This is a genomic window from Mesorhizobium sp. M0833, assembly GCF_040319905.1.
GTDB lineage: Bacteria > Pseudomonadota > Alphaproteobacteria > Rhizobiales > Rhizobiaceae > Mesorhizobium.
The window spans coordinates 169367-219159 of the sequence record NZ_JAMYOQ010000008.1 but is presented as its reverse complement, the minus strand read 5'-3'; the positions used below and the strand labels follow the sequence as shown (position 1 = coordinate 219159).

Genomic DNA, 49793 nt, shown 5'->3' with positions numbered 1-49793 from the left:
GCCGAAACCGAAATGCCGAACCGTTTCGCGGCCGACCGGCGGCTCTCGCCACCCAAAACCGCCGCTACAACACGTTCGCGAAGATCATCCGAAAGAGGTCGCGTCATCCGATGCTGGCCTCCACTCCAGCCAGCATCTTGAATCACAAAACCGACTGATCCGGAATCCCCTTCCATTCCGTCAAATCAGGAACCGCTCTAGTGGACAGATTGACGCATTGATTCCTTCGGGTTGACAGCACGGAACTGATTCGCACAATTTGCCGAAGCAGAAGTTCGGCGGATTGCCTGGAAGACAAATCATGACTTCAAAGGACGGGCGCCGGAGATGCCTTCCTCCAGCTACAACCTGCCTTAGACGTTCTGGCCAATCCGATCGCCGATACCGTCATCTACTCGCTTGTACCGTCCCGCACCCTGAGGCGCGCTGGCTGAGTCCGCCGCGTCCCGAAGCTCGTGTCAAGCGAAGTGAGGATTTGACCCCTTGGGCGAAACGAGGAACTGACTCCCCTCATTGTTTTGCGGTTTCGTTGGTGTCGAGCGTCGTTGCGGCCTCCTGCAATAGGCCGGAACGACGCTTTTCGCGAAGCCGGTAGCTGTCACCGCGGATGGTGATCACTGTCGAATGATGAAGCAGGCGATCAAGGATCGCGGTTGCCACCACGGGATCGCCAAACACGCTGCCCCATTCGCCCACCGAGCGATTGGAGGTGATCAGGATCGATCCCCGCTCATAACGCCGCGACACCAGCTGGAAGAACAGATGCGCGGCATTGGCTTCGAACGGGAGATAGCCGAGCTCGTCGATGATCAACAGTTTCGGCCGCGACAGGGTCGTCAGCTGCTTTTCGAGTGAACCGTCGTCTTGGCCAGCATCGCCACGAGCGTCGCCGCCGTGACGAACTGGACGCTATGGTTTTGCCGGATCGCCTCGCGCCCGAGAGCCACCGCCAGATGTGTCTTGCCCGTACCCGGAGGTCCAAGCAACAGGACCGTGTCGCCGAGCAATTCAGCGGCAGGTCGCCAGCTCCCGGATTTGGCGCTGATCCAGCGACGGCTGCGCGTCGAAGTCGAAGCCGTCGAGTTCGCGCACAAACGGGAACTGCGCGACCTTGCCTGCCATGGAGATGCGCCGCTCGTCGCGCCGCGCGATATCGCGCGTCACCAGGAAGGCCAAAGCCTCGCGCAAGGTCATTTGCGAACGCGCCGCTTCGTCCAGCAGCGTATCCAGCTGGTCCCGGATCGCGGTCAGCTTCAGCCGGTCGAGCTGAGCCACCAACATCTCGTGATCGACCGCCGTCATCACCAGCTGCCTCCCACCAGTGCCTCATATTCGGCGAGTGGCCGCAACAGAGCGGAAGGCGCAACGATATCCGCCGATGGTACCGGCGCAGCAGCGCCGACCACGCCGGCAAGATGCGCGCGCTCGACAATCCGTTGGCGACGTCCCCCGCACAAGGCATGATGCGCCACCACCTCGCCCGCGTGACGTACGATAACGCGGCCGCCCAACACCACGACTTGGACGCTCTCCCCGATCAGCCGCCAGGGAACCGAGTAACTGTTCGTGTCCAGGTCGATTGCGCAGTCCGCCTGGACCTTGCGCACGAGATCCCGCAGCTGCCCAAACGGCGCCCGTCCGCCCAGAGGGCGAAGCGCCCCAGCCTCTTCGGCAAAGCGCTCCGCAGGAGCCACGCCGGTCATGTCATGCACACGCTGATCGGCAATCTCGCGCGACCACCGGTCCAGATGCGCCTCGAACGCCGCCCAGTTCTCGAACCGGCGGCCAGCAATCGCATTGCGCTTGACGTAGCCGACCCCGCGTTCGTCCTTCCCTTTCGTACGCGCCCGGTAGGGCGCATAAGCCCGCGGCGTAAATCCCCATTAGCGGGCAAAGGCGTGCAGCCGCATGTTGAACCGCACCTCCCGCGTCGCCGCATCGTGATGTTCGACCAGCGCCTTCGGGTTGTCGAACAGTACTTCCGTTGGAACCCCGCCGAAGCGAAGGAAGGCTCCTTCCATCCCCTGGAACCACTCCGCCTAGCGCTCCCGAAGCGAGGGACGGATATGCAGCCGACGCGAGTAACCCAGCGTTGCTACAAACAGGTGCACCCGAACACGCTCGCCGCCGATCCACGTCCGCGTGTCGCCAAAGTCGATCTGCATCTGATGTCCCGGCGCCGTCTCAAACCGAACCGTCGCGCGTTTCTGCGCCCTCAACTCCCGACGCCAACCCTGCACCCGAAGCTCCACCGAACGAAGCCCTATGACGATCCCATGTTCGCTCTTCAGTTCCTGGCGCACCACATCGGCATTGCCGCCATGGCGGAAGAAGCGCTCCCGCAGCCAATCGTCCAGCCCGTCAAAACGCGGTCGGCCGCACAGGCTTGCGAAACGGAACAGTCCCGCCCTCAAGTAGATACCGACGCACCGTGTTGCGCGCGCACCCGAATTCCTTCGCCAGCCGCTTCGCCCCCCAGCCAAGCTCATGCAGCCGCAGCATCGCTGCCACCTCTTCAGGCTGAAGCATCTCCTCTCCCTGCATCGTTCTCGACAATGCAGGAATCGCCGAAATCCCAATCGTCATCCATGCCTCCTCTCATAACCGAGGGGTCAGTTCTTTATTTCGTCAGGGGGTCAATTTCTCAATTCGGCCGACAGCTCGGCGGCGGCTGATGTTCATGGAGCATGGCGGCGGAGAAACTCCCCTCCCGAGCACGCTGCAAAGGCGTCTTGTCGGACGCTCCCAGCGCTGCCATCTGACGCGCGGGCCAGCGTGGCTGACCTCGGACGCCGGTTCACCATCCAGCGCCAAGAAACAAGGCGCCTTCCCACGCGACTTTGGCAGCTCGGAATTGACACCGCACGGGAAGCGCTTCTCGGCGCTGAAACAAACGAAACACATCGCGTTCGGCGTAGAAAAACGCCTGAAACAGGGATGGTTTAAATCCGATGGCACCGCTGCATCCCGCGGCGCCAATCATGGAGTGTTGCAATGTCGAGAATGCGAGCAGCTTACAGCTCTTTCAGGGACTATCGCGTTCGCCGCAGAGCGGAACGGACCCTTGCGGCAATGGAGGACGCCCTTCTGAAGGACATCGGGATCAGCCGGTCCGAGATTGGCTTGGTGGTCCGCGGCTTGAAGCGCGGCCAAGAAGACAAGGCGGGCTGAAACCGTGAAGCTTTCATTTACGCTCCCGCTACTGGCCTGTGCGAGCGTGGCCGCCCTCTGGCGGCTCCCGCCGCCAATGCCCATGGCTCGGGTCTTCCGCACCGCCAAGCCAAGGCGGCGGCAGCGGTTGGAGACGATACGACAAGCGTCGAGCTGTTCGAAAACCTCGGTAGCCATTCCTATCCTCTCACCACCGCCAGCCCGCTGGCGCAGGACTATTAATTGTGGCGGCTGCGGTACCAATCCCAGATCCCAGGTGTCGAGCAGGCAGGCTGGGCCTGCAAGCCAGCCTTTCTGCGCCCACACGTGATAGTGGAAGCGCGGGGCAACGCAGCTGATCCTGAAACTCAGAAGTCTGAGCGGGGCTATCCCCCCTAGAGTCACAAAATCGCAATAATTAGGCCGCAAGGGCTGAGGCGCTGGACTATCAGGCGGCGGCGCGCTCAAGAATAGAGGTAACCCATGCCGCGGATGGTCCTGATCACCTCCGGCTTGGAGGGATCGACCTCGATTTTCTTTCGCAGGCGCGAAACGCGAATGTCGATGCTACGATCGAAGGGATCCCATCCGCGGTCATGGGCGAGTTCGAGCAGTTGATCGCGGTTGAGTACTCGTCCGCGATGTTCGCTGAATACTTTCAGAAGCCGGAACTCCATCGGGGTGATCGCTATCTCGAACCCCTCGGCGTTGTACAATTTGTGTGCGCCCGGGTCGAAGCGGCACTTGCCGAACTGGACCAGGTGGCCCGGAGTGCTCGCTTTCTCCGCAGCCCTTTCGCTCGCCGACGTTCTGCGCAGCACGGCCTTCACCCGCGCCAGCAGTTCCCGCAGGTCGACCGGCTTCGCGACATAGTCGTCGGCGCCAATCTCCAATCCGACAACACGGTCGACGATTTCCGCCGATCCGGTCAGCATGATAATGGCAACGTCTGAGTGCTCTCGTAGATATCGCGCCAAGGAGAGGCCATCCTCACCCGGCATTCGGATATCCAATATGACCACATCGACGTGCTGGCTATCAACAAGTTCACGCAGAGCAGGCCCCGCGTTGGCCGGCGTCACGGCGTAGCCATGATGCTCCAGATATTCCGCTACCGTGTCGCGGATATCCGGTTCGTCATCGCAGACAACTATATGTGCGTGCGTCGTCAAATCGACCACCGAGCAACTAGCCTAATGGATAAGTTGCCCCTGAAGTGACGTGCAAATCAAGGGATCTGTCAAGTATTGTTGTTCACCAGATTCGAGACGAATGAACGAAGCTCGTTCGGTTTGATCGGTTTCTCAAGATAGGGCCGTTTCGCGGCGCGCAGGAACATCTGCGCGTCCGGGCTAATCGTGTCCCCCGTCAGGAAGGCTAACCTGTCGAGCTCGGCCGGATGGAGCTTGGCAATCTGGTTGAACAATCCCCGTCCATCCATGTTCGGCATTTTCAGATCGCTCAGGATCAGCGCGAAAGTGCGGTTCTGGAGGTGCAGCAGCGCTTCTTCGCCGGATCTGGCAATGGTGACCTTGAAACCATCTCGCCTGAGCACCTCAGCAACCAGCTCACCTACTTCCTCTTCGTCGTCCACCACCAGACAAGCAATGCCAGTTGAATTCGGGACTTCGTCTTCGGCCGTTTCGGCTCCTTCGTCGAGACGGTCCGAAGCAGGCAGCGAAAGTATGAAGGTCGAGCCACCCCCCTCGGGGGATTCGACCTCGATGGTTCCTCCATGGGAATGAACGATCCGATGGCAGAAGGACAGCCCGATCCCAGTCCCGGCCCCAATCTCTTTCGTCGTGAAGAACGGCTCGAAAATGCGGGGAAGTATCTCTTTGGGAATTCCCGGACCCGTGTCGGCAACGCGGACCACTATGTTGCCGGTTTTGGGATGTAGCCGCGTTGAAACCGTGATTGCCCGTCGCCCTTCCCAGCCGTGCAGCGCTTGTTCTGCATTGATAAGCAAATTGATCAGTACCTGGCCAAGCTGATCGGGATCCGCCAAGATCGGGGGAAGACCAGGTTCAAGATGAACTGAAAGCCCGATGTCCGACGATCGAATCGAATAGCTCGCCACTTCAACCGCTTCGGAAATAATGTCATCGATCGCAACGTTTGAGGTTCGCGTCGGCTGCTGTCTGGCCATCGCCAGGAAAGTCTTGACGATCCTGGCGCAGCGTTCGGCTGCCTTGCTCATCTTGTCGGCGCGTTCCACGACCTTGGCGTCGGTTGCGGTCTCCTTCAACAGCGACGACAGGCCAAGCACCACCGAGAGCGGATTATTCAGCTCATGCGCTACCCCCGCCAGCAGTCCACCGAGGGCCGACATTTTTTCGTTCTGATGCAGCGTCTCGCGCTGTCGCTCTAATTCCTGCTGCATTTCGAGACGGTCGGTGAGATCGTACGTGTGGGAAACAATCACCTTCTCACCGCGGTAATCGATCAGTCGTGACGAGATCGAGCACCAGCAAGTTCCACCGTCCTTGCGTTTGAGCTGGGTTTCGAAATCGTCGACCGACCCCGTCGCGAGCAGCCGCTCAACGTATCGCATCCGCTCTGAAGGATCGACATAGTAGTCGACGGCGCTGGTGACGTCGCCGAGCAGTTCAACGGTGGCGGGACTGCGGTAGAGCAGCTTCCCGTCATGCGCGCGGGTCATCTGGATGTTAACGGGGCATGCTTCCAGGACTTTACGGACCAGTTCATCCGCTTCCTTGGCGGCCTCCTCGGCGCGCTTGCGCTCTGTAATGTCGACACGGGTGACCACGAACCCGCCTTCGCGGGTCGGACAGTTCGAGACGAAAAACCAACCGCCGTCTGTATGACGGAATTCCTGTTGCCGGAACTCGCGGCGGTCCCTTGCCCTCTCGGCAAGCCAGTCGTCGATCTTATCCAGTGGAACCGGAAACTGGTTGCGCTCTGCGGTCACGCGGAGGAACTCGAACCAGTTCACTCCGGGAACGAGCACATCCGCGCTTATCGCGTGCATCTGGCGGTACCTGCTGTTGGCCAGCACAAGGCAATCGTTCTTGTCGTACAGGGCAAACCCTTCGGCCAGGGATTCGATCGCGTCGATCAGCCGCTCGTTTGCCTTGCGCGTTTCTTCCTGGGCGGTGATCATGTCGGTGATATTCGTCGTGTTCGAGACTATCACCTGCCTTCCCTGGAAATGGATCAGGCGAGCGGAAACGGAAGCCCAGAAGGCCTTGTCCTCGGTGTCGTACTGCTGGACCCGAAAATCATCGATCCTGCCCTTTTCGATCAGGGTGCGCTCCACTATTGCGCTATAGTTGGGATCGACATAGTGGTCGGTTATTTGCGGGCGGTCGGCGTAGAGCTCTCTGGTAGCAGGATTGCGGTAGAGCGTTTCTCCCTCGAAAGTGGTCATCCGTATCGGCGAAGGGCAGGCATCGAGCACCTTTTGCAGCAGTGCCGTGGCGTCGCGCTCGACAGCCTCGGCCTTCTTGCGCTCGCTGATGTCGGCGCGCGTTACGACGAAACCGCCAAGATCGGTGCGATGTATCGAGACCGAGTGCCATTTGCCGTCGGAGAGAGGTACCTCGAAATGGGAATGGAACTCGATCCGGTCTTGGGTCCGCTCGTCGAGCCACTCATCCTCGCGCCCAACCGCATTGCGGTACACGCCGCGCTCGGCGGATTCGCGAAGGAGTTCGTTCCATTCCACGCCCGGTTCACAGAGATCCCGCACCGGATGGTTCAGCTCGCGGTAAAGACTGTTGCACATGACGAGCCGGTGATCTTCGTCATAAAGTGCGAATCCCTCGGAGAGTGATTCAACTGCGTCTGCGAGCATCTCCCGCGCCGCAGCGACTTCGCCATCACGCTTCTTCTGCTTGGTCACGTCGGCGATGCCGGCGAGAACCACTCGCCGGCCCTGAAACTCGCCGATCCTGAGATTGCCGGTGGCCCAGAACTCTTGCCCGTCAGGTCTTTTAAGAAGCACCTCGCAATTTTCGACGACGCCCTTTTGCATGAGCTCTCGATTGATTTCGCGGTGTTTCTCGGGGTCGACAAAGTAGTCGTCGAGCCGCACCGTCTCGCGTCGCGCTTTTTTGCTCCATCCAAGCAGCCGTTCGGCAGCATTGCTCTGGTAGATGAGTTCGCCCGAACTCGCGTCGTTCATCCATACCGGCAATGGATGATGCTTGATCAGGAAACCGAACAGGTCCTCGCGCTGCTTCCGTTCCGTGATGTCCAATACCCCGATGATGAGCGAGGGGCGCCCGCCATAAACGCCGCGACGGCAGTTGGTCGAGCACCAGACGGTCGATCCGCTAGTGTTTCTAAGCGGGATTTCGTGATCTCGCACGATCTCGCTGTTGCTGGCGAGAGCACTGATTTCATCGAATTCGCCAGTATTCACGAAATGATCCGTCAGGAATTGCGGTTCGTTTGGCGTCCATTTTCGGCCAAGCAGGTTCGACGCATCGAGGCTTTCGTAGAGGATCTGCCCGCTTCCCGCGTCCACCACCCAAACGGGCAACGGGTGACTGTCGGTGATGCAGCGGAATATCTCCGCTTTTTCCTGGTGCGCGATCTGCGCTCGCTTCATCTCGGTAATGTCGACGCTTACCAGGGCCATGCCGCCATCCAACCGAAGATGTGCCGTGAGCAACTTCCACCGCCCATCCAATGTCTCAGCTTCAACTGGACCCTTGTCGATTTGCATCCATCGCGTTGCGGCGCTTTCAGCGAACGCGTTGCCGGGCTCGATGGGCCGGCCGTCGAAACTTTTTAGCGATGAGAGGGCTTCGGCGACCGCGGCAATGGCGTCCATCGGCTGCATCTCGCTGCGATCGAGCCGCTGGCCTCCAAACATCTCCGGATTGCTACCAACGAGGACATTGTTGGCGTCAAAGAGGGCATAGCCTGTGTGAGTGGATGTAACCGGATTATCAGGCCGCATGGTCGTCCCCTTATTCGCGTGATCTCCCGAGGGCTGATATTAGACCCTTTTTGTTTCAGCACGCATTCAGACGCTGCGTGATTTGTCTCAACTGTTTCGGCGCGTGGGAGTCTTCGCCGAGGCTGACGTGAAAACGAAACTCTATCCAATGCTCCAGAAAAACGGCCGAAACACGAATGGCGTAGATTGGACAGTGCCGCCGTGGAGCGGTTTCATCTGGCCGCGAGATTGCGGCATTCCATTCGTTCGGACCGTTCGGCTACGCCGCCAGACTATTCGCAACCTTGTCGGAACCGGACGATCACTTGCGTGATTCTCTGTTTCGATGAACCCGGACGAACGAAGTTCACCCGCGCCCCGTACGCTGAAACAAACGAAACATTTCCACGGCACTACAGAAAAGCGCCTGAAACGAAGGCGGCGTCTCACAAGAGGAGCCGCAGTGCGGCAGATGCTCGCCGGCTCCGCCCGCAAAGGCGCGCCGAGGGGCTAATGACGATGGGCAAGTGAACAAGGTCGATTGACCAACCATCTAACCTGAAAGCTGGTCCAACAGTTATCCACGCCAGCCAATTCGCCGCCATCTTGATATCCTCCTCCGCCAAGCGCATGGCCCCTGCCGGCTGTTCGCGCGTCAGGCGGCGTCAGAGTGGTTTTACATCGTGGAGCTTCAAAGAAAGACACCACGAACTTTAGGATCATGAGCGGGACAAACTTGCAGCATGGCCTACAAAAGATCGTGGTGTCGCTAACGCTTTCCGGCTTCCCCAGAGCTGAATTCAACGCAACTGGCTCTCCTGACTTAGTCCGGACCTGCTCGTGAGCGTCAGATCGTCCGCGGTGTGTGGGCGTAGGTAGCGCGGTTTATGCCGGCAAAGAACGGGGAACACCTGTGCGGTCAGCCCGCCGCTGATCCCTTCGACATTCGACCTCCTGGTCGCGCATCCTGCCAACTCGACCGAATATAGTCGGGAATTCTGAACCGACGGCGGTAGTCACCGGGCGAGATGCCTGTCAGGCGCCGGAACAGGCGACTGAACGAGGAAGCGTCCTCGTAGCCCACCTCGCGACCGATCGCATCCACGGGGGCGGAGCCGGTCTCGAGCATCTGCTTCGCCTCCTCGATGCGCAGCGCCTGGACATAGGTAAGCGGCGAGTAACCGGTGGCCGCCTTGAACCGGCGGTCGAACGTGCGCTTGGGCAAGCCCGAAACCCGCGCCACCTCGGTGACGACATCCGCGCACTCGTAATTCTCCGCAAGCCAGTGCTGGCACTTGAGAACGAGTGCGTCGGCATGGATGACATTGACGGCCATGGACGCGTAGGGGAGCTGCCCGTCGCGGTGCCACTGATAGAGGAAGAACTTGGAAATGCGGATCGCTTCCTCGCCGCTTCCGTAGCGGGCGATGAGGAGGAGTGCGAGGTCCTGCCAGGACGAAGCGCCGCCGCAGGAGATGATGTTGTGGCCGTCGCCGCTCTGAACCAGGATGCGGTCCTCGTGCAGCAGCACTTCAGGGAACTCCTGGCGGAACACTGGTACATGGCTCCAATGCGTCGTCGTCTCGCGGCCGGAGAGCAGCCCGGCCGCGGCCAGGACTAGAGAGCCGCCACAGGCGGAACAAATTAAAGCGCCCTTTTCGTGCATCTTCGCGACCCAATCGATGATCCGGCGATCGAGGGCGTGAAGCTCCTCCGGCGTGAACACCACTGGGTTTGGCACGAAGACGATATCCGTCTGCTCGATGTCGTCGATCGAGTCCTGCGGAATAATGCTAACGCCGGTGATGAGCTCGAGCGGTCCGTGCTCGGCCGCGACAATGCGCGGCTCGAAGAGCTGCTCGCCGGGCGGAATCTTGAAAAACCTCCCCGCCGCCCAGAGCGTATCGAACACGCCGTAGATGATCGAGGGATCGCATTCCCGAAAGACGACGATGCTAACGCGCTTCGGCACCGTTTGTCCTCCAGCTTGGCCCATCTCGCATGGTTCCGGCCATTCTGCCTCTCTCGCACACGCCGCGCCACGACTATTTTCCCGCCCGATGTGCCAAGGGCACGATCTGACAGCGAACAACAGAGCCGGCCTCCGGACAGATGCTGGCGCAAAGCTCGCTGCATTCGTCCTGGCGTCGAACCATTTACAAGGAAACCCGAAATGATCACCGATTCACAAGGAAATGCGCTCTCCGGCGCGAGCTCGGAGGCAGCCGAATTCTTCTGTCAGGCCGTCGAAGCCTTCAATACCTATCGTGGCGATCCGGTTGGCTTGCTTGACAGTGCGATAGAGACCGCGCCCGATTTTGCTATGGCGCACATCATGAAGGCGCATCTTTTCGGCCTCGCGACCGAGCCGGAGGCGACCAATAAGGCGAAAGCGATCCTCGCCAAGGCGAAGACCATGCTGCTCTCGGAGCGCGAGGCGTCTCACGTCGCGGCGCTCGATATTCTCCTCAAGGGCGAGTGGACCGCCGCAGCAATCGCGCTCGACCGGCACAATGCCGACCACCCGCATGACATCGTGGCGTTACAATCGGGCCATCTGATGGATTTTTACCGCGCCAGTTCGCGCGGCCTGCGCGACCGGATCGCGCGCGTGCTGCCGAAATGGTCGGCGGAAACGCCCGGCTATTCGATCCTGCTCGGGATGCATGCGTTCGGTCTCGAGGAGACCGGTGACTTCGGCCGGGCCGAAGAGGCCGGTCGCCGCGCACTCGACCTTCAGCCGCTCGACTGCTGGGCTCATCATGCCGTCGCACATGTCATGGAGATGCAAGGCCGTGCCGAAGACGGCATCGGCTGGATGATCGCGCGCGAGCCGCACTGGTCGGGCGACGACAATTTCTTCCGGGTCCACAACTGGTGGCACCGTTCGCTCTGCCATCTCGATCTTGGCCAGGCTGATGAAGTTCTCGCGCTCTACGACGGACCGATCCGGCAGGACCGCAGCATGGTCGCGCTCGACATGATCGACGCCTCGGCGCTGCTGTGGCGGCTTTGTCTATCGGGCCACGACGTCGGTAACCGCTGGCAGGAACTGGCGGCAGCCTGGGACAGCCATGCTGACGGTCGCACCTATCCGTTCAACGACTGGCACGCTGTGATGGCCTATCTCGGCGCTGGCCGCACAAGCGAGGTCGAGCGTATCGCCTCGGGCTTCCGCACGGCAGGCGGTGTGGCGGAAATCGGAGAATGGGGCCGCAAAACCGCCCTGCCGCTGGTCGAAGGTTTCTCGGCATTCTGGCGCGGCGACTACGAAGCGGCGGCGGGTTTCCTCCATAGCGCACGTTTCATCGCCAATTCCTTCGGCGGCAGCCACGCCCAACGCGACATCATCGACTGGACCCTGACCGAAGCGACAATACGGGGCGGCCTTACCGGCATGGCTGAAGCACTCGCCAGCGAGCGCCTGGCGCTGAAGCCCCACAGCCCGGTCAACAAATCCTTCCTGCGCCGTGCCCGCGAGAACCCGGCGCCGGAACAGAAGGCGGCCTGAGCGATGTCTATGTTCCTGCAATCCATCCTCGGACGCTGGCGGGCGATGCGCAGGCGCCATCGCGCCGAACGCGACCTGCGCGACGCGCTCTTCGACCTCAACGACCATCTCCTGAGGGACGTAGGCCTTGGGCGTCCAGGAGCCGCCCGCGATCCCCAGACTATAGCGCATCCGCGAAGATTTCCCGGGGCATTCTAGCCGGGCGAGGCGGACGGGCACCGTCAGGGAATCATCCGTCGATCAACAGGCTGGGTTCCCCGAACGGAGAACGCAGCCCACGGCACAGACAGGAGGTGGTCCGGGCCTTTCCCGTCCCACGCGTCAAAGCAAGTCGAAACGAAAGGAAAATGCCACGAAATTTGTCAGAACCGCCGCGGCGTGCGCCGGCCATGCGCTCCACTGGGAAGAGCCTGCCCGTTTCGCTCGGGACGTAGCCGAATTCGCCGCCAGCCTCGCCTGAGCGAAGCCACCCTTCAATGTCAAACGACCCGCCATCGGCATGCTTCCGCAAGCGGGACTTCATTCAAAAGGACCAGAACAATGAAATTCAAATCGAACACTTCCCTGCACGCCATCACCGGGGGAGTGATACTGAGCGCCTCCGTCTTCGCTGTCGCAGCTTCGGCGCACGAGGCCTCGCCGCCGAAACCGAACTCTACAGGCCAGGCGTCGCCTACGCCGGGAACGCCGAGGCCCGCACCGCGAGCGTTCGGCCGCCGCTCTATGAAGGTCTGGGCGGCATGACCATGCCCATTGCCATGCATAGCATCGATGCGCAGGGTTACTTCGATCAGTGCCTCCGGCTGACATGGGGATTTAAGCACGGCGAGGCCCGGCGTTCCTTCCAGGAGGCCCAGAGACTGGACCCGAATTGCGCCATGTGTTTCTTTGGGCGAAGCATTTGCACTAGGCCCCAACATCAACGACGCCATGCGCGACGAGGCAGTGGCCCCTGCGCGCCAGACAATCGATCGCGCCTTGGCGCTCAAGGAGAAGGCCACTCCTAAGAAGAGGCGCTGATCGAGGCCCTTTCCAGACGCTACGGCACGAGTCTGACGGCGAGCCGATTGCCGCTGGATCAAGCCTGGGCCGAGGCGTTGGGCGAGGTGGCCACGGCCCATCCCGACGATGCGGACCTGCTGGTGCTCTATGCCGAGGCGCTGATGAACCTGCAGCCCTGGGACTATTGGGAGGCCGACAGGGTGACGCCCAAGGGCCGCGGCGACGAGATTGTCGCGGCGGTGGAGCGTGCGCTCGAGCTGGTTCCGGACCATCTCGGAGCGGCGCACCTACATCCATGCGTCGAGGCCTCAGCCGATCCGGGCCGGGCGGAGACCGTCGCTGACCGCCTGCGCGGCGCGGCACCGGCGGCAGGGCACCTCACGCATATGCCGGCACACCTCTATCTGCGGATCGGCCGCCACGACGACTCCATCGCCGTCAACCATGACGTCATCGCGGCGGATGTCTGTCGCGCTACACCCACCGCGTGGCAATCTCGAACCGCCGCCTGATCGGCTTCGATGAGGCCGGCGTCACCTTCCGCTACAAGGACTACCGTCGCGACGGCGCTGACATGCAGCAGGTACTGACGCTAGCTGCCGAGGAGTTCATCCGCTGCTTCCTGCTCCATGTGCTGCCGCGCGGCTTCCATCGCATTCGGCACTACGGCTTGCTCGCCGGCTCTGCCCGCAAGGCCAGCCTCGCGCTCGCCCGCCAACTCCTGAACGTCGCCGCACCGTCCGACGATGACAGCCCGGACGAACCGGACAACTTCCGCCCGCCATGCCCCTGCTGCGGCGGACGCATGATCATCATCGAGACGTTCGAACGGTGGAGACAGCCACGCGGACCGCCCGCCTCAAGAGCGCCGAACCGGAGAGGCCCCATGATCCGGCATCGCATCATCCAGATTCAGGCCTCAGGCATCCAGCCTCCGGCAACGGACCCACGCATGTCCATGGTGACTATCGCAACCGACGGAGTCGCGACGAGCCACGTGCACGGCCGGCTAAACCGCGCGGAGGCATAACGAAGCGGCCTATCCGCATCCACCCCCGCGCTTCCCAGCGGCGGTCACGCGATCGCCGACATCGGCCGCCTTCGAAATCCCCATAGCCATCGCCTGTGGCCCTCGGGTTCCTTCCTCGGGGACTTTCGTACGCCTGCCGGCGCCCGAAACTCTTATATGGGGATGGTCAACTACAAACGGCATCACGTCGACATTGTCATGTACCTCCGCGACAATCCGTAGATCCATTCGATGGGTCCGTTAGCGTGACGCGGTTCGCGAACGAACCCAGTCCACCTTATATTCGGTCAGGGCGCATGCACCTGTTCCATGATCCCGCTTGCGGCGGATTCGGAACCCAAGAGGCGAAACCATTCTTCAACGGCGGCTGTTTGAGGCCATGAGTTTCGTCGGTTCGTCTACCGAGGATCTGCCAGGCCCTGGTCGGTCCTGGAGATTATTAGAATCGATTAGCGTCTACGCTGATGGTTTCGTCAGGAGAGCTCCTTCTATAACGACTCCGGCGTTCACGTATTTCCACAGCGCAACAAGCAGTTTCCGAGCGAGGGCGATGATCGCCGTCTTCTTGTACCGGCCACCATTCTGGATGACTCGCGCCCTGAACCACTGGCTGAGTGCGGAATTGGGTTGATGGCGAGCCCAGAGCCACGCAACCTGGACAAGCGTCGACCGGAGCCTTGGATTGCCGGACTTCGAGACTCCCTGCTCGCAATTAATCTGCCCACTTTGCCAGGGCGTTGGCACCAAACCAGCGTAGGCGGCAACCTGTCGTCGATTGTCAAACTTGCGCGATAATCCCTCAGACCACAGGACGGCCGCGAACTCCGGACCTATTCCCTTGAGGCTGAGCAGCAGGGCCGGTGTTGGCTCATCTGCCGCGACGAGCAAGGCGTCGCGTGCCTCTTCAACATCCTTGATTGCTGGATCAGCAACTCGATGCGATCAAGCTCGCGGCTGATCTGCGCCATGAGCGCTGGCGGCAGTGGACGCCCATCTCCGGTAATGAGCGCATCAGGCATTTGCGTCGATCGCAACATCGCGCAAACCCGAGGCTCGCCGCGGTTGTAGGCCAACAACGCTCGAACCAGTGCTTCCCCATCAATCCTGTCGGTCTTGGCCCGCCGGCGGCGACGTGATGTGGCAATGGATGCCGGGTCCACGACATAACTCTCGATGCCTTCGCGTTCGAGGACCCGATGTATCCAGAATCCATCCAGACCAGCTTCCTGGATTGATATGACCCGGAAACGCTGCCCTGTCCGCACTTCCGCCTTTCGTTGCAGCTCTGCGAAGTGATCGAGCAAACCCGGAATGTCGCCCCCCGACACGAGGTGTCTCGACATTCTCTCGCCTTCACCTGGCGAAAGCGAAGTGACGAGCCATTTTGAACGAGACAGTTCTAACGAAACAAATATTGCGGCAAGATCGACGCGGATAGCGGCCGGGGCTTTGGTGGTGTTGGCTTGCATGCTGACCTCCAGGTGATGTTTGTCGACTTCACTCTGGCAGAGCGCTGGTCGCCTTCCATCCCCATAGGATCTTCACGATAGCGGACCGGCAGTTTTCAGGCAGAAATAGTCGGAAGCGCACATTTAGGCACGCCGGTTGCAAGTCGTTAACTGACCGAAGCGGTACGGTCGACTGCCCCACCAAGCTCAGGCTCCTGTCACTGGCATCGCAACCAGGACGGAGCCCTCTTCGACCCTCGCAGGATAGGTCCTGAGATTGACACAAGGCGGCAGCCGCTTTGCCGCGCCGGTGCGATAGTCAAAGGCGCCCGCGTGCTTGGGGCATTCGACCTCGTAATGCATGACCAGTCCGTCGGCGATGTGTACCGCTTCGTGCGTGCATAGGCCGTCGGTGCAGAACACTTCATCATCGGGCGAGCGGAAGATAGCGTAGGTACGGCCTTCATGGTCAAAACGGCGGGCACCTTCCTGTTCGATATCGTCGAGGCCGCAGACCGTGATCCAGCTGGACATTTTTTCCTCTATGAGTTGCGGTCGGGCCTCCGGAACGGCAATGCCGCCCGGAGGCCCCGGTCCTGGGCTCAGTTCTTGTCGAGGTAGTCGGCGGCGTTGGCCGGGGTCACCAGTTCGAACGGCACGTAGACGACGCGTTCGACCTTCTCGCCCTTGGCCAGCGCGAGTGCAGCGTCGACGCCGCCGCCACCCTGGCCCTTGGCGTTCTGGAACACGGTGACCGCGAGATCGCCGGCCTTCATCGCCTGCAAGCCGTCCTGCGTGGCGTCGATGCCGCCGACGACGACGTTCTTCATGTCGACGCCGTTGGCCTTGAGCGCCAGGATGGCACCGATAGCGGATTCGTCATTGTTGGCGATGACGGCGTCCGGCGCGCCGCCGGCGGTCAGCCAGTTCGTCATCAGGGTCTGGGCATTGTCGCGCGACCATTCGGACGACTGCTTGTCGACGATCTTGATGAAGTTGCACATGTCGGTGCCGAAGATCTGCTCGACATCCTTGGTCCGCTGCAGGGCCGCCTGGTGGACGAGGCTGCCCATGACGATGTAGGCTTTGGCACCTGCCGACTTGCCCTTGGCGCGCAGCATCTTGCACACCTCGAACGCTTCCAGCGTGCCGGACTCCACCTCGTTGGAGCCGACATAGACCTGTTTCTCCGGCAGGTTCGCCATGTCTGACGGTTCGAGGTTGACGAAGACCAGTGGGATGCCGGCCTTGGCAGCTTCCTCGCTGAGCGTCCTTGACGCATTGGTGTCGACCAGCGTGACGATGATGGCGTCTACACCGGTGGCGATGAAGTTCTTCACCTGGTCGAGTTGCTTGGCGACGTCATTCTGCGCGTCCTCGACCTGGATGCCGGCGCCCTTCTCCTTGGCGCGGGCCTGCATGCCGTCCCTCAGCAATGTCTGAAAATTGTTGTCGAAGTTGACGATGCTGACGCCAATTTTTGCAGCCATCGCATTGGTCGACATCAAGGCCGCCAACGCGGTCGAAATGAAAAGCTTCTTCACGGTTTTCCTCCCTTGTGGATGGAGTGCCGGTTCACCCCTCCTTCGACTTCCGGCCCTTGCGGGATGGCTTGCGCGGACGCCTCGCTCGGCTGTCTGATCGGGCTGTCATTGGGCGGCGTTGGCGCGCGCCTTCTTCTTCTCGTAGCGGGCCTGCATGCGGGCCTCGCCTTCCTTGCTGCCGTCGTGGAAAGTGCCCAACCATCGGTCGAACGGGATGAGGCCGTCGCCGTAGTTCACCTCGAAATATTTGTGATGGAGGTAATGGATGTAGGCGTGGCTATCGATGCTGGTGTCCTCGCCGAGTTCGACCTTGTCGAAGCCGACATGACCGGGAATGGCGCCGAAGCCGGCATAGTGGAGCTGGTAGAGCGCAAGCAGCGGGTTCGACGGGATGACCAGGTGCCAGAGTGCAACGCCGAGATAACCGAACTGCTCGACGGGATGCATCGACAGCGACGACCAGGGCGACGGGTTGACGGAGTTGTGGTGCACCGAATGCACCCATTTGTAGAGCGGCGGCCAGTGGATTGCCCGGTGCAGCAAGAAGAAATGCGTCTCGTGGATGATTGGCACTACCAGCGCCAGGCAAAACAGGTAGACGGGATGCTCGGCGACTGTCAGCCACGGCGCGTAGCCATTGGCATAGGCGTAGAGGATCGCGACCTCGATCGCCGTCCAGATCGGCATGCCGGTGCCGAAGGTACGCAGCATGTTGTCGAGGTTCTGGTTCTCGAAGAAGAAAGCCTTGCTCTTCTGCTCGGAGGGCCATTTGCCGTTGTATTTGAAGCGATTGCCCTGGGCTCTCAAAATGTAGAGCCGGAGCTCGAAGACGCCGAAGAAGACAAGCAGCGCCGCGCAGTTGACGAGGAAGAGCCTGAAGATCCATCCGACGCTCAGCGTCTTCATAACCTCGACGTCGGGCAGCACGTAGTGCCACCACCCGACCGCCGAGAGCGCGAACAGCAGATTGTAGGGCAGGAAATAGTGCGGCAGCCATTTCAGCAGCGCCAGCGGACGAGGCGGAAAGGCGAACAGCGGCGCGGTGCCTGCCGGCTCGCTCGGAGCCCAGTCGCCTCTTTTGTTGCGCGTGCCGTATTTCAGGTCGTCCATGTCGATCTCACAGGGATTGGGAAAGGGTGAGGAAGCGGTCATAGGCGGCATCGTCCATGTCGACCTGGTGCTTCGCTTCGGGATAGGCGCCGGCTGTCACATCGCGACCGAAGGCGCGGAAGGCGGCGATGCGCCTTTCCTGCAGTTCGGCGTCCAGTGTCACGAAATCGGCATAGCGTTTGGCGTGGCGCGGATAGTGACCGGTGTGGGTGCCGAGCACGTCACTGGAAAACAGGTACTGCGTGTCGCAGGCGCTGCCGCATCCCATGCCCATGGTGATCAGTGGGGTCGAGCGCGTGATGTGATCGGCAAGCCGCACCGGCACGACCTCGACCTCGATGCAGGCGGCACCGGCATTCTCAAGGTCCTTGGCCGCGCGCAGCACCTTGAAGGCTTCTTCGGCGGTCTTTCCAACGGCGCGAAAATTCGTCCAGGTGGCGCGGTTCGGCACCAGGCCGACATGGCCGGTAACCGGAATGCCCTCCGCCGCCATCGCCTCGATGAAGCGCGGTGAATGCGAGCAATAGACGGCGTCGGCGCCGCGCTTGATCATGTCAAAGCCGAGCCGTACCGCCTCGTCGGGCGAGGCGACCGCGCCATGCGGCATGCCGACCGACAAGAAGGCGAAAGGCGCCGCCTCACGGATCAATTCCAGATTGTGGTCGGGCTCGCTGGAGAGGATTGCGATATCGCAGGCGACAGCCGCGGCGGCCTCAGCCGGCGTGTCGACGTGAAGCTGCAGCCATTTGCGGCTGCCCTTGGCGCTCCTCAGATCGTAGGCCGTCAGCCGTCTCGTCACTAGTCGTCCTCCCCTTCGCGGAGCCTCATTGCATGTGGAAGAATGCCCCCTCACCCGGATTGCCATCCGATTTGTGGCAATCCGACCTTTCCTCGAGGGGAAAGAGATCGTCTGCGCTTGGCGCCAGCCTCTTCTCCCAACGGGGAAGGCGGATGCAAAGCGGCTGGATGAGGGGGCGAACTTCATATGCGATCGCCGTCCGTTCGCAGGGAGTTAGCACGGTGACGGAGGCGAAGCTCGCTCTACCTTGATCAAATCAGATCAAAGATTCTCGGCAGTGAAGGTGACGAAGCGGATCGGCGGGTTTTCGACTTGCAGGTCGTGCAGGTTCAATGTCGCCAGCACCAGGTCCATGGCTCGCCTCGCCTGCGCCTCGGGTGCCTGGTCGAGCACGACATCCATCGTACCCTCGCGAAGTGCAACGGCGCTGCGCTCGGTGAGCTCGTGGCCGACGAAGAAGACCTGGCGTCCGAGCGGATTTCGGCGCAGGACATCGTTGAGCGCCGAATTGGCGCCGCCTGCATTATAGAGGCCGGCAAGGTCCGGCCAGCGCTTCAAGGCTTCAAGAAGCTGCTCAGCGTTGCGGTCTCCATCGTCATGGCCGAACAGCGCCCCGATCGGTTCGAAATGTTCGGTCGCCGTCTCCATCAGGTAGTCGAAGAAGCCGCGCACGCGGTCGCGGTGCACGCGGTAGATCTGGCTGTGGCAGACCGCCACCACCTTGCCTGGCCGCCTTTGCATGCGCGACAACAACAGCCCTGCCATGCGTCCGGCGGCATAATTGTCGATACCGACATAGGCCCCGCTGGTGCCGGAAATCTCAGTGACAATCTGCACGGTCGGGATGTTTTCGGCCTCGAGTTTCCTCAAGGCGGCGCCAACCAGCGGGTGGTCGGGAACTGCGAGGATCAGGCCGGCGCGGCGCATGTCCGGATCAAGGATGCGCCTGGCGATCGCCGCCGGGTCCGCCTCGTCGAGAAAGGTGCGGTGGACGGCAATGGAACGATCGAGCGTCGCGGCGATGCGCTCGAAAGCGCGAGACAGTCGGGCAAAGAAGGTGGCGTCCGGACGCACCAGGATGACCTCGATCCTGATCACCCCGTGATGAGCTTCCGGCAAGCGGCGAGGATAGTCGAGCGAGCGAGCGGCGGCGACGACCTTCTCGACAGTGGCAGGCGTGACGCCACCCCTGCCGTTCAGCACGCGCTCAACCGTCGCCGTGCCAACCCCGGCGCGGCGGGCGATGTCAAGAAAGGTGGGCTTTGGAATCTGGTCACCTCCCAGTCACGAAGCCGAAGCCTAGCCAGCCGAGTCCGCTTTTCCAAGACCGATGATTTGCCGACTCCTCAAAGGGCCCATCCCAGGGATCTACGTCATCGAATGCACCGGTCCGGCTGTCGGTTGCTCCTGAGCTTTGAGAATGTCGGCTTCTGGGGTTATCCGTGCATTGCGGGAACGAGAAAATTGAAGCCCGGCCACTCTGCGGGGCGCGACAATCATCGAAGGAGAACATTTAGGTGAATGAGGATGCAGTCCAAGGCCGCTCGCGGAGATAGCCAGCTATCATGTCCATATCTATTACGACGGGCAAACCACATGCCGGATGGCTGCGTCTTCACATCGGAGAACGTTTCCGAGTACGCCTTGGCAATTGGCACGAGCAGAAAGTCGGCCCGCATGACCAGGCAATGTACCAGGTCTTATTTGCGAACGACTTTTTCGCTTCACTCGTTCCGTGGCTGATGTTGAACCATAAGGGTCTCAGCATACTCATTCACCCGAATACGACTAACCCCCGGCGCGACCATCTGGTCGATCCGATCTGGTAGGCCGGCCGCTAGCAGTAAACGGCGATATCCTTACAGACGATCATGAGGCGGAAGAGGCGCTGCCGCCCCACCAACCCGTCGCAACCGGCATACAATTCTTGGCGCAACTGACCTCCAGTGTGGTCACCCGGGAAGCGGCAAAGCTGATCTCTACGGCCGAGATGCGGCGCAGCCCGACGTCCAGATGGCGAAATGCCGGACCGGCCCGAGAAACTCCTGGGGGCGCGATTGGGATCACTCGCGCGCGGCTCTACTAGTCCGAAAACCTCACGCTGACGCCGCGCTGCCGAAAATAGGCCTGCATCAACTTGCGGCCCGAGCGGTTGTTCTGCGCCAACTTGGTCGGATCGAACACCGCCTGTTTTATTCCTTCTCGGGTCAGCGCCGCCTTAAGCGTCGCGATATGTGCGTCGATGTCGGCATTGTCCGCCCGGAGCGAGGCATAGATACTTTCGGTCGCCTGGGCCACGGTCGGTTCGCTCACAGGTGTCATCCTTTCGCTGGTTGAGCGGCGCCTTACCACAGATTCGCGGCGCCGCCGATACCGATGAGACCGTCAGTCGTCTCTACCGGCATAGCAGGTTCCTGGCGCGACCCAACCCCCCAATTGGACGATGGAGATGTCTGCTTTCGGGCTACCGCAAAATTGGACTTCAGGTCCAAGTTGAAGCGCATTGCTGCCTTTCGCATCACGGATGATGAAGGTCTCCGTTGCGTCAAAGCCCGTGAACTTGACGACATCACGGTCTCAATCACCGCGGATAGAGATTTCAGTTTCGAACGGAAACGGGAAACTGAAATAGCTGGCGGAATTGCCGGTGCAATGAAAGAAGCAGCCCAGCGAACTTTCAGCCATGTCCAGGCGAAAAAGACGGAATTCGGCATTTGCGCTGCGATCTCGACATTTGAAAATACACGTCGAGGTAATCGACCTCCGTGGCAATCGAGTCGAGGCTGAGGTTGCCGCCGCTCGCGCAGGCGATCATTCCACAAAACAAGTTTAAGAAGCGCCTCCCCTAGCTTTGCGGCGGGGATAATCCATCAGTTCACTCTTTGTTCTTTTCCGAAAACGCTTGGCGAGATATAATCTGGCGTGTCCTAAAACCAGATTCCTCAGGAGGCAGCGCGCAGATGACCGTCCAGCCCACTAGTACCATGCTGCAGGGGGACAGGATTCTCAATGAACCGACGATCAGCTGCCCAAGCTGCAAGACGGAAATCAAGCTCAATGAGTCGCTCGCGACCCCTATGATTGCCGCCACGCGTGAAGAATACGAATTGCGCCTGGCGCAGAGCAATGCATCGATGGTTGCCAGAGAAGAGGAGCTTAAGCGCCAGCAGGCCGAGATCGCCGCCGCCAAAGAGGACATCAGCAGGCAGGTGGCTGAGCAAATCAAGCTTGAGCGTGCCGGAATCGCGGTCGAGGAAGCCCGCAAGGCAAAATTGCTGCTGTCGGTGGACCTGGAGGATAAGGATAAGAAGCTTTCCGAGCTGGAGGCGACGTTGAAGGCGCGCGACGAAAAGCTCACCGAGGCCCAGCAGCAACAGGCGGAATTCCTGAAAAAGCAGCGTGCGCTTGACGATGAAAAGCGCGAGATGGCACTGACCATCGAAAGGAAGATCCAGGAGGGGCTGGACGCCGTTCGCGTCAAGGCGAGGTTCGAAGCCGAAGACGGCCTCAAAATGAAGGTTGCGGAGAAAGAAGAACAGATCGCCGGCATGCAGCGTCAGATTGAGGAACTGAAGCGCCGTGCGGAACAGGGTTCCCAGCAGCTCCAAGGCGAGGTGCCGGAGCTCGATCTGGAAGCCCTCATTGCCAGCCGGTTCCCAATGGACGTCATTGAACCGGTTGCCAAGGGTGAATTCGGCGGAGATGTCCTGCACCGCGTGGTCGGACCGGCCGGCCAGCCATGCGGCGCCATTTTGTGGGAATCGAAACGCACCAAGAACTGGAGCCAGGGCTGGCTGGGGAAGCTCAGGGCAGATCAACGGGCCGCAAAGGCGGACATTGCGCTGATGATTTCGGAAGCGCTGCCTCCCGGGGTGGAAACCTTCGATCTTCTGGACGGCGTCTATGTCGCCCATCCCAAATGCGCGATACCGATAGCAATCATGCTGCGACAATCCCTGATCGAGCTGGCGAACTCCCGCCTCGCCCAGGACGGCCAGGCTACCAAAATGGAGCAGGTCTATGGCTATCTGACCGGTCCGCGGTTCCGCCATCGCATCGAGGCCATCGTCGAAAAGTTCTCTGATATGCAGGAGGACCTGGCCAGGGAACGCAAGGCCACAACTCGCCTGTGGGCCAAGCGGGAGGCTCAAATACAAGGCGTAATCGAATCGACCGTCGGGATGTACGGCGACTTGCAAGGCATCGCCGGAAAGGTGATGCAGGAGATTGAGGGCTTGGAGGTCCTGGCCATTGAAGCATCTCTGCCCGATGCCGAATAGGCAATCGGTATGCAGCTCAACAGGAAAGCGATTGGCAATCTGGAGTGCTTCCCCGGACGTAACCATCGGGCTCCTTCGGAGGCGTAAGCAAAAGAAGCCCGCCGCACCTGAGGCAAACATCGTCGGCCGATCGCTGTGGCCGGTCAGTCCGCGCTCAGAGGCACGGCAGGTCAGGGTCGATGTCGGCGCGCGGATAAAAGGCATGTGGAGGTGAGCCGGTAATCAAGGCGAACTCGTCCAAGCCGCCGCATCCAGTGGCATTCGCGGCACTGTCCACCGAGCCTAGCGGACGCTTTATTCCATTGCTCACCACTGTCAAAAAAAGCGCGTTAACCGAATTTTCTACCCGGCAATGCTTATTCGCGAGACTGAACGGGTGAGGTGATCGATGTGTGATTCAAACTAAGCGCGTTTCCGCTGCATCGGCGGCGGAAATTGGTCGAAGCTATCGCCCGGGTCCTGGAATCCAAGAACGGGGAGGACGCGAATGCCTTCTGGCGCAGCACCGCCAAGACAATTCTCGTTCAACTGTCCGAATCAGGAATTGCACCCAGGCTCGCCGAACAAGAAGTCGGAGCGCTTCTTCATGCTGTCGTGGGCGATATAGCCACCCGGAGTGCTGCGAAACTTGCACAATAGCATCGGCTCACCACGACGGATCCGCGTGGAGACACCCCAGGGCTCCTCAAGCGTAGCACCACTGCATCCGTCAAATGCAAGGTTTCTCAGTGCGGATGAAAAGATCACCGCGTTCGTCGAAATCATGCGCGCGAACGTGCTCTCGGGCGAGATACGGTACGCCTCGCCTGTCCGGCGGTCATCGACCAAATCGAGGTAGGCGATGCGGAAACCCGCATTCATGGAAGGCCGACGGACGTTTTCCACGAGCTGGTGGTATGACGGCCGCCAACGACCTCGGCCTGACGACCGCCGTCCCCGCCCGGATAGAAGTGCTGGTCGATGCGCGGTTGAGGCCAATCAAGCTCGGCACGCAGGAAATCCACTTCAAATACGCTGCCCCTAGCCGCCTCTATTGGGCGGATCGGCCGGGGATGCGGGTCGTCCAGGCCTTGCATTGGATGCAGGACATGCTGACCCAGAAGGGCGAACGGAAGCGTATCCAGGCGGCGTTGCGCCGCCTGTTTGCCGACCCCAAGCACGGCGAGGCCATTCGCGAGGATCTGCGCGCTGGTCTCTCCGCCGTGCCGATCTGGATGCAGGAGTTCGTCCGCGAAATCCTAAGGGGGGACCCGCACGAGGCGAAGCCGTGAGTACCGATGCTTACCGCCAGATCACCCCGCGCCGTTCACACTGTGGACCGACCCATCATACCATCCAAACCAGGAAACTACGAAGCACGGGCGCCAAAATGGTGAACTCATGTAACTCGCGCATTGGAATTCCTCCTCGCTGTGTTCACCCGACAACTAAGGTCGCGTTCCCGCAGTCGGCTCCATGCCGTGCCGCGTTCCCTGTCCTATTCGGCATGACCTCCACTTTTTATCGCACCAACAAACCGAGGGGCATTCAACCTGACGCGACTACTGTGTAATCTCGCTTCATTCGCGGCAATCAGGCTTCAAAGTAGAGGCATATTGCTGCAACGCCAAGCGCAAAGCGCAGCTGGAGAACCGCGATGAACCAACAGGCGAACCTGGCAGATAATCTCAAAACTCTATGCGAACAGCACGGCACTGTATCGGAAGCATGCCGAAAGTTGGGCATCAATCGTCAGCAATTCAACAAGTATCTCGCCGGAACTCACGCACCGTCGCAGAAGAACCTCCGCTTGATCGCGAATTTCTTTGGGTTGAGCGTCGATGTCATGACCTACAACCCGCATGACTTCCAATCACTTGTCGAGGGAAATCACTTCCACCTGTTTAAACGGATTCAGAAATCGCCAAAGATGATGATGTTCATCACGGAAATACTGTCCGCGAATGCGACAGACGCGGCAGATTTTCTTGGGGCCTACGAACGCTACCACTACTCCTCGATCTACAAAGGTCAGATACTCAGGTCAATATTTTATCTCTATTCGAAAGACGGGATATTGATGCATAGCTACGTTGAACGGTTCCCGAACCTCGATGGCTCTAATAAGATTGACTATATTTTCAAATACCACGGATTCAGTTTCTATATTTCCAATCGCCTGTTCTCAATCGATTTCGAGACCATCCAACGTAACGAGATGACATTCAGCAATCTCGCCTCAATCGACCGAAATTCGAAGAAGTTCATGTTCGGGGTAACCAGCGGAATCGCGGCGAGCATGGTGCGACAGCCGGTTGCGCAAAAGGTGGCCATGCATTTTGTGGGAGACCGGAAGACTCGGAAAGGCGACCTGCGCCGTGCCACGGTGCTTTCACCGAGCGACGCTTCGATACCCAAGGAAGTGATCACCTATCTTACATCCGGAACGTCGACGATAGACTCCATTTGAGATTGACCGTCACCGCTCAAGCGAAGTGCGTCAGAGTGCTCAAGTGTCATGCCGCCTGCGAAATTGCGCTGAGCGCTGCTTGCGGGTGAAGTCAGCTGCCGTCGATGCCTGTCAGCCGCGCGCGTCCACGCCAGTTGGTGGGTGCAGATGGTAAGCACCATCGCAGACGTGCCGGAGCCGCATATGTCGAGAACCGTCAATTCCTACATGATGCCGTTCTCGAACGTAGCGCATCTGTCTTTAACGGACAAATTCCGGGCGACGCAACTTGCCGGCTTCAAGGAGCTGTCGCTCATGCCGCGTGACGTCGAGAGACTGATCGAGGGCGGCAAACCGGCATCGGACATCGTCGCGGAGGCCGCGGATCATGGTGTGCGCATCACCCGGCTCGACCCGTTGAACACCTGGCCGCGGATCTGGCGCCCGGATAATATGGACGAGGCCTACATCGCCACAGTTAACACGCCACCGGACCAGTTTTTTCGCCTGACCGACGCGCTCGGCTGCACCCATGCGAGCCTGAACGCCACCTTTCCGTTGAATGCAATGTCGACAGACGAGATCACGGAGCACTATGTGGCGATCTGCGCCCGCGCGGCTGCGCATGGCCTGAAGTGTGATCTCGAATTCATCCCGCTGTGGGGCGTTCCAACGCTGGAAATGGCATGGAATGTCGTCCGTGATTCCGGCGCGTCGAATGGCGGGCTGGTGTTCGACGTGTGGCATTTCGTGCGCGGAGGCTCCGACATTGGGCTCCTCAAGACGATCTCCGGCGACATGATCCATTGCGTGCAGGTCAACGATGGCCCTCTGGCGCTGCCGAAGGGGGTGACGATCAAAGACAATTGCTACGACCGCCAGTTTCCTGGCGACGGTGAATTCCCGAATGCCGAAATCCTGCGAATCCTAGCGGAAACCGGCGGCCTCAACCAGGTCGGACCCGAGGTGTTTTCGCCTACTCTCACGTTGATGAGCGTCGAGGCCGTGGCGCGCAAGTCCGCAGAATCGACGCGAAACGTGCTTCTGGCCGCAGGTCTGGCGGTCTGAGATCGAGGAGAGGCTCGACGGGTTCGACCCGACACCACGCCCCACTCACTGACCCGGACGAGGCATTTCGTCGAAACGGCATAAACGACGTCAATCAGGCTCCAATCGGGCATTCCTTAATAGCGACACAAGCGATGGCGACCAAAACTCGGCCATCTGGAAGGAGGATTTGTGACAATTCAAATTTGCGTTGTAGGCCTGGGCAAGATCGCACAAGATCAGCATCTGCCGGTAGCTGCCAAGAACGCGGACTTCAACCTCGCAGCGGTAGTAAGTTCGCGCGGCTCTTACGGAAATGTGAGAACCTTCAAGACTTTTTCGGAACTCGTGGCAAGCGGGATCAAACTTGATGCCGTCACGCTGTGTATGCCTCCGAAACCGCGCTTCGATATCGCGCACAGAGCAATCGACGCCGGGTTTCACCTGCTTCTCGAGAGGCCGCCGACATCCACAATCGGCGAACTGGAGGCACTGCTGGCCCATGCTGCCGCCCACAAACGCATTGTCTTCACAGCATGGCATTCGCAACACAACGCGGCGGTCGACGAGGCAAAACGCCTACTTGCTGGCTTGACCGTCCGCCGTCTGCATGTGTCGTGGAAGGAGGACGTCCGCTACTGGCACCCGGGTCAAGAATGGATCTGGGAGCCAGGCGGGTTCGGCGTGTTCGATCCTGGCATTAACGCATTCTCCATCATCTCGAAAATCATGCCGGTTCCGATCCTTGTAGCCGATGCCCGCCTGATGATCCCGTCGAACAAGGCAACACCCATTGCTGCCTCCATTCGCTTCAAGTCGCCCATTGGGATTGACGCCGATTTGACCGCCGAACTCGACTGGCAACAAACCGGTGAACCATCCTGGGACATAGACGTCGAAACCAACGAAGGCACGACTCTTCAGCTGAGCAACGGCGGGACGCAACTCCGTGTTAATGGCGAGGTTACTCTCGCCGGTTCATCGTCCCAGGAATACGAAGGCATCTATGCCCATTTCGCCGAGCTGTTGAAGTCCGGGAAATCGGATGTAGATTCAACGCCGCTACAACTGGTCTCCGACTGCTTCATGCTGGGGCGACGGGTCGACGCGGACCCGTTTGTCTGAAGGCGACACTTGCTCGGGTGCGCCCAATCCAAGCCATCTGACTGACTGAATCCGCGATTGGGTCGTGGAGTAGTTTGTGGACAAGTCGGAGGGCACTCGTCGCCGCCCAGTTCTTCTGCGCCCGCCCATCTGCACACACAAATGCGCCCCGCAGCCGGGCTGTCCGGACTACGGAGCGCACTTCGCCTTGGGAGGCAATCGAACCCGATTTGGATCGGGGTGGCGGATAGATAGCGGTGGACCTAGTGGCTAGATTGTGTCGGGTTCCACAGCCGCATTCGTGCATTTGCCTCATAGGCCTTGCCGGATGGATAGCTGATAAGTTCCATTTGAAGGCCCCATGGCGCTTCGAAATAGACCCACGACTCGCCCGCTCCGGGACCGTGTTTTTCGAACTCCGGTTTGTCGTAGACTTTAACCCCATGGCTGCGGAGATGTTCGCTAGCTGCGTTGATATCATCCACATAAAAGCACAGATGATAGCCGCCAATGTCGCTGTTTCGGGGGAATACTGTCTTTTGATCAGGGGCCTCGAAATCGAAAAGTTCAATGTTGCTCCCATTGCCACAGCGCATGAAGACGACCTCTTTCATGTGTGCGCGCGGGTGGATATTCATTTTGTCTTGCATGAAATTCCCGGTGTCGTCCTTCAACGATCCGCCGGAGTAGATGAATTCGCATCCGATGATGTCGCGAAAGAAGGCGATCGCCTCTTGCATGTTCGGCACCACCAAACCGGCGTGATCGATCCCTGCCAGTCCAGGGAGGCCCTTCGTCTGATTGTTCATGTCTGTCTCCTTTTTTGAATCCGAAAGATCAAGTTTCCCGGCGCGCCGCCTTCATGGAATGGTGGCGGAAAGGCGCAGAACCGGCGCGTCATCTCGGCGAGCGCAAAATGAAATCCGCCCCCCGCTCCCCGATCATTATTGTCGGAGCATTTGTGTTGCCTGACACCACGGACGGCATCGCTGAAGCGTCGATGACGCGAAGGCCGTCGAGGCCGCGGACGCGCAGTTCCGGATCCAGGACGGCGAGGTCGTCGGTCCCCATTCTGCAGGTGCCGCTGGGATGCAAGGACGACTGAGCGTACCGCCGTATGTACTGCTCGTAGTCAGCTTTCGTCGCGAGCTTGCCCGGCATATGCTCACGTTCGATGTATTTCGAGAGCGCCTTCTGGGACATGATCTCTTGGCCGTGTTGGACAGCCTCGACCAGGCAACCGAGATCGGAAGGCTCGGAAAGATAGTTGGGCACAATATGCGGAGACTGCGCGGGGTCGGTACTTCGTAGACCCAACCATCCTCTGGATTTCGGTCGAATGTGGGTCGCGTTCAAGGTGCATCCGAACCCACCAGGTACCGGGGCGCCGGATTCTATGCCACTGCCGCACAGGAAAATGTACTGAATATCCGGCCGATCAGTGGATTGGCTCGAACTCCAGAATGCTCCCGAATCCATGACGTTCGACGTAACCGGCCCGCGTCGGAAAAGCAGATACTCCAGGCCCGCCCAAGACTGCCACAGAAGGCTTTTGTAGCGATCGTAGCTGTAGGGTCCCGACAGCTGATACGTCATATAGATGTCGACATGATCACAGAGATTTTGCCCGACACCAGGCAAATCGTGCACCACTTCCACACCGCAGGATTGCAAATGCGCCGCGGGACCAACGCCGGAAAGCATCAGCAGATGGGGTGAGTTGATCGCTCCTGCGGATATGATGACTTCGCGATCGGCATAGATTGTCGACTTCCGTTGTCCGTCGGCTATCTCTACCCCTACGGCTCGCCCCCGTTTGAAAACAATGCGCAAGACGCGACAATCTGTTCGCACCTTCAGATTTGATCGCCTCTGCGCCGGCTTCAGAAAAGCTACGGCTGCACTCGACCGCCGGGCATTGCGAATTGTCAGCTGATAGAAACCACATCCAGCTTGCTCCCCGGAGTTGAAATCCGAATTGAAGGCAAGGCCAGCCTCCTGACAGGCTTTCAGCCATGAACGGCTCAGTGGATGGACATAGCAGGGATCCGAGACGCCCAGCGGGCCGCCCTCACCATGAGCTTCGTTGGACAAGCGGTCGTTGTCCTCGGAGCGTTTGAAAAACGGCAAGACCTCCTTGTAGGACCAACCCTTGGCTCCTTGCTCCACCCAGCGTTCGTAGTCGTCCGGCGCGCCTCGAATGTAGAGCATGGCATTGACGGAGCTGCCTCCGCCAAGAACCCTGGGCTGGACCATTGTTTGAGCGTCGAGATGCTTGTCCGCCTCGCTGCGGACCTGCTCAAAGCGCTGCAGCAAATTGCCCTGTGCGGTCTTGTAGTAGGTGACCGGCATATGGATGTAGGGGCTGCTGTCTCGGGGGCCTTGTTCGATCAAGAGCACCGAAACATCGGGATTCTCGCTGAGCCTGGAAGCCACCACGCAACCAGCAGACCCTCCTCCAACCACGATGAAATCGACCATACTCCCTCCAAACTGTAGGAACGCCACGCGTGAGACAGGATTTCCTCTCCGAATTAGGCGTAGCGCCGGGCGCCGGTCCCATAGGGTAAATTCAAGCCGCCATAGCGGCGAAGACGGATATTGGCCTGTTCCGCGTGACCAACGAAGCCTTCGAGCATGCACAGACGCGAGCAATAGGCTCCGACTTCCGCGGAAGCAGCGTCAGTGTCGATGCGCTGGAATGTGCATGTCTTGAGGAACTTGCCCACCCACAGCCCACCGGTGTAGCGCGCCGCAAGCTTCGTAGGCAGCGTGTGGTTGGTGCCGATCACCTTGTCGCCATAGGCGACCGTTGTGCGCGGTCCGACAAACAGCGCGCCATAGTTGGTGAGATTCTCCTGGAAATAACGGTCATCCCTTGTCATCACCTGCACGTGCTCACTAGCGATCCTGTCGGCGACCTGGAGCATTTCCAATGCGTCCTCGCACAGAAGGATCTCCCCATGATTGGCCCACGCCTTGGCCGCGACCGCCGCCGTCGGCAGGATGGTCAGCAACCGATCGATCTCGTTGAGCGTGTCTCGAGCGAGTTTTTCGGAATCCGTGATCAAAATGGCCGGCGTATCGACACCATGTTCGGCCTGACCAAGCAGATCGGTCGCGCAAAGCTCGCCATCCACGGTTTCGTCGGCGATCAAAAGCGTCTCGGTCGGGCCTGCGAAGAGATCGATGCCGACCCTCCCGAAGAGTTGCCGCTTGGCCTCCGCGACAAAGGCATTGCCGGGGCCTACGATCATATCGACGGAGGCGATCGACTCGGTGCCGAGGGCCATCGCCGCAACGGCTTGCACGCCACCCAGACAATAAATGACGTCAGCGCCCGCCAGATGCTGTGCGGCCACGATCGCCGGCGCCGGCTTGCCTCGAAAGGGCGGCGCGCAACTGATCACCCGCGGACATCCCGCCACCTTTGCCGTGATGATCGACATATGTGCGGAAGCGAGCAATGGGTAACGGCCTCCCGGTACATAGCAGCCAACATTCTCGATCGGTATGTTCTTGTGACCGAGGAAAACACCCGGCAGCGTTTCGACCTCAAGGTCGAGCAGACACGTCCTTTGTTTCTGCGCAAAATTGCGCACCTGTGCTTGAGCAAAACGGATATCACTGAGCTCGCCCATCGAAAGTTGGGACAGGCAATCCTCGATCTCCTGCTCGCTGAGGCGGAAATGTTCACGATCCCAGCCGTCGAATTTCGCCGAGAGCGCGCGCACTGCCGCGTCGCCATGCTCTGCGACGTCGGTGATGATCGCCTCGACCGTCGCGCGCAGTTCGCTTTCGAACACAGCGGGGCGCAAGTTCTCGTCTGCTCGCTTCAAATGGCGTGCCATGGTCATCTCGTCTTTCCAGTTGGCAGGACGCGACGCCGCCGGTTTTCGCACCGGCGGCGTCCGAGGAGGGTCAGAGGGAATTCAACCCTTCGATAAGCTTGTCGACTGCCTGCTGTGAGGTCATGTCGGGCGTATTTGCGAACTGCGTGATGACGTCCATATACGGAGCACGAATGTCACGCGGCAGCGCATTGTTTTCGACGAACGAGGGAATCAGCGTTCCGTCTTTCATGCCTTCCTCACGGTCAACAAAGGCCTGTTTGGAGCAGTCATTAAATCTGTCGCGCGGTACATCGAGGCGTGCCGGAATAGAACCACCTTTGAGATTCAAGTTCTCCTGAACTTCGATCGACATCGCCGCGCTGGCGAGAATATCCTGCTTCCTCTGCGCTTCGGGATTCGGCTGCTTGAACATGCCAAAGAAGTCCGTGAGGAAGACGTAGGTGTGGTCGTGTCCGGGCGCAGCCGTGCAGAGATAGTCAACTCCAGGCTTCATGTTGACGGCGACGAACTCACCATTTGCCCAGTCACCCTGGAACTGCATTGCGGCTTCGCCCTTGATCACCTTCCCCGTCTCGATCGCCCAGTCGGTTCCGGCTCGGTTTGGGTCGGCATAGGCGAGCACCTTGCGGAAGGTGTCGAACACTTTGACCATAGTGTCACTCTTGATGGCTGCGCGGTCGGTCGCCATCACCGCCTTCTTGTAGAAGTCGACACCGGCCTGGCCGATCAGGACGTCTGTCCAGATTTCGCCCTCCTGCCAGTCGTCACCACCTAGTGCCAGCGGTATTATCCCACCCGCCTTGATCTTTTCGGCAAGCGTCAGGAACTCGTCCCAGCTTTCCGGTATCTTTCCGCCGAACTGGTCGAGAACCTTCTTGTTGATCCAAAGCATGTTCTCGCGCCGCTGGTTGAGCGGCACTGCGACGATCTTTCCATCGACCTTCATGTAGTCGAGGAGAGCGGGAGTGACGAGCTTTTCCCATCCTTTCTTCTCAGCGGTTGCCGATAGATCGCCGAGAGAACCGGCTTGCGCGTATTCCAATACGAACTGACCTGGCATCTGCGATGCGGCGGGCGGATTGCCGGCCGCGAAGCGCGCCTGCAGTGCCTGTGTCATGTTCTTGCCGCCGGCGCCGGCGATCGGCGAGTCCACCCACTTGAGACCCTGCGCGTCGACAGCGTCCTTCAACACCTTCATTGCCGCAGCTTCGCCAGCGGCGGTCCATTGATGGACGACCTCGATTTCGTTTTCGGCGGAGTAGGCCGGTATGCTGATTGCCATTGACGCGACGGCTGCTGCACTCAGCAGAACTGGCCCGAGGTATTTCCGCTTCCCCTTGATGCTCATTATGGTTGCTCCTTGTTCGGCAGACATTGGTGCACGAAGGCTCAGACGCGCCGAAACGTCTGCCGCCTTTTTCATTGTCGGTTGTGCGTGTTGCCTCGAAGGCCCTTGGGGTGATTTACCCGCTCGCGAACCGCGTCACGTCGATCGGTGGCATGCCCAAATCCTCTCCGGCCTGCTCGATGCGCATGCCTGTATTGACGTCGAATATCTGGATGCCGTCGATGTCGACCAGGAAGGTCTCGCGGCCCGCCCTCAGGGCCGATTTCGGATGGCACCGCGCAATGACTTTGTTGCCGCCCAGATTCAGCGTGACGAACGTGTCGGAGCCCGTTGGCTCGACAAGGTCGACCACCGCATCGACTTTCTGCGTGTGTTCATGATTTTTCTCGTGCGGTAGAAAGATCGCCTCGGGGCGGATCCCCGCTATGACCACCGTCCCCTCGGGAGCGACAGATGCATTGGCAGGACCCGAGATCGCAAGGTGGAGCGGTTTGTCGCTAGCGCCCTCAATTTCAAGCAGCACACGGCCATCTTTTCGACGCATGCGGGCCGGGATCAGGTTCATTGGCGGCGAGCCGATGAAGCCCGCGACATAGGTGTTGGCGGGGCGGCCGTAGATCTCGTCGGGTGAGCCGACCTGCTGTATCACCCCCGATTTCATCACCACGATCTTGGTCGCAAGCGTCATCGCTTCGATCTGATCGTGCGTCACGTAGACGATTGTCGCCGAGAGACGCTGGTAGAGTTTCTTGATTTCTGCGCGCATTTCGACGCGAAGCTTTGCGTCCAGATTCGATAGCGGCTCATCAAACAGGAAGACCTTGGGCGAGCGCACGAGCGCGCGGCCCATCGCGACACGCTGCCGCTGACCGCCCGACAGTTGACCCGGCTTTCGGTCAAGCAGAGCGCCGATCTGCAGCGTCTCCGCAACACGGGCGATCGCCTTGTCGCGCTCTGGCTTTGCCACGCCGCGCACTTTCATGCCGAAGGCGATATTATCGCGAACCGTCATCGTCGGATAAAGCGCATAGGATTGGAACACCATGGCGATGTCGCGATCCTTTGGCTCAAGTCTGGCGACCGAGCGCCCGTCAATCAGAATGTCGCCGCTGCTGATTGGTTCGAGACCTGCGATGGCGCCGAGCAGGGTCGACTTGCCGCAGCCCGACGGGCCGAGCAGTACGACGAATTCGCCATCCCTTGCCTCGATGTCGATGTTCTCGAGCACCGAGAGGTTGCCGTAGGACTTGTGAAGACTGCGGATGTTGAGTTGTGCCACGGCCCTACCCCTTTACAGATCCGGCCATCAGACCGCGGACGAAATACTTCCCGGCGAACACATAGACGAGGAGCGTCGGCAACGCGGCGAGCATGGCCGAAGCCATGTCGACGTTGTACGGACGCTCTCCGGTGCTGCTCGAGACGATGTTGTTGAGCGCCACCATAATCGGGACATTTCGTCCCGAGGTGAAAGCCACGCCAAACAGGAAGTCATTCCAGATGCTGGTGAACTGCCAGATGATCACCACCACCATGATCGGCAGCGACATCGGCAGCATCACGTGGCGAAATGTCTGAAAGAAACCCGCGCCGTCGATTCTGGCGGCCTTGGCGAGATCGCTTGGCACAGAGATGAAGAAGTTTCGGAAAAACATCGTCGTGAACGGCAGACCATAGACGACGTGTGCAAGGATCAGGCCATTGATCGTGCCGGCGAGACCGAGTTTGCCGAGTGTTTGAGCAAGCGGAATCAGAATTGCCTGGTAGGGTGCAAAGCAGCCAAACAAGATGATCGCATAGACGATGTTCTGTCCGCGAAAATTGACCTGCGTGAGGGCGTAGCCGTTGAGTGCGCCGATTGCCGTGGGAATGAGCGTTGCCGGAACGACCAGGTAGATGGTGTTGAGAAAGAATGGGCTGAGGCCGGTGCATTCGACTCCCACGCACGCGTTCGACCACGCATCGATCCAGGGCTGAATGGTTGGGTGGCGCGGGATGCCGACCAAAGTGCCGAGACGTATCTCCTCCATCGATTTCAACGACGTGGTGATCATCACGAACAATGGCCCGACAAAGAACAGAACGAAGATGAGAAGGGTGAAGTAGACCGCGGCCCATCCCAGGACTCGTGCGACATCGATACGCGCCGCCGAACGCGGCACCGGGCTAGCGAGCGTTGCGGCGTTCATCGCGTATTTCCGAATAGAGGTAAGGGACAATGATGGCGATCACCGTCATCGTGATCATCACCGCGCTTGCGGCGCCTTGAGCGAGCTGGCCACGTCCAAAAGTGTATTGGTACATGAAGGTCGTCGGCAGATCGCTGGAGAACCCCGGACCGCCATTCGTCAGAGACACGATGAGGTCGAACGAGCGTAGCGCCTGGTAGAGCAGGATGACGATGACGCTGAAGAAGACCGGGCGCAGCATCGGCAGAACGATCGACCAGTAGATTCTCGGCAGGCCAGCGCCGTCGATGCGAGCTGCCTTGAAGAGCTCCGCGTCGACACCTCTCAGGCCCGCCAGGAAAATCGCCATGACGAAACCACAGGACTGCCAGAAGGCGGCAAGCACTATGGTGTAGATGGCCATCTTCGGGTCGATCAGCCAGTCGAACTTGAAATCGACATAGCCCATATCGCGCACCAGTTTCTGGATGCCGAGGCCAGGGTTGAGTATCCATTTCCAGGCGATGCCGGTGACGATGAAGGAGATCGCCATCGGGTAGAGGTATATGCTGCGGATGACGTTCTCGAGCCGCACTTTCTGGTCAAGGAAGATCGCAAGCACCAGGCCGGCAACAACTGAAAGGCCGATGAAGAGCGATGCGAAGATCCAAAGATTGTCGACCGCGATCTGCCAGCGATCAGCCTTCCACAATTTTGCGTATTGCTCGATGCCGACGAAATCGTACTTGGGGAAGAAGCGCGACGAGGTCAGGGAAACGACGACCGTCCACAGGATGTAGCCGTAGACGACCAGCAACGTGACCAGCAAAGTCGGCAGCAACACCAGCCAGGATTTCGAGGGCCAGCCGGTCAAAATTTCTGTGATCGTTGCTCGGGGGCTATTCGTCGTCACGTGGCTCTTGCGCCTCTCAGGTTTGGTGGCGGTATTGTCGCTGCTGCCCTGACCATGCGGTCAAAGATGCTGCTCTTGCGCACGTTCTCGCCAATAGTCGTCCTGACCTTCGTCGTGATAGGCGGGGATCGGGAAGTCCCACCAGCCTGGGACGAAAGCGCCTGCCGCATCGCGCGCCGTCGGCACTTCGACGAGCGCTGGGCCGCAGCAGGAAAATGCAGCTTCGAGGGCCGGCTTCAGCTTGTCGGCGCTCTCGACGCGCCAGGAGTGGATGCCGAAGCTCTTGGCAATTTCAGCGAATTGCGGCGAGTAGGCGCCGCCATTGCCCATATTGAATTCGCTGGCGACATGGCGGCCGAGGATCTTGCGCTGTCCGCCGCGGATCGACATGTAGCCGGAATTGTTTTGTACGACGATGACGATCGGGATGTTGTGCATCGCTGCCACCGCCATCTCTTGCATCGACATCATGAAGTCGCCGTCACCGAGGATGACGCAGACCTTTTGGTCCGGGCAGGCGAGCTTGGCGCCGAGGGCAGCAGGCAGCGCCCAACCCATCGAGGAGTAGCTGCCGGAGGTGATGTGCGTGCGTGGCTCGTAAACCGGATAGGTCTGTTTGACGACGCCTTGCGTGTTGCCTGAGCCGACCAGAAGAATGTCCTCGCGACCCATGATTTCGCGAAGTTCCTTCAGCGGACGCTGCGTCGTGAAAGGGAACTGGTTGCTGTCGCGACGTACGGCGAGCTGCGTTTCCCAATCGGCCTTCTCACGAGCGACCGCATTGTGGAATGCTTCCCGCCGGGCAAGCGTCTTCTTTGACTGCTCGGACGAAATGGCATCGATGATATCGGCAAGCGCCATCTTGGCGTCGGCGACAAGCCCGACCGCAGTCGGGTAATTCTTGCCGATCTCCTGATGGTCGATGTCGATGTGGACAAGCTTCGCCGGCGGGATCGAGAAACTGACGCCTTTGCGCCAGCTGGACGCGGACCAATCGGTGAAGCGGCAGCCGACGGAAACAACGAGGTCCGCCCCGGCAGCGATATTGTTGCCGGCCGAAGTTCCCGTCTGGCCTACCGCTCCTGCGAAAAGCACATGATCTTCCGGGAAGGCACTCTTGCCGTTCCAGGTCGTGACAACCACGGCGCCGGTCTTTTCGGCCAACTTCCTCACTTCCGGTGCTGCTTCCGCCGTGATGGCACCGCCGCCAACCACGATCACCGGACGCTCTGCCGCAAGCAACGCCGCAGCGGCAGCCTCGACTGCCCGCTGGTCAGGTCGGGCGCGGCCCATCGCCATCCTGAGATCTAGGTCGTGGATGTCCACCTCGGCTGCCTGCGACTGGATATCCATCGGCACTTCGACATGCACCGGACCCGGACGACCGCTGAGCATGGCGTTGAAGGCGCGATGCATGATGAAGGGCAATTCATCGACGCGACCAGCTTCGAAAGATCGTTTGACGGCGCCGCTGGCGATCTGCGGGAAGAAATTGGTGCGGTGGCGATCGAGCTCCTGCATGACCCCGTGGCCGCGCATATGCGTCGCCGGCCCGCCGGTGAAGAGCGGCACCGCCGTCGAGTCGGCGTAGGCTGTCGCCAGGCCGATGATGGTGTTAGCGGCACCGGGTCCAATCGAAGTCATCGCCGCCATCGGCTTGCCCGAGGCGCGCCAGTATCCATCGGCCATGTGGACGGCGCATTGCTCATGCATCACCTGGATGACCGGGATTTCGCTGCCCTTCTGCAGGAAGGCATCGAGCATCGCCCAGCATCCATGCCCCGGGATGGCTGCCACGTATTTGATGCCGTACTTCTTCAATGCGGTCGCGATGACCTGGCCGCCAGTAAGCTTCATGTCTGCAGAACTCCCCTCGTCAGCGGTCGGCCGTCGCACGTCTTCGTGCGCCGGCATGCATTTGCCCCGCTCTTTTCTGGCTTGCCTCCGGTATGCACGACCACTCCTCTGGGAGGTCGGTCCGGATCGGCTGATTGTCCTGCGATATGACTTCGCCGACAGCCAACTCGCAATTTCTCAATGATGTCTAATGTGACGCAAGCTGAAGCTGCCAGTGCGTAAAATGCTGTCAGCTTATGCTGCCGCCCGTTCTGCGATGGCGCCGGGCTTGCGAAGCGAAACCAAATCGGCCGTTGAAATTTCGGCGCCAGACCCTCTGCCCGCTGTTGGATCGACGGCTCGACCATTGCCGCTGACAAGGCAATGCCAGCCAGTGACGCAGGCATTGCGTCAGATCGCGCTGATCGAAGGGCGTCTGCGAAATTGCTGAAGCCCGCCCTTTCTGTCCTTTTGATCGTCAGTCGATGTGACATGGCGACAGCGGTCGCAGGACGGCATCGCCCTACGGTCGCGATGGGTGGAGGAACGATATGAGTGTTCATCGGGGCACCGGCCTGCTGCAGCATCGATCTCTGAATTTCGCGGACGATTTCGTCGCCGCCGATTTCTTCGAAAATGGCGCCGGCCTGCACGTCGAAAGCAGCATCGTCGTCAACCTGTCGAGCGACCGGCTGATCATCGACGATGCGATCAAGACTTCAATTGCGCCGTGGCGCTCGGCTATGCTGTCGAAAGCGACGATCGAACAGAGCGGCCGGATCGCTGTCCTGAAAGTTTGCAAGACAGTCGACCTGGGCGGCGTCATGTTCCGCGGCTGGGAATGGCTCGGCAACCGCATCCGGTCTTTCCCGCTCCAGACCCCGCTCTTCATCTCGCCGCAGGACACGATCGGCGAAGTCGAGCTCGACCCGCTGTTCTTTACAGGCGAGGTCGCCGTGGAACGGCAAATGCAGCGCTTCGTGCTCAAACTGAACCCCTGGTGGTCACCTGCTGAAACCGACTGCTTCATTCACGACAAACCATCCCTTCCTGGAGATCCACACGCAGATATTCGGAACCGGCCGCATGCAGAAATTCCGGGAGAACGACCAGGCGACGCTTTATCAAGATGTCCTCATGGCGCCGGGCTTTACCCATGAGGCGTTTTGCCGGGTCAGCGGAACGAACCAGTGGAAATATCCATGGCATCGCTATTTCGCCGACACCGATGCGGTTTGGTTGGCCATAGAACTGCACCCGATCGGCTGAGTTGATCGTTGCGTGGTGAGCGACTGTGGGCGGTTTTTGCCGTAAGCTCGAACCGTCCAGTCAATGGTAGAAAATGTCCAACCGCGTCAGATCGTTCACTGACTCGGCAATGGCCCGCAGGATCGCCCCGCGCCTCCCCGACGCTCTGGCGGCGGCCCCTTTTGTAAGATCCGACGCACGGCCCGCCCCATGTTTGTCAACAAGGCGACGAGCAAAGTCGTGAACCCTGGCCAGATATCGCCACCTTTGAGATACGCATTCGGCGAGTGCGCCGAAGTCAAAATGCTGCAATGTCAAGCTGTGCAGTGCTCTTATTTGCATTTTCGATCTCCATCGATGGAATTTTCAGAATTGACCTGAAGTCTTCTTGCGCTTGCGGAAACATTCCTGCCTTTGTCATTTTTATCTGGCGGCTTTTATTGTTTTGGAGTAGGCGCCCGCGAGCGGGCTCGATCTAGGAGCGTTTCTGCCGATTCCGGTAGACATCAATGGTCACGGCCGTGACGATGATCAGGCCCTTGACGATTTCCTGGTAGTAGGCGTCGACCCGCAGAAACGTGAAGCCTGACGACATCACGCCCAGGATCACCACGCCGATTACGGTGCCCCCTATCCGGCCCACCCCGCCGGCAAGCGACGTTCCGCCGATCACGGCTGCGGCAATCGCATCGAGCTCATACATGTATCCCATGCCGGACTGAGCCGTCTGCGCGCGCGCCGCGGTGACGATGCCGGCGAGACCGGCAAGCATTCCGGCGATCGCGTAGACCTTAACCAGATGCCTTTCGACATCTATGCCGGAGACCCGCGCTGCCTGGACGTTCGCGCCGATGGCATAGGTGTACTTGCCGTAGCGGGTGTAGCGAAGCGCAACATGGAAGATTATGGCGACGACTATGAAGACGAACACCGGCCATGCAGCCGAGCCAATGGCGGTGAATTGATCGGTCAGCCCCGAAATGGGCTGGCCTTTTGTATACCATTTCGAAATGCCCCGAGCTGAAACCATCATGCCGAGCGTTGCGATGAACGGCGGGATCCGGGCATAGGCGACAAAAACACCGTTGGTTATCCCTGCAATCAAACCGACCAGGACACCAACCCCGATCGGGACGATGGCCGGCAGATCGGTCAACGAAGGATAAAGCGCTTTCGACCATTCCGCGGATTGGGCAAACCCAGCCGCCAGCATCGCACTTGCCGCCACGACGGACCCCGAAGAAAGGTCGATGCCGCCGGTGATGATGACCTGCGTCACACCGATTGCGATAATCCCGACCACGGACACCTGGAGGATGGTGATCGTGAGGCGCTGCGGATTCCAGACGAAACTCTGCCCGATCAACAGCCAGCCGCACACCTCGCAGAGGACAACGATCCCCACCAGGACCAGGAAGATATTGAGCTCCTGAGGTTTTCGCCAACCGCCAAGGCCGCCACGGTACTCAGGCATGGCGGCGGCTGTTGTGTCTTTTCCCATCGTACAGTTCCTCTTTCCTCGCCTACTTCGAAGCGAGTTCCATTATTTTGACCTGCGTCGCCTCATCGCGGTCCAGAACGCCGGTGATCTTGCCTTCATGCATCACCATGATGCGGTCACTCATTCCGAGGATCTCCGGCATCTCCGAGGAAATCAGAATGACGCCGGCGCCCGCGCTGGCGAGCGCTGAGACCAGGGCGTGGATCTCGGCCTTGGCGGCAACGTCGATGCCGCGTGTCGGCTCGTCGAGGATGAGGATGCCCGGTCTGGTCAAAAGCCAGCGTCCGATCAGCACCTTCTGCTGGTTGCCGCCGGAGAGATTTTCGACCGTGGTGTGGATACCTGAGCTTTTGACGCGCAACGTCCTGCTCATCTCGCGGCATGCCGCGGCAATTGCCTTGCCGTGCACGAAACCGGCATTGACGAATTGGCTTTGAAGAGCGGCAATCTGCATGTTCTCGAGAATGTCCAGGACGAGAAAACAGCCGCTTTGTTTTCTGTCTTCTGTCAGGAAGGCCATTCCGTTGGCGATCGCATCGCGTGGCGATCTCAGATCGACGCGTTGCCCCCTTATCCGTATCTCGCCGCTGGTGGCGGGTGTCACCCCGAAGATGGTTTCGGCAACATTGGACCGCCCCGACCCAATCAGACCGGCGAGGCCCAATATCTCGCCCGCCCGCAGATCGAAAGAGACGCCCGAGAAGACGCCGCGCAAAGTCAGGTCCCGAACCGAAAGCAAGACATCATCGGTCGGCACGTTCTCTTTCGGAAACAGCGTCGAGATGTCTCTGCCGACCATCATGTGGATGATCTCGTCCCGGCTGGTGGCTGCTGCCGCATGGGTGCCGATATATTTGCCGTCACGAAAAACGGAGATCTCGTCCGATATTTCGAAGATCTCGTGCATCTTGTGCGAGATGTAGACGATGCCGATGCCCTGCTTTCTCAAATCCCCGATTATCTCGAAGAGATGGGCCGACTCGCGCTCTGTCAGTGCCGAGGTGGGCTCATCCATGATCAGGACACGCGAGCGATAGGAAACCGCCTTGGCGATTTCCACCATCTGCCTGCTGGCAATCGACAGATGGCGAACTTCCGCCTCCGGATCCAGGCTGATCTTCAGCTCCGCGAGAAGATCGCGCGATAGGCGATTCATGCGCCGATGATCGACGATCCCAAATCGATTGCGTGGCTCTCGGCCGATCCAGATGTTCTCCGCGACCGTCATCGAGGGCATCAGGTTCAATTCCTGATGGATCATCCCGACACCCTGTGTCAGCGCGTCGAGCGGGGTCTTGAACTGGGCGGAAATGCCGTCGAGGAAGATTTCTCCTGCATCGGGTTGGTATATCCCCGCCAGGATTTTCATCAGCGTGGATTTGCCGGCGCCGTTCTCGCCCATCAGCGCATGGACGGTACCCCGCCTGAGTTGAAAGCTCACGTCGTCGAGAGCCACCACGCCCGGAAACGACTTGCTGATTCCGGTCACGCTCAGCAGGCAGGGCTGACGCTTGTCCTCAAGACCAGGTGGGATTGGCGTAGCGGCGACTGTGGTCTGCATCGAAGTCGTCCCAAATCCAGATCGAACGGAACAGTCCGCGCGCCGATCAATGACCGGCGCGCGATGCTGGCGGTCAGTTCCTTTTCAGGTACTTGTCCATATTGTCCTTGGTGACGAGTTCGAGCGTGGTGAAGACCTTCTTGTCGGTCTTCTCGCCTCGGGCCAGCTTCAGAACCGTGTCGAGCGCGCCTTTTCCCTGGCTGATCGCGTCCTGGAAAACGGTCACCTTGAGGTCGCCTGACTTCATGGCTGTCAAGGCGTCCTGCGTTGCATCGATGCCGGCAACGACGTAGTCGCCGGTTGATTCGCCACTTGCCTTGATGGCCTGAAGCGCACCCAGCGCCATCTCGTCGTTGTTTGCGATGACGGCATTGAAGTTGAGACCCGCCGACAGCCAGTTTGTGGTCAGGTCGAGCGCCTGCGTGCGTGACCAGGTGGCCGTCTGCTCTTCGACGATCTCGATGCCCTTGCAGTCATCGGACTTGAAGACCTCGTGCACCGCCTCGGTGCGGCCACGCGCAACCAGGGTTCCGAGTTCGCCCATCAGAATGACGGCTTTGCCCTTGCCGCCCAGCAGGCGACACACCTCTTTCGCCTCCAGGCTGCCTGCCTGGATCTGGTCAGAGCCGACGAAAGCCTGCTTCTCCGGCAGCTGATCGACGTTGGAAGGCTGATTGTTGGCGAAGACCAGGGGAATTCCGGCCTTGTCGGCGGTCTTGGACATTGCGACGCCGGCATCGGCCTCTACCGGGATCACGATCATGCCGTCGACCTTGGCGGCAATGAAGTTTTCGATCTGGCTTTGCTGCCGGGCGATATCGCCCTGCGCATCCTCGATCAGCAACGTCACGTTCCCAAGGTCTTTGGCGTGCGCCTCCAGGCCACTGCGAAGAATCGCGAGAAAATTGTCGTCGAACCGCTGCATGCTGAAGCCGATTGTTTCGGCCTGAGCAGGGACGCCGAGCAACGTTAGACATGCGGCGGCCAGCAAAAACTTTTTCATGTTCCGTCTCCGTCGGTTTTTTGGTGATGGAAAGCTTTGTATTGCCGACTTCGCCCCGGTACCCGTCGGACTAGCGGCAGCATCACAAGAAAACGATCGTGCAAGTTTCAGGCGTGGCGTTGCCCCAAGCGAGACGTGTTCAGCGCCGTTAAGCCTGCTGCGAAGCTCTTCGGCTTGCTACAGCTGGTAAAACGATACACCTGCTTTTTTTCACCTGTCAACTCCCCTTTTGACGTGTTTGCCTTCATCAGAGTCGAGCTGTCTCGCCAAAACCCGGGATGTCGACGACATGATAGGCGACATCGCCAGATCGGCGATCGATTGACAGGGAGAATTTTTAGTGTACCGTTTTACCAACTTGCTCGACCGCACAACGGCGGAGTTGGACTCGCGACCATCGAAATTTTGTTCTCCTGCGGGAGTTGTAGAATGAGGGTCTCTGGGACCTTGGGAGATTTGAACGACATGCCGCCGAAAAGTGGATCGCCCACAGATGCCGCGGACCGCGCCACCATTCAGGACGTCGCGAAAGCGGCGAGCGTATCCGTGAGCAGCGTCTCGAACTACATGAACAATCGATTCCACCGGCTCGGGACGGAGACCAGGACGCGCATTGCGACGGCAATTGCTGAGCTTGATTTCCGACCGAACCAGGCAGCGCGCCAATTAAAGACCGGTAAGGCCCGTGTAATCGCCCTTGTCGTGCCGAGCATCGTTAATCCCTTCAACGGGCAGATGGTGTTCTCGATCGAGCAGGCCGCAGTGAAGGCGGGTTACCGGGTTCACCTGTGCAACACCATGCGCGATCCGAAGCTCGAGAAGGAGTTTCTCGACAATCTGGCCGCCGTAGGCGTTGCGGACCTCATCACGATCGCGCCCCTGAACACCAGGCGGGGTTATTACTCGGCCTGGAGCGACCTCTCGATCGTGGCCGTGGACGCCAACAGGCTCGATTTGAAGCTTGCTCGGCTCGATACGGTCAATCTCGATCACGAGGCTGCAATCGGGATTGCCGTGGAACATCTGTTTGCTCTCGGTCATCGGCGGATTGCGTATGTCACGGATCCCCTCATCACCCACAGCCGGGTGATGAGGTTGTCCGGCTTCAAGAAAGCGATGAGAGATCACGAGCTCGATGACAGCCAGGCAGTGGTGCTCGAGCGTCACCAGAGCGCACTTGATGTCGCAGACGCCCAGATGGTCGAGGTCGGTCGCGATGCCGCTTCCGATGTGGCGGCGCTGTCGCCCAGGCCCACAGCCATTATCGCGTTCAATGACATGATCGCGCTTGGGTTGCTTGCGACTTTCCGTTCCGCCGGCATTGCCGTCCCAAAGGACATGTCGATTATTGGCGTGGACGATGCCTGGATCAGCCAGCTCTCATTTCCCGCACTGACGACCATACGTCAGCCTATCGAGGCGATGGCCAGCGCAGCCGTCGAGCGTGTTCTCAAACCGAATGCGGCGCCGGCCAACGCCGGCTCCGACACGGTCTTCCTGCCCGAACTCGTCATTCGAGACACATGTGCGCCGCCACAGGAAGATGCTGCCACGCGTGTCGGCAAACGACACTTGGAATAGCAGTCCCAAACAGCGCCCTTCTTCCAACAACCCCAGAATATCCGGCCGGATGCATCCGCGCCGGCACGAAAGAGGCTTGCCTTATGGATACCCACGCCACCGAGATCAAACCCAGCGCAAATCATATCAGGATGGCGTGCGACACCGGTGGTACTTTCACCGACCTCGTCGTTGAAGATGGCAACGAGATCAGGCTGTTCAAAGCGTCGACGACACCTGACGACCCGGTGCGCGGCGTGCTCGATGCCTTGGATCTCGCAGCTAGGCACTATCGACTAGGCCTCGGGGATTTCCTCAGCCGCGGCGCCATGTTCGTGCACGGCACCACCCGGGCCATCAATGCGATCATCACTGGCAAGACGGCGAAAACAGCCTTCATCACGACCAAAGGTCATCGCGATATCCTGGTCGTGCGCGAGGGCGGGCGTATTGAACCGTTCAACTTCACGGTCGCCTACCCTGAGCCCTATGTGCCTCGGCGATATACGTTCGAAGTCAATGAGCGCGTCGATGCGCGCGGCAACATCGTCGAGGATTTGAACGAAGCCGACTTCATCACGACAATCAAAAAACTGGAGGCTCTGAAAATTGAAGCGGTTGGCGTTTGCCTTCTGTGGTCTGTCGTCAACTCGGCTCACGAGCGACGTATCGGAGACCTGCTGAAGGAGCATCTGCCTGACGTTCCATACACGCTCTCGCATCAGCTCAATCCAACCCTGCGCGAATATCGCCGAGCTTCCGCGACCGTCATCGATGCATCGCTGAAGCCGCTGATGTTCAAGTATCTCGATGGCTTGACCAACCGGCTGCAGGACGCCGGTTTCAACGGCCGGACACTGATGGTTACCTCAAGTGGCGGCATCATGGATGCCTCGGCAGTTGCACGCGCTCCAATCCACTCGATCAATTCTGGACCGGCGATGGCGCCCGTCGCCGGCCGCTACTACGCAGAGCGCGATTTTGGCAACGCCATCGCGATTGTCGCGGACACGGGTGGAACCACCTTTGACGTCAGCCTGGTGCGTGACGGGCGCATCCCCTGGAGCCGCGAAACATGGATTGGCCAGCGCACGCGCGGCCATATGACCGGCTTTCCATCTGTCGATATCAAGAGCATCGGCGCCGGAGGTGGCTCGATCGCATGGGTCGACAATGGCGGAATTCTGCAGGTCGGTCCGCAGAGCGCGGGCTCGACGCCGGGGCCGGTCGCTTACGGCCGCAGAGGAACCGAGCCCACCGTCACGGACTGCGCCTTGATCCTGGGCTATATCGACCCGGACTTCTTCCTGGGCGGCGCCATGGTCCTCGACCGGGAGGGCGCGACCCGGCAATTGCGTCTGAAAGTCGCCGAACCGCTCGGCATCAAGGTTGAGGAAGCCGCTGCCGCTGTGTTGAGGCTTTCAACCGAAAAGATGGTCGGAGCGATCGAGGAGATCACGGTCAATCAGGGTATCGATCCCACCTCGGCCGTCATGATCGGCGGCGGCGGTGCCGCCGGACTTAATGCGGTCGCAGTTGCCAGGCGCCTTCAATGCGCTGGTGTCCTCATCCCCGAAGCAGGTGCGGTCATGAGCGCGGCCGGGGCCTTGATGTCGGAGCTTTCGTCGGACTATGCGCAACTGCAATTTACGACCAGCGACAGATTTGCGGGCGACAAGATCAACGAGGTTCTGGCAGAGCTGAGGAAGCGATGCCTTGAGTTCGCGGAAGGGCCCGGCGCCGGGGCTCTCGACTACCACATCGAGTATTCCGTAGAGGCGCGGTATCCGCATCAGATCTGGGAAATCGACGTTCCTCTCCCGCTTGATCAGGTGAAGAGCGACGGCGATTTGAAGCAGGTCTCGGATGCCTTCCATGACACCCACCAGCGTATTTTCGAGATCAGCGATCGCAATTCCAATGTCGAATTCGTGACATGGCGCGCCAAGGTCAGATGCAGACTGACCGATCGGGCCGCCGGCACGATCCCCCCCGAAGGCGATTTTGCCGGTGGTCGCGCAAGGCGACCGGTCTACTTCTCCGAACTCGGCTGGAGCGACGTCTCGGTTCATCGCTACGAAGCCATGCAGCCGGGCGAACCAGTTGCCGGCCCCGCCATCATCGAATCATCGTTCACGACCGTCGTGGTCGATCCGGGCACAGTCGCAGAACGCACGGCCAGCGGTGGCCTGCGTGTGACATTCTAAGGAGGCGCTTTCCCATGTCTGAGCAAATTTTGAAGAAGGCGCCGGACGGCGTTCAGATGGCGATGATTTCCAGCCGCATGGAAACCATCGCCCGCAAGATGCAGAACACTCTTTTCCGAACCGCCCGCTCCGGGATCCTCAACACGGCCCATGATTTCTCGTGTGTCGTTCTGACCGCCGACTGCAAGCTGCTGGCGGCGGCGGAGAGCTTGCCGAACCACACGCTCATCGGCCCTGATTTGATGTGCCAGGCGGTGCTCAAGCACCATCCGGTGCTCAAGCGCGGCGACTGCTTCCTCCACAACAGCCCGTATGAGGGAAACTCGCACGCGGCCGACCACTGCATGATCGTCCCGGTCATCGACGATGAGGGCATCCTGCGCTTCTTCGTCCTGGCCAAGGCACATCAGGCGGACTGCGGCAATTCCCGTCCGTCCAGCTATCTCGCTGACGTCAAGGATTTGTACGAAGAGGGCGCGCTGATCTTTTCGGCGACGAAGATTCAGGAAGACTACGAGACCAACCACGACATCGTGCGCATGTGCCAGGCCCGTATCCGGGTCCCGGACCAATGGTGGGGTGATTTCCTTGCGAGCCTTGGATCCGTCCGCATCGGCGAGCGCGAACTGCTCAACCTTGGCCGCGAGATCGGCTGGCACATGCTTGAGGGCTACGCAGCCCGCTGGTTCGACTATTCCGAACAAAAGATGATCGAGGCAATCAGGAGGTTGTCTTCGGGACGTGTCGTCCTGGAGTCCGCTCACGACCCCTTCCCCGGCATCCCGCACGGCATTCCCGTCAAGGTGGACGTTGAAGTCGATACGGCCCAGGCCAGCATCATCGTCGATCTGCGCGACAATCCCGATTGCCAGCCCTGCGGCCTCAATCTCACGGAGGCAACCGCCAAGAGCGCGGCGATGATCGGGATTTTCAACGGCATACTCGATCATCATGTTACCGCCAATGCGGGCAGCTTTCGACGCATTGAGATTCGGGTTCGCGAAAATTGTTGTGTCGGCATACCGAGGCATCCGGCCTCGTGCTCGGTGGCGACCACCAATCTCGCCGACCACGTCACCAATCCGGTGCAGCGGGCGATCGCCGAGCTTTCGGCTGGCTTCGGGCAAGCCGCGACCGGCCCGATCCAACCGCCAGGAATGGGCGTCATCTCCGGGCGCGATCCCTACAACAATGACGAGCCCTTCATCAATCAGGTCCATATCGGCATCAGTGGTGGCGCCGGCACGCCGGTCACCGACGGCTTCCTCACCATGATCCATGCCGGCAATGCGGGGATGTGCCATATCGACAGCGTTGAAGTCGACGAGCTCCATCATCCAATCATCATCCAGGATCGCCATATCCTCGGCGACACCGAGGGGGCAGGCACGTTTCGCGGCGCGCCGTCGGTCTATAGCGAGTACGGCCCGTGGGGCGGAAACTCCCTGACCGTCCTCTACACCGCCGATGGTACCATCACGCCTGCCGCAGGCGCCCGCGGCGGTGGCGCCGGCGGTGTGTCCAGGGCGGCAATGCGCAAGGCTGATGGTTCGGTCGTCGATCTTCCCCCCTGCTACGGGGTCACTCTGCAGCCGGGTGAGCACATGGTCTCTCACTCCGCAGGCGGCGGTGGATATGGCTCGCCCCGGGAACGCGATGCGGCGCGGGTGCTACACGATCTCGCCGAAGGGTGGATCAGCGTGCAGCGCGCACGAGACATCTACGGAGTAGCCGTCAAGGGGTCTCCCGAAGACGACAATCTTGAATTGGACATCGTCCAAACACGCATCCTGCGCGCCGGCCGGAGCGAACTGGCGGTGGCCGTTTAGCCCGGATTTTTTTGTCAGGCTGCCCGACAGCGGGCACGATTCAGATCAAGGAGAACTACGATGACAGACGTCGATTGGTCCGCTGGCGCGGCCTACATTGATGGTGAATTCATGCCTCTCAAGGATGCCAAGCTCGGCATCACCGAGTGGGGTTACCGCCGGTCCGACGTTACCTATGATGTCGCGGGCGTCTACTACGGCGCATTCTTCCGGCTTGACGACCATGTCAAACGCTTTCGCACCTCGATGACGAAGTTGCGGATGAACCCGAAGGAAAGCGACGAAGAGATCAAGAATATTCTCGCCGAACTGGTGCGGCGCACCGGCTTGCGCGAGGCCTATGTGGCGATGGACTGTGTCCGCTCCCGCCCGCCGCGCGGCGTGCCGCTTCATCCCATAAACGGCCGCAGCTATTTGATTTGCCATGTCATGCCTTGGGTGTGGGTGTTCACCCCAGAGCAGCAGGAACGCGGCGTGCACGCAATGATCGCGTCGCCCCAACGGATTGCGCCGGAATCAGTCGACCCGACGATCAAGAATTTCCACTGGGGCGACCTGACACGCGGGAATTTCGAGGCGCACGATCAAGGCGCCGAGACCTGCATTTTACTGGATCGCGATGGAAACGTGACGGAAGGACCGGGCTTCAATGTCTTCGCCGTCATCGATGGCAAGGTCATCACGCCGAAACACGGTGCGCTCGAAGGCATCACTCGAAGAACAGTCCTGGAACTCTGCGACGAATTTGGAATTCGCTGTGAGGTCCGGGATATCTCGCGTGGCGAATTCGAAGCTGCCGACGAAATCTTTTTCTCGACAACCGCCGGCGGCATCATGCCGGTGAGCCGCCTGGGAAAAAGGATCCTGGGGAACGACCGGCCGGGTCCGATTTCCGCGCGGCTGAGAACAGCCTTTTGGGACAAGCGGCAGGACGGCTGGCATGCGACGCCAGTGTCTTACGCTTCTTGATCGAAGGCGAAATGCAGATGCGACGGCTTTTCGACCTCGATGGTAAGATTGCCCTGGTTACGGGCTCGGGTCAGGGCATTGGCCTGGCGCTTGCCCGTGGCCTGGCGGAGTGCGGTGCCCGTGTTGTCCTGAACGGCCGCCGTGAACAGCTGTTGAAGGACGCCGCCACGGATCTGCTCAAGGACGGTCTGTCGGTGGAGGTGGAGGCCTTCGACGTCACGGATGCCCTGTCTGCGCGTCAGGGGGTCGAGCGGATTGAGACCTCGATCGGCTCGATCGACATTCTCATCAACAATGCCGGCATCCAGCACCGATCAGCATTGGAGAATTTCCCGGAAGACAAATGGGACGATCTCCTTCGAACCAATCTCTCCAGCATTTTCTATGTGAGCAAAGCCGTGGCCAAAGGCATGATAGGCCGCGGGCGCGGAAAG

The 49793-nt window shown here is 59.9% G+C and carries 39 protein-coding genes and 5 pseudogenes (1 of these 44 cut by a window edge); 18 read left to right on the top strand and 26 right to left on the bottom strand.

Annotation, left to right across the window (positions count from 1 at the left end):
- From NKH98_RS12250 to istA, 3 pseudogenes are all read right to left on the bottom strand, one after another.
- Positions 1–107: pseudogene (locus NKH98_RS12250) on the bottom strand (IS630 family transposase); the annotation flags it as partial.
- Positions 108–510: 403 nt separating this feature from the next.
- Positions 511–1302: pseudogene (istB, locus tag NKH98_RS12245) on the bottom strand (IS21-like element helper ATPase IstB).
- Positions 1302–2586: pseudogene (gene istA, locus NKH98_RS12240) on the bottom strand (IS21 family transposase). Before istA ends, istB begins: the two co-directional pseudogenes overlap by 1 nt.
- Positions 2587–2994: 408 nt before the next feature.
- On the opposite strand from istA, the gene NKH98_RS12235 reads away from it, so the two are divergent.
- Entirely contained in the window at positions 2995–3171 is a 177-nt protein-coding gene (locus NKH98_RS12235) for a DUF1127 domain-containing protein (protein WP_502894233.1), read from the top strand.
- Between the two features lie 443 nt (positions 3172–3614).
- On the opposite strand, the gene NKH98_RS12230 is transcribed toward NKH98_RS12235, so the two are convergent.
- From NKH98_RS12230 to NKH98_RS12220, 3 genes are all read right to left on the bottom strand, one after another.
- Complete coding sequence (locus tag NKH98_RS12230) at positions 3615–4331, bottom strand: response regulator (protein ID WP_352898709.1); 717 nt, start codon at positions 4329–4331, stop codon at positions 3615–3617.
- 59 nt (positions 4332–4390) lie between these two features.
- Positions 4391–8080, bottom strand: a complete 3690-nt coding sequence (locus tag NKH98_RS12225; protein ID WP_352898707.1) for a PAS-domain containing protein — start codon at positions 8078–8080, stop codon at positions 4391–4393.
- 898 nt (positions 8081–8978) lie between these two features.
- Positions 8979–9971, bottom strand: coding sequence for a GlxA family transcriptional regulator (locus NKH98_RS12220; protein ID WP_352898705.1), 993 nt, complete (start codon positions 9969–9971; stop codon positions 8979–8981).
- 261 nt (positions 9972–10232) lie between these two features.
- On the opposite strand from NKH98_RS12220, the gene NKH98_RS12215 reads away from it, so the two are divergent.
- Positions 10233–11570, top strand: coding sequence for a tetratricopeptide repeat protein (locus NKH98_RS12215; RefSeq protein ID WP_352898703.1), 1338 nt, complete (start codon positions 10233–10235; stop codon positions 11568–11570).
- 479 nt (positions 11571–12049) lie between these two features.
- Here NKH98_RS12215 and NKH98_RS12210 read toward each other — a convergent pair whose 3' ends face one another.
- Entirely contained in the window at positions 12050–12559 is a 510-nt protein-coding gene (locus NKH98_RS12210) for a hypothetical protein (RefSeq protein ID WP_352898701.1), read from the bottom strand.
- A gap of 78 nt (positions 12560–12637) precedes the next feature.
- Between NKH98_RS12210 and NKH98_RS12205 the strand changes: the two genes are divergently transcribed.
- Both NKH98_RS12205 and NKH98_RS12200 read left to right on the top strand, forming a co-directional pair.
- Positions 12638–13084, top strand: coding sequence for a hypothetical protein (locus NKH98_RS12205; protein WP_352898699.1), 447 nt, complete (start codon positions 12638–12640; stop codon positions 13082–13084).
- Positions 13039–13449 (top strand): annotated as a pseudogene (locus NKH98_RS12200) (transposase); the annotation flags it as partial. The gene NKH98_RS12205 and the pseudogene NKH98_RS12200, both read left to right, overlap by 46 nt.
- A gap of 609 nt (positions 13450–14058) precedes the next feature.
- Here the strand turns inward: NKH98_RS12200 and NKH98_RS12195 are convergent.
- The 6 genes and pseudogenes from NKH98_RS12195 to NKH98_RS12170 form a co-directional block, all read right to left on the bottom strand.
- Positions 14059–15071: pseudogene (locus NKH98_RS12195) on the bottom strand (IS110 family transposase).
- Positions 15072–15257: 186 nt separating this feature from the next.
- On the bottom strand, positions 15258–15584 hold the full coding sequence (locus NKH98_RS12190) for a MocE family 2Fe-2S type ferredoxin (RefSeq protein ID WP_352898697.1): 327 nt from the start codon (positions 15582–15584) through the stop codon (positions 15258–15260).
- 68 nt (positions 15585–15652) lie between these two features.
- A complete protein-coding gene (locus tag NKH98_RS12185; RefSeq protein WP_352898694.1) occupies positions 15653–16594 on the bottom strand; it encodes a substrate-binding domain-containing protein in 942 nt (313 codons plus the stop codon).
- A 105-nt stretch (positions 16595–16699) separates the two neighbouring features.
- Positions 16700–17704, bottom strand: coding sequence for a sterol desaturase family protein (locus NKH98_RS12180; protein ID WP_352898691.1), 1005 nt, complete (start codon positions 17702–17704; stop codon positions 16700–16702).
- A 7-nt stretch (positions 17705–17711) separates the two neighbouring features.
- Positions 17712–18503, bottom strand: a complete 792-nt coding sequence (locus NKH98_RS12175) for a 3-methyl-2-oxobutanoate hydroxymethyltransferase (RefSeq protein WP_352898688.1) — start codon at positions 18501–18503, stop codon at positions 17712–17714.
- A 261-nt stretch (positions 18504–18764) separates the two neighbouring features.
- Positions 18765–19772, bottom strand: a complete 1008-nt coding sequence (locus tag NKH98_RS12170; RefSeq protein ID WP_352594645.1) for a LacI family DNA-binding transcriptional regulator — start codon at positions 19770–19772, stop codon at positions 18765–18767.
- A gap of 296 nt (positions 19773–20068) precedes the next feature.
- Between NKH98_RS12170 and NKH98_RS12165 the strand changes: the two genes are divergently transcribed.
- A complete protein-coding gene (locus NKH98_RS12165; RefSeq protein ID WP_502894232.1) occupies positions 20069–20332 on the top strand; it encodes a DOPA 4,5-dioxygenase family protein in 264 nt (87 codons plus the stop codon).
- Positions 20333–20585: 253 nt separating this feature from the next.
- Here the strand turns inward: NKH98_RS12165 and NKH98_RS12160 are convergent, their stop codons facing one another.
- Entirely contained in the window at positions 20586–20825 is a 240-nt protein-coding gene (locus NKH98_RS12160; protein ID WP_352898686.1) for a hypothetical protein, read from the bottom strand.
- Positions 20826–20996: 171 nt separating this feature from the next.
- Between NKH98_RS12160 and NKH98_RS12155 the strand changes: the two genes are divergently transcribed.
- From NKH98_RS12155 to NKH98_RS12145, 3 genes are all read left to right on the top strand, one after another.
- The gene (locus NKH98_RS12155; RefSeq protein ID WP_352898684.1) at positions 20997–21290 is read left to right on the top strand and encodes a hypothetical protein; all 294 of its coding nucleotides are present in this window, start codon (positions 20997–20999) and stop codon (positions 21288–21290) included.
- Between the two features lie 173 nt (positions 21291–21463).
- Complete coding sequence (locus NKH98_RS12150; RefSeq protein ID WP_352898681.1) at positions 21464–22783, top strand: DUF2130 domain-containing protein; 1320 nt, start codon at positions 21464–21466, stop codon at positions 22781–22783.
- 435 nt (positions 22784–23218) lie between these two features.
- On the top strand, positions 23219–23422 hold the full coding sequence (locus NKH98_RS12145; RefSeq protein WP_352898679.1) for a DUF6074 family protein: 204 nt from the start codon (positions 23219–23221) through the stop codon (positions 23420–23422).
- Here NKH98_RS12145 and NKH98_RS12140 read toward each other — a convergent pair.
- A complete protein-coding gene (locus tag NKH98_RS12140) occupies positions 23321–23644 on the bottom strand; it encodes a hypothetical protein (protein ID WP_352898740.1) in 324 nt (107 codons plus the stop codon). The genes NKH98_RS12145 and NKH98_RS12140 overlap by 102 nt on opposite strands.
- A 35-nt stretch (positions 23645–23679) precedes the next feature.
- Here NKH98_RS12140 and NKH98_RS12135 point away from each other — a divergent pair, with 35 nt between their 5' ends.
- From NKH98_RS12135 to NKH98_RS12120, 4 genes are all read left to right on the top strand, one after another.
- Positions 23680–24054 carry a DUF6088 family protein gene (locus NKH98_RS12135; protein ID WP_352898676.1) on the top strand — a complete coding sequence of 125 codons (375 nt, stop codon included), beginning with the start codon at positions 23680–23682 and terminating at the stop codon, positions 24052–24054.
- Between the two features lie 365 nt (positions 24055–24419).
- Positions 24420–25232 carry a helix-turn-helix domain-containing protein gene (locus NKH98_RS12130; protein ID WP_352502287.1) on the top strand — a complete coding sequence of 271 codons (813 nt, stop codon included), beginning with the start codon at positions 24420–24422 and terminating at the stop codon, positions 25230–25232.
- Between the two features lie 147 nt (positions 25233–25379).
- Positions 25380–26279: a sugar phosphate isomerase/epimerase family protein gene (locus NKH98_RS12125; RefSeq protein WP_352898674.1), complete on the top strand. Its 900-nt coding sequence runs from the start codon at positions 25380–25382 to the stop codon at positions 26277–26279.
- Between the two features lie 171 nt (positions 26280–26450).
- Positions 26451–27383, top strand: a complete 933-nt coding sequence (locus tag NKH98_RS12120) for a Gfo/Idh/MocA family protein (RefSeq protein WP_352898672.1) — start codon at positions 26451–26453, stop codon at positions 27381–27383.
- 242 nt (positions 27384–27625) lie between these two features.
- Here the strand turns inward: NKH98_RS12120 and NKH98_RS12115 are convergent, their stop codons facing one another.
- The 8 genes from NKH98_RS12115 to NKH98_RS12080 form a co-directional block, all read right to left on the bottom strand.
- A complete protein-coding gene (locus NKH98_RS12115) occupies positions 27626–28171 on the bottom strand; it encodes a VOC family protein (RefSeq protein WP_352898671.1) in 546 nt (181 codons plus the stop codon).
- An 88-nt stretch (positions 28172–28259) separates the two neighbouring features.
- Complete coding sequence (locus NKH98_RS12110) at positions 28260–29843, bottom strand: GMC family oxidoreductase (RefSeq protein ID WP_352898670.1); 1584 nt, start codon at positions 29841–29843, stop codon at positions 28260–28262.
- Between the two features lie 53 nt (positions 29844–29896).
- Entirely contained in the window at positions 29897–31213 is a 1317-nt protein-coding gene (gene hisD, locus NKH98_RS12105) for a histidinol dehydrogenase (RefSeq protein ID WP_352898734.1), read from the bottom strand.
- 70 nt (positions 31214–31283) lie between these two features.
- Entirely contained in the window at positions 31284–32564 is a 1281-nt protein-coding gene (locus NKH98_RS12100; RefSeq protein ID WP_352898668.1) for an ABC transporter substrate-binding protein, read from the bottom strand.
- Positions 32565–32679: 115 nt separating this feature from the next.
- Positions 32680–33843, bottom strand: coding sequence for an ABC transporter ATP-binding protein (locus NKH98_RS12095; RefSeq protein WP_352898666.1), 1164 nt, complete (start codon positions 33841–33843; stop codon positions 32680–32682).
- Positions 33844–33847: 4 nt separating this feature from the next.
- On the bottom strand, positions 33848–34753 hold the full coding sequence (locus NKH98_RS12090; protein ID WP_352502279.1) for a carbohydrate ABC transporter permease: 906 nt from the start codon (positions 34751–34753) through the stop codon (positions 33848–33850).
- Positions 34731–35606 (bottom strand): carbohydrate ABC transporter permease, encoded by an 876-nt coding sequence (locus tag NKH98_RS12085; protein ID WP_352898663.1) that lies wholly within the window; start codon positions 35604–35606, stop codon positions 34731–34733. The genes NKH98_RS12090 and NKH98_RS12085 overlap by 23 nt, the downstream gene beginning before the upstream one ends.
- 99 nt (positions 35607–35705) lie before the next feature.
- Positions 35706–37502, bottom strand: a complete 1797-nt coding sequence (locus NKH98_RS12080; protein ID WP_352824795.1) for a thiamine pyrophosphate-binding protein — start codon at positions 37500–37502, stop codon at positions 35706–35708.
- A gap of 530 nt (positions 37503–38032) precedes the next feature.
- Here NKH98_RS12080 and NKH98_RS12075 point away from each other — a divergent pair.
- On the top strand, positions 38033–38641 hold the full coding sequence (locus NKH98_RS12075; RefSeq protein WP_352898661.1) for a hypothetical protein: 609 nt from the start codon (positions 38033–38035) through the stop codon (positions 38639–38641).
- 563 nt (positions 38642–39204) lie between these two features.
- On the opposite strand, the gene NKH98_RS12070 is transcribed toward NKH98_RS12075, so the two are convergent.
- From NKH98_RS12070 to NKH98_RS12060, 3 genes are all read right to left on the bottom strand, one after another.
- Positions 39205–40203, bottom strand: coding sequence for an ABC transporter permease (locus NKH98_RS12070; RefSeq protein ID WP_352502357.1), 999 nt, complete (start codon positions 40201–40203; stop codon positions 39205–39207).
- Positions 40204–40252: 49 nt separating this feature from the next.
- Positions 40253–41791 (bottom strand): sugar ABC transporter ATP-binding protein, encoded by a 1539-nt coding sequence (locus NKH98_RS12065; RefSeq protein ID WP_352502274.1) that lies wholly within the window; start codon positions 41789–41791, stop codon positions 40253–40255.
- A gap of 73 nt (positions 41792–41864) precedes the next feature.
- Complete coding sequence (locus NKH98_RS12060; protein ID WP_352502273.1) at positions 41865–42794, bottom strand: sugar ABC transporter substrate-binding protein; 930 nt, start codon at positions 42792–42794, stop codon at positions 41865–41867.
- 465 nt (positions 42795–43259) lie between these two features.
- Between NKH98_RS12060 and NKH98_RS12055 the strand changes: the two genes are divergently transcribed.
- From NKH98_RS12055 to NKH98_RS12035, 5 genes are all read left to right on the top strand, one after another.
- Positions 43260–44375: a LacI family DNA-binding transcriptional regulator gene (locus NKH98_RS12055; RefSeq protein WP_352824800.1), complete on the top strand. Its 1116-nt coding sequence runs from the start codon at positions 43260–43262 to the stop codon at positions 44373–44375.
- An 83-nt stretch (positions 44376–44458) separates the two neighbouring features.
- A complete protein-coding gene (locus NKH98_RS12050) occupies positions 44459–46561 on the top strand; it encodes a hydantoinase/oxoprolinase family protein (protein ID WP_352898659.1) in 2103 nt (700 codons plus the stop codon).
- A 14-nt stretch (positions 46562–46575) separates the two neighbouring features.
- Positions 46576–48390 carry a hydantoinase B/oxoprolinase family protein gene (locus NKH98_RS12045; protein WP_352898656.1) on the top strand — a complete coding sequence of 605 codons (1815 nt, stop codon included), beginning with the start codon at positions 46576–46578 and terminating at the stop codon, positions 48388–48390.
- 60 nt (positions 48391–48450) lie between these two features.
- The gene (locus NKH98_RS12040) at positions 48451–49359 is read left to right on the top strand and encodes an aminotransferase class IV (RefSeq protein ID WP_352898653.1); all 909 of its coding nucleotides are present in this window, start codon (positions 48451–48453) and stop codon (positions 49357–49359) included.
- A 17-nt stretch (positions 49360–49376) separates the two neighbouring features.
- A protein-coding gene (locus tag NKH98_RS12035; RefSeq protein WP_352824804.1) for an SDR family oxidoreductase crosses the window boundary here: on the top strand, positions 49377–49793 show its 5' portion. It continues 348 nt past the right edge of the window; only the first 417 of its 765 coding nucleotides appear in the window; it begins with the start codon at positions 49377–49379; its stop codon lies off the right edge, out of view.

Coding starts and splice junctions, on each gene's coding strand:
- NKH98_RS12180 (WP_352898691.1), bottom strand. CDS start 17,704: ATGGACGACCTGAAATACGGCACGCGCAACAAAAGAGGCGACTGGGCT.
- NKH98_RS12125 (WP_352898674.1), top strand. CDS start 25,380: ATGGTAAGCACCATCGCAGACGTGCCGGAGCCGCATATGTCGAGAACC.
- NKH98_RS12235 (WP_502894233.1), top strand. CDS start 2,995: ATGTCGAGAATGCGAGCAGCTTACAGCTCTTTCAGGGACTATCGCGTT.
- NKH98_RS12090 (WP_352502279.1), bottom strand. CDS start 34,753: ATGAACGCCGCAACGCTCGCTAGCCCGGTGCCGCGTTCGGCGGCGCGT.
- NKH98_RS12065 (WP_352502274.1), bottom strand. CDS start 41,791: ATGCAGACCACAGTCGCCGCTACGCCAATCCCACCTGGTCTTGAGGAC.
- NKH98_RS12040 (WP_352898653.1), top strand. CDS start 48,451: ATGACAGACGTCGATTGGTCCGCTGGCGCGGCCTACATTGATGGTGAA.
- NKH98_RS12075 (WP_352898661.1), top strand. CDS start 38,033: ATGAGTGTTCATCGGGGCACCGGCCTGCTGCAGCATCGATCTCTGAAT.
- NKH98_RS12110 (WP_352898670.1), bottom strand. CDS start 29,843: ATGGTCGATTTCATCGTGGTTGGAGGAGGGTCTGCTGGTTGCGTGGTG.
- NKH98_RS12050 (WP_352898659.1), top strand. CDS start 44,459: ATGGATACCCACGCCACCGAGATCAAACCCAGCGCAAATCATATCAGG.
- NKH98_RS12150 (WP_352898681.1), top strand. CDS start 21,464: ATGACCGTCCAGCCCACTAGTACCATGCTGCAGGGGGACAGGATTCTC.
- NKH98_RS12055 (WP_352824800.1), top strand. CDS start 43,260: ATGCCGCCGAAAAGTGGATCGCCCACAGATGCCGCGGACCGCGCCACC.
- NKH98_RS12135 (WP_352898676.1), top strand. CDS start 23,680: ATGACGGCCGCCAACGACCTCGGCCTGACGACCGCCGTCCCCGCCCGG.
- NKH98_RS12190 (WP_352898697.1), bottom strand. CDS start 15,584: ATGTCCAGCTGGATCACGGTCTGCGGCCTCGACGATATCGAACAGGAA.
- NKH98_RS12045 (WP_352898656.1), top strand. CDS start 46,576: ATGTCTGAGCAAATTTTGAAGAAGGCGCCGGACGGCGTTCAGATGGCG.
- NKH98_RS12160 (WP_352898686.1), bottom strand. CDS start 20,825: ATGACACCTGTGAGCGAACCGACCGTGGCCCAGGCGACCGAAAGTATC.
- NKH98_RS12070 (WP_352502357.1), bottom strand. CDS start 40,203: ATGCCTGAGTACCGTGGCGGCCTTGGCGGTTGGCGAAAACCTCAGGAG.
- hisD (WP_352898734.1), bottom strand. CDS start 31,213: ATGGCACGCCATTTGAAGCGAGCAGACGAGAACTTGCGCCCCGCTGTG.
- NKH98_RS12215 (WP_352898703.1), top strand. CDS start 10,233: ATGATCACCGATTCACAAGGAAATGCGCTCTCCGGCGCGAGCTCGGAG.
- NKH98_RS12115 (WP_352898671.1), bottom strand. CDS start 28,171: ATGAACAATCAGACGAAGGGCCTCCCTGGACTGGCAGGGATCGATCAC.
- NKH98_RS12100 (WP_352898668.1), bottom strand. CDS start 32,564: ATGAGCATCAAGGGGAAGCGGAAATACCTCGGGCCAGTTCTGCTGAGT.
- NKH98_RS12140 (WP_352898740.1), bottom strand. CDS start 23,644: ATGAATGCGGGTTTCCGCATCGCCTACCTCGATTTGGTCGATGACCGC.
- NKH98_RS12060 (WP_352502273.1), bottom strand. CDS start 42,794: ATGAAAAAGTTTTTGCTGGCCGCCGCATGTCTAACGTTGCTCGGCGTC.
- NKH98_RS12165 (WP_502894232.1), top strand. CDS start 20,069: ATGTCCATATCTATTACGACGGGCAAACCACATGCCGGATGGCTGCGT.
- NKH98_RS12080 (WP_352824795.1), bottom strand. CDS start 37,502: ATGAAGCTTACTGGCGGCCAGGTCATCGCGACCGCATTGAAGAAGTAC.
- NKH98_RS12130 (WP_352502287.1), top strand. CDS start 24,420: ATGAACCAACAGGCGAACCTGGCAGATAATCTCAAAACTCTATGCGAA.
- NKH98_RS12225 (WP_352898707.1), bottom strand. CDS start 8,080: ATGCGGCCTGATAATCCGGTTACATCCACTCACACAGGCTATGCCCTC.